The organism is Streptomyces sp. NPDC016469, assembly GCF_040632905.1.
Taxonomy (GTDB): domain Bacteria; phylum Actinomycetota; class Actinomycetes; order Streptomycetales; family Streptomycetaceae; genus Streptomyces.
Genome location: NZ_JBEYCQ010000022.1, coordinates 1 through 57,391 on the forward strand (window position 1 = coordinate 1; position 57,391 = coordinate 57,391).

The 57,391-nt window shown below is 73.7% G+C and carries 42 protein-coding genes and 1 tRNA gene (1 of these 43 cut by a window edge); 15 read left to right on the plus strand and 28 right to left on the minus strand.

The window, feature by feature from the left end:
• Nucleotides 1–1,763, minus strand: a 1,763-nt coding sequence (locus ABZ565_RS23995) for a homocysteine S-methyltransferase family protein (RefSeq protein ID WP_361030427.1), incomplete at its 3' end; no start/stop codon positions are given.
• 236 nt (nt 1,764–1,999) lie between these two features.
• Between ABZ565_RS23995 and ABZ565_RS24000 the strand changes: the two genes are divergently transcribed.
• From ABZ565_RS24000 to ABZ565_RS24020, 5 genes are all read left to right on the plus strand, one after another.
• Nucleotides 2,000–2,764: an IclR family transcriptional regulator gene (locus ABZ565_RS24000; RefSeq protein WP_361030430.1), complete on the plus strand. Its 765-nt coding sequence runs from the start codon at nt 2,000–2,002 to the stop codon at nt 2,762–2,764.
• Between the two features lie 258 nt (nt 2,765–3,022).
• Entirely contained in the window at nt 3,023–3,814 is a 792-nt protein-coding gene (locus ABZ565_RS24005; protein ID WP_361030433.1) for an MIP/aquaporin family protein, read from the plus strand.
• 42 nt (nt 3,815–3,856) lie between these two features.
• Entirely contained in the window at nt 3,857–5,398 is a 1,542-nt protein-coding gene (gene glpK, locus ABZ565_RS24010; RefSeq protein ID WP_361030436.1) for a glycerol kinase GlpK, read from the plus strand.
• 5 nt (nt 5,399–5,403) lie between these two features.
• Nucleotides 5,404–7,017, plus strand: coding sequence for a glycerol-3-phosphate dehydrogenase/oxidase (locus ABZ565_RS24015; protein WP_361030439.1), 1,614 nt, complete (start codon nt 5,404–5,406; stop codon nt 7,015–7,017).
• A gap of 108 nt (nt 7,018–7,125) precedes the next feature.
• Nucleotides 7,126–7,797 (plus strand): FadR/GntR family transcriptional regulator, encoded by a 672-nt coding sequence (locus ABZ565_RS24020; protein ID WP_361030442.1) that lies wholly within the window; start codon nt 7,126–7,128, stop codon nt 7,795–7,797.
• Nucleotides 7,798–7,903: 106 nt separating this feature from the next.
• On the opposite strand, the gene ABZ565_RS24025 is transcribed toward ABZ565_RS24020, so the two are convergent.
• The 5 genes from ABZ565_RS24025 to ABZ565_RS24045 all read right to left on the minus strand — a co-directional run bounded on the left by ABZ565_RS24025 (nt 7,904) and on the right by ABZ565_RS24045 (nt 13,689).
• Nucleotides 7,904–8,956, minus strand: coding sequence for an ABC transporter permease (locus tag ABZ565_RS24025; RefSeq protein WP_361030445.1), 1,053 nt, complete (start codon nt 8,954–8,956; stop codon nt 7,904–7,906).
• Nucleotides 8,953–10,470, minus strand: a complete 1,518-nt coding sequence (locus ABZ565_RS24030) for a sugar ABC transporter ATP-binding protein (protein ID WP_361030448.1) — start codon at nt 10,468–10,470, stop codon at nt 8,953–8,955. Before ABZ565_RS24030 ends, ABZ565_RS24025 begins: the two co-directional genes overlap by 4 nt.
• A 2-nt stretch (nt 10,471–10,472) precedes the next feature.
• Nucleotides 10,473–11,513 carry a sugar ABC transporter substrate-binding protein gene (locus ABZ565_RS24035; RefSeq protein ID WP_361030451.1) on the minus strand — a complete coding sequence of 347 codons (1,041 nt, stop codon included), beginning with the start codon at nt 11,511–11,513 and terminating at the stop codon, nt 10,473–10,475.
• A 62-nt stretch (nt 11,514–11,575) separates the two neighbouring features.
• Nucleotides 11,576–12,355: an SDR family oxidoreductase gene (locus ABZ565_RS24040; RefSeq protein WP_361030454.1), complete on the minus strand. Its 780-nt coding sequence runs from the start codon at nt 12,353–12,355 to the stop codon at nt 11,576–11,578.
• The gene (locus ABZ565_RS24045) at nt 12,352–13,689 is read right to left on the minus strand and encodes an L-fuconate dehydratase (RefSeq protein WP_361030457.1); all 1,338 of its coding nucleotides are present in this window, start codon (nt 13,687–13,689) and stop codon (nt 12,352–12,354) included. Before ABZ565_RS24045 ends, ABZ565_RS24040 begins: the two co-directional genes overlap by 4 nt.
• Nucleotides 13,690–13,920: 231 nt before the next feature.
• Between ABZ565_RS24045 and ABZ565_RS24050 the strand changes: the two genes are divergently transcribed.
• Nucleotides 13,921–15,015 (plus strand): PAC2 family protein, encoded by a 1,095-nt coding sequence (locus tag ABZ565_RS24050; protein WP_361030460.1) that lies wholly within the window; start codon nt 13,921–13,923, stop codon nt 15,013–15,015.
• 77 nt (nt 15,016–15,092) lie between these two features.
• On the opposite strand, the gene ABZ565_RS24055 is transcribed toward ABZ565_RS24050, so the two are convergent.
• The 5 genes from ABZ565_RS24055 to ABZ565_RS24075 all read right to left on the minus strand — a co-directional run bounded on the left by ABZ565_RS24055 (nt 15,093) and on the right by ABZ565_RS24075 (nt 21,790).
• A complete protein-coding gene (locus ABZ565_RS24055) occupies nt 15,093–18,143 on the minus strand; it encodes an NPCBM/NEW2 domain-containing protein (protein WP_361030463.1) in 3,051 nt (1,016 codons plus the stop codon).
• A 122-nt stretch (nt 18,144–18,265) separates the two neighbouring features.
• The gene (gene mshC / locus ABZ565_RS24060) at nt 18,266–19,495 is read right to left on the minus strand and encodes a cysteine--1-D-myo-inosityl 2-amino-2-deoxy-alpha-D-glucopyranoside ligase (protein WP_361030466.1); all 1,230 of its coding nucleotides are present in this window, start codon (nt 19,493–19,495) and stop codon (nt 18,266–18,268) included.
• Between the two features lie 109 nt (nt 19,496–19,604).
• On the minus strand, nt 19,605–20,444 hold the full coding sequence (locus ABZ565_RS24065; RefSeq protein WP_361030469.1) for an SCO1664 family protein: 840 nt from the start codon (nt 20,442–20,444) through the stop codon (nt 19,605–19,607).
• Nucleotides 20,408–20,998 carry a DUF3090 domain-containing protein gene (locus ABZ565_RS24070; RefSeq protein ID WP_143623319.1) on the minus strand — a complete coding sequence of 197 codons (591 nt, stop codon included), beginning with the start codon at nt 20,996–20,998 and terminating at the stop codon, nt 20,408–20,410. Before ABZ565_RS24070 ends, ABZ565_RS24065 begins: the two co-directional genes overlap by 37 nt.
• 93 nt (nt 20,999–21,091) lie before the next feature.
• Nucleotides 21,092–21,790, minus strand: a complete 699-nt coding sequence (locus ABZ565_RS24075; RefSeq protein ID WP_361030473.1) for a histidine phosphatase family protein — start codon at nt 21,788–21,790, stop codon at nt 21,092–21,094.
• Between the two features lie 74 nt (nt 21,791–21,864).
• On the opposite strand from ABZ565_RS24075, the gene corA reads away from it, so the two are divergent.
• Nucleotides 21,865–22,860 (plus strand): magnesium/cobalt transporter CorA, encoded by a 996-nt coding sequence (corA, locus tag ABZ565_RS24080; RefSeq protein ID WP_361030476.1) that lies wholly within the window; start codon nt 21,865–21,867, stop codon nt 22,858–22,860.
• 13 nt (nt 22,861–22,873) lie between these two features.
• Here corA and ABZ565_RS24085 read toward each other — a convergent pair whose 3' ends face one another.
• Nucleotides 22,874–23,662, minus strand: coding sequence for a ferritin-like domain-containing protein (locus tag ABZ565_RS24085; protein ID WP_361030479.1), 789 nt, complete (start codon nt 23,660–23,662; stop codon nt 22,874–22,876).
• A gap of 233 nt (nt 23,663–23,895) precedes the next feature.
• On the minus strand, nt 23,896–24,945 hold the full coding sequence (locus ABZ565_RS24090; RefSeq protein WP_361030482.1) for an LLM class F420-dependent oxidoreductase: 1,050 nt from the start codon (nt 24,943–24,945) through the stop codon (nt 23,896–23,898).
• Between the two features lie 141 nt (nt 24,946–25,086).
• Here ABZ565_RS24090 and ABZ565_RS24095 point away from each other — a divergent pair, with 141 nt between their 5' ends.
• Together ABZ565_RS24095 and ABZ565_RS24100 are read left to right on the plus strand one after the other, a co-directional pair.
• Nucleotides 25,087–26,070, plus strand: a complete 984-nt coding sequence (locus ABZ565_RS24095; RefSeq protein WP_361030485.1) for an aldo/keto reductase — start codon at nt 25,087–25,089, stop codon at nt 26,068–26,070.
• Nucleotides 26,067–28,499 (plus strand): helix-hairpin-helix domain-containing protein, encoded by a 2,433-nt coding sequence (locus ABZ565_RS24100; RefSeq protein ID WP_361030488.1) that lies wholly within the window; start codon nt 26,067–26,069, stop codon nt 28,497–28,499. Before ABZ565_RS24095 ends, ABZ565_RS24100 begins: the two co-directional genes overlap by 4 nt.
• 91 nt (nt 28,500–28,590) lie before the next feature.
• On the opposite strand, the gene ABZ565_RS24105 is transcribed toward ABZ565_RS24100, so the two are convergent.
• Nucleotides 28,591–29,250, minus strand: coding sequence for a hypothetical protein (locus ABZ565_RS24105; RefSeq protein WP_361030491.1), 660 nt, complete (start codon nt 29,248–29,250; stop codon nt 28,591–28,593).
• A gap of 47 nt (nt 29,251–29,297) precedes the next feature.
• On the opposite strand from ABZ565_RS24105, the gene ABZ565_RS24110 reads away from it, so the two are divergent.
• Nucleotides 29,298–29,486: a DUF5703 family protein gene (locus tag ABZ565_RS24110; protein WP_164404066.1), complete on the plus strand. Its 189-nt coding sequence runs from the start codon at nt 29,298–29,300 to the stop codon at nt 29,484–29,486.
• A 99-nt stretch (nt 29,487–29,585) separates the two neighbouring features.
• On the opposite strand, the gene ABZ565_RS24115 is transcribed toward ABZ565_RS24110, so the two are convergent.
• From ABZ565_RS24115 to ABZ565_RS24125, 3 genes are all read right to left on the minus strand, one after another.
• Nucleotides 29,586–30,362, minus strand: a complete 777-nt coding sequence (locus tag ABZ565_RS24115) for a chaplin (protein ID WP_361030494.1) — start codon at nt 30,360–30,362, stop codon at nt 29,586–29,588.
• Nucleotides 30,363–30,497: 135 nt separating this feature from the next.
• Nucleotides 30,498–30,731, minus strand: coding sequence for a chaplin ChpH (chpH, locus tag ABZ565_RS24120; protein WP_361030497.1), 234 nt, complete (start codon nt 30,729–30,731; stop codon nt 30,498–30,500).
• Nucleotides 30,732–30,874: 143 nt separating this feature from the next.
• The gene (locus tag ABZ565_RS24125; RefSeq protein ID WP_361030500.1) at nt 30,875–32,209 is read right to left on the minus strand and encodes a M20/M25/M40 family metallo-hydrolase; all 1,335 of its coding nucleotides are present in this window, start codon (nt 32,207–32,209) and stop codon (nt 30,875–30,877) included.
• 182 nt (nt 32,210–32,391) lie between these two features.
• Between ABZ565_RS24125 and ABZ565_RS24130 the strand changes: the two genes are divergently transcribed.
• Nucleotides 32,392–32,479 (plus strand) — tRNA-Leu (locus ABZ565_RS24130).
• A gap of 19 nt (nt 32,480–32,498) precedes the next feature.
• Here the strand turns inward: ABZ565_RS24130 and ABZ565_RS24135 are convergent.
• Together ABZ565_RS24135 and ABZ565_RS24140 are read right to left on the minus strand one after the other, a co-directional pair.
• Nucleotides 32,499–36,935 (minus strand): tetratricopeptide repeat protein, encoded by a 4,437-nt coding sequence (locus ABZ565_RS24135; RefSeq protein ID WP_361030503.1) that lies wholly within the window; start codon nt 36,933–36,935, stop codon nt 32,499–32,501.
• A gap of 6 nt (nt 36,936–36,941) precedes the next feature.
• Nucleotides 36,942–37,262 carry a CU044_2847 family protein gene (locus ABZ565_RS24140; RefSeq protein ID WP_361030506.1) on the minus strand — a complete coding sequence of 107 codons (321 nt, stop codon included), beginning with the start codon at nt 37,260–37,262 and terminating at the stop codon, nt 36,942–36,944.
• Between the two features lie 119 nt (nt 37,263–37,381).
• On the opposite strand from ABZ565_RS24140, the gene ABZ565_RS24145 reads away from it, so the two are divergent.
• Entirely contained in the window at nt 37,382–38,374 is a 993-nt protein-coding gene (locus ABZ565_RS24145; protein WP_361030509.1) for a hypothetical protein, read from the plus strand.
• Nucleotides 38,375–38,387: 13 nt separating this feature from the next.
• Here ABZ565_RS24145 and ABZ565_RS24150 read toward each other — a convergent pair whose 3' ends face one another.
• Genes ABZ565_RS24150 through ABZ565_RS24185 form a run of 8 tightly spaced genes read right to left on the minus strand, consistent with a single transcriptional unit; the run spans nt 38,388 to nt 51,584 of the window.
• Nucleotides 38,388–40,988 carry an AAA family ATPase gene (locus tag ABZ565_RS24150; RefSeq protein ID WP_361030512.1) on the minus strand — a complete coding sequence of 867 codons (2,601 nt, stop codon included), beginning with the start codon at nt 40,986–40,988 and terminating at the stop codon, nt 38,388–38,390.
• On the minus strand, nt 40,985–42,373 hold the full coding sequence (locus tag ABZ565_RS24155) for a hypothetical protein (RefSeq protein ID WP_361030515.1): 1,389 nt from the start codon (nt 42,371–42,373) through the stop codon (nt 40,985–40,987). The genes ABZ565_RS24150 and ABZ565_RS24155 overlap by 4 nt, the downstream gene beginning before the upstream one ends.
• Nucleotides 42,363–43,022, minus strand: a complete 660-nt coding sequence (locus ABZ565_RS24160; RefSeq protein ID WP_361030518.1) for a 4Fe-4S single cluster domain-containing protein — start codon at nt 43,020–43,022, stop codon at nt 42,363–42,365. Before ABZ565_RS24160 ends, ABZ565_RS24155 begins: the two co-directional genes overlap by 11 nt.
• On the minus strand, nt 43,019–44,575 hold the full coding sequence (locus ABZ565_RS24165; protein ID WP_361030521.1) for a vWA domain-containing protein: 1,557 nt from the start codon (nt 44,573–44,575) through the stop codon (nt 43,019–43,021). Before ABZ565_RS24165 ends, ABZ565_RS24160 begins: the two co-directional genes overlap by 4 nt.
• Complete coding sequence (locus tag ABZ565_RS24170; protein WP_361030524.1) at nt 44,572–45,906, minus strand: hypothetical protein; 1,335 nt, start codon at nt 45,904–45,906, stop codon at nt 44,572–44,574. The genes ABZ565_RS24165 and ABZ565_RS24170 overlap by 4 nt, the downstream gene beginning before the upstream one ends.
• Nucleotides 45,903–48,542: a hypothetical protein gene (locus ABZ565_RS24175; RefSeq protein ID WP_361030527.1), complete on the minus strand. Its 2,640-nt coding sequence runs from the start codon at nt 48,540–48,542 to the stop codon at nt 45,903–45,905. Before ABZ565_RS24175 ends, ABZ565_RS24170 begins: the two co-directional genes overlap by 4 nt.
• A complete protein-coding gene (locus ABZ565_RS24180) occupies nt 48,539–49,717 on the minus strand; it encodes a hypothetical protein (RefSeq protein ID WP_361030529.1) in 1,179 nt (392 codons plus the stop codon). Before ABZ565_RS24180 ends, ABZ565_RS24175 begins: the two co-directional genes overlap by 4 nt.
• 28 nt (nt 49,718–49,745) lie before the next feature.
• Complete coding sequence (locus ABZ565_RS24185) at nt 49,746–51,584, minus strand: hypothetical protein (protein WP_361030532.1); 1,839 nt, start codon at nt 51,582–51,584, stop codon at nt 49,746–49,748.
• A 240-nt stretch (nt 51,585–51,824) separates the two neighbouring features.
• Between ABZ565_RS24185 and ABZ565_RS24190 the strand changes: the two genes are divergently transcribed.
• From ABZ565_RS24190 to ABZ565_RS24200, 3 genes are all read left to right on the plus strand, one after another.
• On the plus strand, nt 51,825–54,713 hold the full coding sequence (locus ABZ565_RS24190) for a glycoside hydrolase family 2 TIM barrel-domain containing protein (protein ID WP_361030535.1): 2,889 nt from the start codon (nt 51,825–51,827) through the stop codon (nt 54,711–54,713).
• A gap of 151 nt (nt 54,714–54,864) precedes the next feature.
• Nucleotides 54,865–55,929: a hypothetical protein gene (locus ABZ565_RS24195; RefSeq protein WP_361030538.1), complete on the plus strand. Its 1,065-nt coding sequence runs from the start codon at nt 54,865–54,867 to the stop codon at nt 55,927–55,929.
• A 14-nt stretch (nt 55,930–55,943) separates the two neighbouring features.
• A complete protein-coding gene (locus ABZ565_RS24200) occupies nt 55,944–57,080 on the plus strand; it encodes a hypothetical protein (protein WP_361030541.1) in 1,137 nt (378 codons plus the stop codon).
• Between the two features lie 85 nt (nt 57,081–57,165).
• Here ABZ565_RS24200 and ABZ565_RS24205 read toward each other — a convergent pair whose 3' ends face one another.
• A protein-coding gene (locus tag ABZ565_RS24205) for an NUDIX domain-containing protein (RefSeq protein WP_361030544.1) crosses the window boundary here: on the minus strand, nt 57,166–57,391 show its 3' portion. It continues 212 nt past the right edge of the window; 226 of the gene's 438 nt are visible here — the last part of the coding sequence; the start codon falls outside the window, past its right edge; its stop codon occupies nt 57,166–57,168.

Genomic DNA, 57,391 nt, shown 5'->3' on the forward strand with positions numbered 1-57,391 from the left:
ACGATCGCCGAATCCAGGCCCGCCTTCACGCACTCGTCCAGGAAGACCGAGTTGAGCACCACGCGGGCGGCCGGGTTCAGGCCGAAGGAGATGTTCGACAGGCCGAGGGTGGTCTGCACGTCCGGGTGGCGCTTCTTCAGCTCCCGGATGGCCTCGATGGTGGCGATCCCGTCCTTGCGGGACTCCTCCTGACCGGTGCAGATGGTGAAGGTCAGGGTGTCGATGAGGATGTCCGACTCCTGGATGCCCCAGGTGCCGGTCAGGTCGGCGATCAGCCGTTCCGCGACGGCGACCTTGTGCTCGACGGTGCGGGCCTGGCCCTCCTCGTCGATGGTCAGCGCGATCAGCGCGGCGCCGTGCTCCGCGGCCAGCTGGGTGACCTTGGCGAAGCGGGACTCGGGCCCGTCGCCGTCCTCGTAGTTGACGGAGTTGAGGACCGCGCGGCCGCCCAGCTTCTCCAGACCGGCCCGGAGCACGGGCAGCTCCGTGGAGTCCAGGACGATCGGCAGGGTGGAGGCGGTGGCGAACCGGCCGGCCAGCTCGTCCATGTCGGCGACGCCGTCGCGGCCCACGTAGTCCACGCACAGGTCGAGCATGTGCGCGCCCTCGCGGATCTGGTCGCGGGCCATCTCCACGCAGTCGTCCCAGCGGCCTTCGAGCATGGCCTCGCGGAACTTCTTGGACCCGTTGGCGTTCGTACGCTCACCGATCGCCAGGTACGCCGTGTCCTGGCGGAAGGGGATGGACTGGTAGAGGGAGGCGGCGCCGGGCTCGGGGCGCGGGTCGCGGGCGGCCGGGACCGTGCCCCGTACCCGCTCGACCACCTGGCGCAGGTGCTCCGGGGTCGTACCGCAGCAGCCACCGACCAGCGAGAGGCCGTACTCCTGGACGAACGTCTCCTGCGCGTCGGCCAGCCCCTCGGCGTCGAGCGGGAAGTGGGCGCCGTCCTTGGTGAGGACCGGCAGTCCGGCGTTGGGCATGCAGAGCAGCGGGATGCGGGAGTGCCGGGTGAGGTAGCGCAGGTGCTCGCTCATCTCGGCCGGACCGGTCGAGCAGTTCAGCCCGATCATGTCGATGCCGAGGGGTTCCAGGGCGGTGAGGGCCGCGCCGATCTCGGAGCCCAGGAGCATGGTGCCGGTCGTCTCGAAGGCCAGGGAGCACAGCAGCGGGAGGTCGCTGCCGAGGGCGTCGAGGGCGCGGCGGGCGCCGAGGACGGCGGCCTTGGTCTGGAGGAGGTCCTGCGTCGTCTCCACGATCAGCGCGTCGGCGCCGCCGGCGATCAGGCCCTCGGCGTTCGCCTGGAAGCCGTCGCGGATGGTGGCGTACGGGATGTGGCCGAGGGTCGGCAGCTTGGTGCCGGGGCCCATGGAGCCGAGCACCCAGCGCTGCTCGCCGGAGGAAGCGGTGTACTCGTCGGCGACCTCGCGGGCGATGCGCGCGCCGGCCTCGGAGAGCTCCTGGACGCGCTCGGGGATGTCGTACTCGCCGAGGGCCGCCGTGTTGGCGCCGAAGGTGTTGGTCTCGACGCAGTCGACGCCGACGGCGAAGTACGCCTCGTGCACGGAGCGCACGATGTCCGGCCGCGTGATGTTGAGGATCTCGTTGCAGCCCTCGAGGTTCTCGAAGTCCGCGAGCGTGGGGTCCTGGGCCTGGAGCATGGTGCCCATGGCACCGTCGGCCACCACCACGCGGGTGGCGAGCGCCTCGCGGAGGGCTGCGGCTCGGTTCCGGCTGTCGGCGGAAGGGGTCGGCGACGAGGCCATGGATGTACTCCCTGGGATGCGACGGCTGTCGGCTTTGCGTCTTCGGCGGAAGGCGCACCCGGCCAGGGTAGCCGGGCCGCGACCTGGGCCGTCACTCTGTCCCACGAGCCGGACGGCATCCTGATGACGGGGGTTCCGGTGTCGTGGGGTGCTGCGGACTTCCCCCGCGGCCGAGCGCGGGTCGGCATCGGCCGATAGTGTTCAGCATTGTCGAACGAGTGGAGGAGTACGGCGCGATGGCCAAGAACATCCAGTCGCTGGAGCGGGCGGCCGCGATGCTGCGCCTGCTGGCAGGCGGCGAGCGGCGGCTCGGGCTGTCCGACATCGCCTCCTCACTGGGCCTGGCCAAGGGCACCGCGCACGGCATCCTGCGCACCCTCCAGCACGAGGGCTTCGTGGAGCAGGACGGCGCCTCCGGGCGCTACCAGCTGGGCGCGGAACTGCTGCGCCTGGGCAACAGCTATCTCGACGTCCACGAGCTGCGGGCCCGCGCCCTGGTCTGGACGGACGACCTGGCCCGGTCCAGCGGCGAGAGCGTCCATCTCGGCGTACTGCACCAGCAGGGCGTGCTCATCGTCCACCACGTCTTCCGGCCCGACGACAGCCGCCAGGTGCTGGAGGTGGGCGCCATGCAGCCGCTGCACTCCACGGCCCTGGGCAAGGTGCTGGCCGCCTACGACCCGGTGGCGCACACCGAGGCCATGGAGACCGAGCGGCAGCCGTTCACGCCCCGGACGGTCACCGGCCCGGACGAGTTCGAGGCCGTGCTCGACGGGGTACGGGCCCGGGGCTGGGGGTCCGACGTGGAGGAGACCTGGGAGGGCGTCGCCGCGGTGGCCGCCCCGATCCACGACCGGCGCCGGATGCCGGTGGGGGCGATAGCCGTCACGGGTGCGGTGGAGCGGGTCTGCAAGGACGGCGAGCTGCGCCCGGAGCTGGTGGCCGCGGTGCGCGACTGCGCCCGCGCGGTCTCGCGGGACCTGGGCGCCAGGCGCTTCTAGGGCGTCCTCCCGGCCGGCTTCCCCCGTCACGATCGATCGGCTTCCGTCGTAACGATCGATTCGTACGTCACATCCCTCTTGACGCTGCCTTCGCCGGGAGAAACACTGCCGTTCACCGGTCGGCATTGTCGAACACCTAACGGATATTCGCGTTAGGGTGTGACCGTGCCAAGGGCCGGCCAAGCCCTCACACGAGGGCGCGGACCACCGGTGGGACCCGGGGTTCGGCTTCCTGGACGAAGGACAAAGGAGTCGCGGGTGTCCAGCTCCGACATCTTCATCGGCGAGACCATCGGTACCGCCGTACTCATCCTGCTCGGCGGCGGTGTCTGTGCCGCCGTCACGCTCAAGCACTCGAAGGCGCAGAACGCCGGCTGGGTCGCCATCACCTTCGGGTGGGGCTTCGCGGTGCTGACCGGCGCGTATCTCGCCGGCGGCGTGTCGGGGGCGCATCTCAACCCGGCCGTCACCATCGGCCTCGCCATCGAGGGCGGAACGAAGTGGAGCGACGTACCGCTCTACCTCGCCTCCGAACTTCTCGGCGCCATGATCGGCGCGGTGCTGGTCTGGCTGACCTACTACGGGCAGTTCCGGGCGCACCTCACCGATCCGGAGATCCTGCGCGCCCATTCGGGTGAGGAGGGCATGGTCGACCAGGCCGCGGCCCCCGAGGCGGGTCCGGTCCTCGGTGTCTTCTCGACGGGCCCCGAGATCCGCAACGCCGTGCAGAACGTCCTCACCGAGGTCATCGCCACGCTGGTGCTGGTGCTCGCCATCCTCACCCAGGGCCTCAACGGCGACGGCGACGGGCTCGGCACGCTGGGCGCGCTGATCACCTCCCTGGTCGTCGTCGGCATCGGCCTGTCGCTCGGCGGGCCTACGGGCTACGCGATCAACCCGGTCCGCGACCTCGGTCCGCGTATCGTGCACGCGCTGCTTCCGCTGCCGAACAAGGGCGGCTCCGACTGGGGCTACGCATGGGTCCCCGTCGTCGGCCCGCTGATCGGCGGCGCACTCGCGGGCGGCCTCTACAACCTCGCCTTCGCCTGACCGGCCCTCACACCACACCGCACAGACCTCCGGGAGCACACCGTGACCGACGCACACACCACCGGCAGCCACGGCACCGGCCCGTTCATCGCGGCCATCGACCAAGGCACGACCTCCAGCCGCTGCATCGTCTTCGACAAGGACGGGCGGATCGTCTCCGTCGACCAGAAGGAGCACGAGCAGATCTTCCCCAAGCCGGGCTGGGTCGAACATGACGCGGCCGAGATCTGGGCGAACGTCCAGGAAGTCGTCGCCGGGGCGATCTCCAAGGCGGGCATCACCGCCGCCGACGTCAAGGCGATCGGCATCACCAACCAGCGCGAGACCACCCTGCTGTGGGACAAGCACACCGGTGAGCCCGTCCACAACGCCCTCGTCTGGCAGGACACCCGTACCGACGCGCTCTGCAGGGAACTCGGCCGCAACGTCGGCCAGGACCGGTTCCGCCGCGAGACCGGGCTGCCGCTCGCCTCGTACTTCGCCGGGCCGAAGGTGCGCTGGCTGCTCGACAACGTCGAGGGGCTGCGCGAGCGGGCCGAGCGCGGCGACATCCTCTTCGGCACGATGGACTCCTGGGTCATCTGGAACCTGACCGGCGGCACCGACGGCGGCGTCCACGTCACCGACGTCACCAACGCCTCGCGCACCCTCCTGATGAACCTGCACACCATGCAGTGGGACGAGAAGATCTGCTCCTCCATCGGCGTGCCGACGGCCGTACTGCCCGAGATCCGGTCCTCCGCCGAGGTCTACGGCACCACCAAGGGCGGCGTGCTCGACGGGGTGCCGGTGGCCTCCGCGCTGGGCGACCAGCAGGCGGCGCTGTTCGGCCAGACCTGCTTCTCCGAGGGCGAGGCCAAGTCCACGTACGGCACCGGCACCTTCATGCTGATGAACACCGGTGAGACGCCCGTCAACTCCTACAACGGGCTGCTGACGACGGTCGGCTACCGGATCGGCGACCAGAAGGCGGTGTACGCCCTGGAGGGGTCGATCGCCGTCACCGGCTCGCTGGTCCAGTGGATGCGCGACCAGATGGGGCTGATCCAGTCCGCCGCCGAGATCGAGACCCTGGCCTCCTCGGTGGAGGACAACGGCGGCGCGTACTTCGTGCCCGCGTTCTCCGGTCTGTTCGCCCCGTACTGGCGTCCGGACGCCCGCGGTGTCATCGCCGGTCTCACCCGTTACGTCACCAAGGCGCACATCGCCCGCGCCGTCCTTGAGGCCACCGCCTGGCAGACCCGTGAGATCAGCGACGCCATGACCAAGGACTCCGGCGTCGAGCTGACCGCCCTCAAGGTGGACGGCGGCATGACCTCCAACAACCTGCTGATGCAGACGCTCGCCGACTTCCTGGACGCGCCCGTGGTGCGGCCGATGGTCGCCGAGACCACCTGCCTCGGCGCCGCCTACGCCGCCGGCCTGGCCGTCGGCTTCTGGCCGGACACCGAGGCGCTGCGCGCCAACTGGCGCCGCGCCGCCGAGTGGACCCCCCGCATGGACGCGGACACCCGCGCCCGCGAGTACAAGAGCTGGCTCAAGGCCGTGGAACGCACCATGGGCTGGCTGGACGACGAGGAGTAGACAACATGACCACCCTGCAGAGCGTCCCCGCACTCGGGACGCATCCGGCCTCCGGCTCCCTCCCGAGCCGTGCCGAGACCCGGGAGCAGCTCTCCAAGGCGACGTACGACCTCCTGGTGATCGGCGGCGGCATCCTGGGCATCTCCACCGCCTGGCACGCCGCGCAGTCCGGACTGCGGGTGGCCCTGGTGGACGCCGGTGACTTCGCCGGCGCCACCTCCTCCGCCTCCTCCAAGCTGCTGCACGGCGGTCTGCGCTACCTCCAGACCGGCGCGGTGAAGCTGGTCGCGGAGAACCACTTCGAGCGCCGTGCGGTCTCCCGCCAGGTCGCCCCGCACCTGGCCAACCCGCTCACCTTCTACCTGCCGGTCTACAAGGGCGGGCCGCACGGAGCGGCGAAGCTCGGCGCGGGCGTGTTCGCGTACTCGGCGCTGTCCGCCTTCGGGGACGGTGTCGGCCATGTGATCAGCCCGGCGCGGGCGGCTCGCGATGTGCCGGAGCTGCGTACGGACAACCTCCGGGCCGTCGCGGTGTACGGCGACGACCAGATGAACGACGCGCGGATGGCGCTGATGACGGTCCGCGCGGCCGTCGACGCGGGCGCGGTGGTGCTGAACCACGCGGCGGTGACCGGGCTGCGGTTCACCCGGGGCCGGGTGACGGGCGCGGAGCTGCGCGACTCCATGGACGGTACGGAGTTCGGGGTGACCGCCCGGCTGGTGCTGAACGCGACCGGGCCGTGGGTGGACCACCTGCGGAAGATGGAGGACCCGAACGCGGCGCCCTCCATACGCCTGTCCAAGGGCGCCCACCTGGTGCTGAAGCGGACCCGGCCGTGGAAGGCCGCGCTGGCCACGCCGATCGACAAGTACCGCATCACGTTCGCCCTGCCCTGGGAGGACATGCTGCTGCTCGGCACGACGGACGAGGCGTACGAGGGCGACCCGGCGGATGTCGCGGTGACCGAGAAGGACACCGCGCAGATCCTGGACGAGGCCGCGTTCTCGGTACGGGACCAGCAGCTGTCCCGGGACCTGATCACGTACTCCTTCGCCGGACTGCGGGTGCTGCCCGGCGGGCCCGGCGACACCTCGAAGGCCAAGCGCGAGACGGTCGTGACGGAGGGCCGGGGCGGGATGCTCTCGGTGGCCGGCGGCAAGTGGACGACCTTCCGCCACATCGGCCGTACGGTGATGAACAAGCTGGCCGCGCTGCCCGGGCACCCGCTGGCGGAGGACATGGAGCCGATGGCCCGGCTGCCGAGGAAGCTGCCGCTGCCCGGGATCGCCAGTCCGAACGCGGTGGCGCACCGGCTGCTGGTGGACGGCGGGACGCCCGGTCCCCGGATGGCCGCCGACACCGCGCGCCATCTGGCCACGCACTACGGTTCGCTCGCCTTCGACATCGCCCGGATGGCCAACGAGAACCCGGCGCTGGCCGAGCGGATCCACCCGGACGCCCCGGAGGTCTGGGCGCAGGTCGCCTACGCCCGGGACCACGAGTGGGCCGAGACCGCGGACGACGTGCTGCGGCGGCGGACGACGCTCACGATCCGGGGCCTGGCGACGGACGAGGTCCGGGCCGGTGTGGAGAAGCTGCTCGGCGAGCGGCGCGGCTGAGCGGGACGGGCCGGGCGGCCGGGCGGACCGTGTGTCGGTCCGACGGTCGTACCGGCCCTCGTCGTGGCCGCATAATGGGGCGATACATCGGATGTCTGGAGGTCGCCCATGGCTGTCACCGACGAGGCCATCGAGAAGATCAAGGGAATGATCGTCTCGGGTGCGCTACGGCCCGGCGATCGTCTCCCCAAGGAGAGCGAACTCGCCTCTGAGCTGGGGCTTTCCCGCAACTCGCTGCGGGAGGCGGTGCGCGCCCTGTCGCTGATCCGCATTCTCGACGTCCGCCAGGGCGACGGTACGTATGTGACGAGCCTCGACCCGCAGCTGCTTCTCGAAGCGCTGAGCTTCGTCGTGGACTTCCACCGGGACGACACCGTCCTGGAGTTCCTGGCGGTGCGCCGGATCCTGGAGCCCGCCGCGACGGCGATGGCGGCGAGCCGGATCGCGGAGGACCAGCTGGACGCGCTCGGCGCGCAGCTCGACGCACTGGGCGAGCATCCTTCGGTGGAGGAGCTGGTCGCCTGCGACCTGGACTTCCACCGGGGCATCGTCCAGTCGTCCGGCAACTCGGTGCTCTGCTCGCTACTGGACGGGCTCTCGGGGCCGACGACGCGGGCGCGGGTGTGGCGGGGGCTGACCCAGGAGGACGCGGTGAGCCGGACGCTGCACGAGCACCGGGCGATTCTGGCGGCGCTGCGGGATCGCGATGCGGAGGCCGCGCGGGCGTGGGCCACGGTGCATGTGGCGAGCGTGGAGCAGTGGTTGCGGTCGACGCTGTAGGTTGCGGGGCTCCGCCCCGGACCCCGCTCCTCAATCGCCGGAGGGGCTTGAAAACAAGCGCCGGACGGGCTGAGAGAGCCCGTCCGGCGCTTGAGGGAGAAGAGCTTCAGTCCTGCTTCTCGCCGCTCGCGAAGCGGGAGATGACCAGGGCCACGATGATGATCGCGCCGTTCAGGAACTGGTTCCAGAGGGCCGGGACGCCGCCCAGGGTCATGACGTTGACGACCAGCTGGAGCGTCAGTACGCCGGTGAGGGCGCCGAACAGCGTGCCCCGGCCGCCCTTGAGGCTGATGCCGCCGATCACCGCGGCGGCGAACACCTGGAAGATCCAGCCGTCGCCCTGGGTGGCGGCGACCGCCCCGTAGTGGCCGGTGTAGAGGATGCCGGCGAAGGCCGCGAGCAGGCCGCCGATCGCGAGGACGACCCAGGTGACCCGGTCGACGCGGATGCCGGCCGCGCGGGCCGCTTCCGGGTTGCCGCCGATCGCGTACAGCGCGCGTCCGTGGCGCAGCCAGGCGAGGGCGGCACCGCCGGCCGCGAAGAGGACCAGGCAGATCCAGACGGCGGCCGGGACTCCGAACCACTCGCTCTTGCCGAGGTAGCGAAAGGACTCCGGCACGTCGGTGATGGACTTGCCCTCGGTGATGCCGATGTGGAGGCCGCGCAGCATCGTGAGCATGCCGAGCGTGGCGATGAAGCCGTTGACCCGGAGCTTCAGGATCAGGAAGCCGTTGACGGCGCCGACCGCGAGGCCGACCAGCAGGCAGAGCGGGACCGCGGACCAGGCGGGGAACATCCCGAGGCCGGCGAAGCGGCCGCCGTCCGGGGGCAGCACCAGCCACATCGCGACGACCGGCGCGATGCCGATCGTGGACTCCAGCGAGAGGTCCATCCGGCCGCAGATGAGGATCAGCGCCTGGCCGAGGACGAGCAGGCTCAGCTCGGAGGACTGCTGGACGACGCTGATCAGGTTGTCGGAGGTGAGGAAGACCGGCGAGACGATGAAGCCGATCAGCATCAGCACCAGGATCACCGGTACCAGCGAGAAGTCGCTCCACCGGATCAGCTTGAGTCTGCTGAGCGCGGTGTCACCGCCGGGGCCCGCCTTGAGCGCCGTGTCGAAGTCGTCGGCCGTGGACGGCCGTACCGTGCCGGTCATTCCCTCTCCCCCACACCTTCCATGGCGGCGACGAGTTCCCCGTCGGTCCACCCGCTGTCGAACGTTGCGACGACCCGCCCGTGGAACAGGGCGAGGACCCGGTCGCAGACCCGCAGGTCGTCCAGTTCGTCCGAGACGACGACGGCCGCGTTGCCCGCGTCGGCGACCCGGCGTACGACTCCGAGGAGCGAGTCCTTGGACTTGACGTCCACGCCCGCCGTGGGCCGGACCGCCACGAGCACACTGGGGTCGCGGGCCAGCGCGCGGGCGACGACGACCTTCTGCTGGTTGCCGCCGGAGAGCCCGGAGACGGGCTGTTCGGGGCCCTGGGTCTTGATGTCGAGCGAGTCGATCATGGACCGGGCGAACTGCCGGGTACGGGAGGGCAGGACGGTCCCCCAGGGGCCGAGCTGGTCGGCGACCGTCAGCGTGGCGTTCTCCGCGACGCTGCGCTCCAGGACGAGGCCCTGGTCGTGCCGGTCCTCGGGGATGTAGCCGATGCCGGCGGCCAGCGCGTCCGGCACGCTGCCCGCCCGTACGGCCCTGCCCCGCACCCGGACCGTGCCGCCGCCCGCCTTGCGCATCCCGGCCAGCACCTCGCCCACGGCGGTGTTCCCGCTCGCCGCCGCCCCGGCCAGGCCCAGCACCTCGCCGGGGCGCACCTGGAGGTCCAGGGGCTCGAACCGGCCGGCGAGGGTGAGCCGTTCGGTGCTCAGGACGGGTTCGGCGGACGGGTCGGGCGCGGCGCCCCCGGCCGCGTGCCAGGCGGTGGCGCCGGCCGCCTGCTCGCCGGTCATCGCGGCGACCAGGTCCTCCTTGGCGACCTCGGCGACGGGGGCGGTCAGGACGTGGCGGGCGTCGCGGTAGACGGTTACCGCGGTGCACAGCTCGTACACCTCCTGGAGGTGGTGCGAGATGAAGAGGAACGCCACCCCCCGGCTCTGGAGTTCGCGGAGCTTGTCGAAGAGCCGCGCGATGCCCCGGGCGTCGAGCTGGGCGGTCGGCTCGTCCAGGACGATGAGCCGGGCGCCGAAGGACAGCGCGCGGGCGATCTCCACGAACTGCCGCTGCTCGACCGCGAGATCGCGCGCCCGGGTGCTCGGGTCGACCTCGACGCCGTACGCGGCGAGCAGCCGCTCGGCCCGCTTGCGCAGCTTGCCCCAGCTGATCCAGCGGGCGTTCTCGTCGAACCGGTTGAGGAAGAGGTTCTCGGCGACGGTGAGGTCGGGGACGACCATGGACTTCTGGTAGACGCAGGCGACCCTGGACTGCCAGGCCGAGGTGTCCCCGAAGGCGGGCGCGGGTTCGCCGCCGAAGGTGACGGTGCCCGCGTCCGCCTTGTGGAGGCCGGTGAGGACGCCGACCAGGGTCGATTTGCCGGCGCCGTTGCGGCCGACGAGCGCGTGGGACTCGCCGGGCCGCACGGTCAGCTTCACCCCGTCGAGCGCCACGGTCGGCCCGAAGCGCTTGACGACGCCTTCCGCCTGTACGGCGGGTGGTGGTGCCTGGTCCATGGCTAGCTCTTCTTCTCCAGCTGGTTGGCCCACAGCTTCGGGTCGTCCACGTTCTCCTTGGTCACCAGGGGCGCGGGGAGCTGGTCCTCGTAGCCGTTGGGGATCTTGATGATGGTGGAGTCGTGGTCCGTGGGGCCCTCCTCGAAGGTCTTGCCGTCGAGGGCCGCCTTCGCGTAGTACAGGGCGTACTTCGCGTACAGGTCGGCGGGCTGGGAGATGGTGGCGTCGATCTTCCCGGCCCGGATGGCGTCGAACTCCTCGGGGATGCCGTCGTTGGAGATGATGGTGATGTGGCCGTCCGTACCGGCGGGCTTCAGCAGCTTCTTCTGTTCCAGGAGCGCCAGGGTGGGCTGGAGGAAGACACCGCCGGCCTGCATGTAGATGCCGTTGATGTCGGGGTGGGCGGCCAGCGTGGACTGGAGCTTGGCGGAGGCGACGTCGCCCTTCCAGTCGGTGGCCAGCTCGAACACCTCGATGCCGGGGAAGTCCTTGTCCATGCACGCCTTGAACGCCTCCGAGCGGTCGCGGCCGTTGATGGAGGACAGGTCGCCCTGGAACTCGACCACCTTGCCCTTGCCCTTCAGCTGCTCGCCGAGGTACGTGCAGGCGTTGGTGCCGTACGCCTTGTTGTCGGCGCGCACCACCATGTAGATGTCGCCCTTGTCCGGACGGGTGTCGACGCTGACGACGGGGATCTTCTTCTCGTTGAGCGTGTTGAGCGATTCGGCTATCGCGCCGGTGTCCTGCGGGGCCATCACGACGGCCTTGGCGCCCTGGTCGGTGAAGGTCTGGACGTTGGCGACGAGTTTGCCGATGTCGTTCTGCGAGTTGGTCAGCGGGAGCGCGGAGACGTCGCCGGCCTTGACGCTCTTCTTGATGTAGTTCTGGTAGGAGTTCCAGAAGTCGCTGTCGCTGCGCGGCAGGTCGATGCCGACCTTGCCGCCGCCCGCACCGCTGTCCGACGATTCGCGGTTGCAGCCCGCGAGGGCGGTGACGGCCAGCAGTACGGCACAGGCGGCCGCACTCGTCGTGCGCACTCTCATTGGTGTCCCGTTCCTTTGTGGGTCGCGGCTCGGAGCCCGGTTGGCGTGGGGGCGGTGCGGGTTCAGCTGCCGGCGGGGCGCAGGCGCAGGCCCTGCATCCCGCCGTCGACGGCCAGGGCGGTGCCCGTCACGGAGGCCGCGGCGGGGCTCGCGAGGTAGACGACCGCGGCGGCCACCTCGTCGGCGGAGACCAGCCGGCCCAGCGGCTGCCGGGCGTCGAGGGCGGCCCGTTCGGCGGCCGGGTCCTCCGCCTGGTCGAGCAGGCGGCCGATCCACGGGGTGTCGGCGGTGCCCGGGTTGACGCAGTTGACGCGGACGCCCTCGCGGACGTGGTCGGCGGCCATGGCGAGGGTGAGCGCGAGGACGGCGCCCTTGCTCGCGCTGTACAGGGCGCGCTGGGGCAGCCCGGCGGTCGCGGCGATGGAGCAGGTGTGGGTGATGGACACCGCTCCGGGGCGCTCGGCGGCGGCGCGACGCAGGTGCGGCAGGGCGTGCCGGGCGGCCCGGACCATGCCGAGGACGTTGATGTCGAGGACCCGGGCCCACTCGGTGTCGTCGTTGTCCTCGACGGTGCCGATGGCGCCGATGCCCGCGTTGGAGACGAGGGTGTGCAGGGAGCCCAGCTCGGCGGCGGCCCGGTCCACCCCGGCGCGCACGGCGGCGTCGTCGGTGACGTCGGCCTCGACGGCGAGGGCGCCCCGGGGTGCGCCGGAGGTGTCCCGGTCGAGGACGGCGACCTGTGCGCCGCGCTCCAGCAGCAGGGCGGTGACGGCGGCCCCGATGCCCGAGGCGCCGCCGGTCACCAGGGCGTTCATCCCCTCGAAGTCGCGTGTGCCGGTCATCGGCTCTCCTCCTTGTCGTGGCGCCGGGCCTGCCAGACGGGGCCCTGCGGGTAGCGGTGTGCGGCGATGGACTCGGGGCGCATCCTGGCCGAGAAGCCGGGGGACGCCGGGGCGGTGTAGCGGCCGTTCACGATGACGGTGGGGTCGGTGAAGTGCTCGTGGAGGTGGTCGACGTACTCGATGACCCGGTCCTCGCGGGTGCCGGAGACGGCCACGTAGTCGAACATCGAGAGGTGCTGGACGAGTTCGCAGAGCCCGACGCCGCCCGCGTGCGGGCAGACCGGGACGCCGTACTTGGCGGCGAGCAGCAGGATCGCCAGGTTCTCGTTGACGCCGGCGACCCGTGCGGCGTCGATCTGGACGAAGTCGACGGCCCCGGCCTGGAGGAGCTGCTTGAACACGACCCGGTTGGCAACGTGTTCCCCGGTGGCGACCTTGACCGGCTGTCCGGCGCGGACGGCCGCGTGGCCGAGTACGTCGTCGGGGCTGGTGGGCTCCTCGATCCAGTGCGGGTCGTACGGAGCGAGGGCGGTCATCCACGCGACGGCGTCGGCGACGTCCCAGCGCTGGTTGGCGTCGACGGCGATCCGGACGCCGGGTCCGACGGCCTCTCGGGCGAGCGCCATGCGGCGGACGTCGTCCTCGACCCGGCCGCCGACCTTGAGCTTGATCTGGGTGAAACCGTCGGCCACGGCCTGCTTGGCGAGCCGGACCAGCTTGTCGTCGGAGTAGCCGAGCCAGCCGGGCGAGGTGGTGTACGCGGGGTAGCCCTCGGCGCGCAGCCGGGTGGCGCGTTCGGCGCGGCCCGGTTCGGCGGCGCGCAGGAGGGACAGCGCCTCGTCGGGGGTGAGGGCGTCGGTGAGGTAGCGGAAGTCCACGAGGGAGACCAGCTCCTGCGGGGTCATCCCGGCCAGGAACTCCCAGACGGGTCTGCCCGCCAGCTTGGCCGCCAGGTCCCAGGCGGCGTTGACCACCGCGCCGGCCGCCATGTGCATCACGCCCTTCTCCGGCCCGAGCCACCGGAGTTGCGAGTCGTGCGTGAGGTCCCGGTACAGGGCGCCGAGGTCGGCGGCCGTCCGGGGCACGGGGCGTCCGGTCAGATAGGGGCGCAGTGCCTCGATCGCGGCGGCCATGACCTCGTTGCCGCGGCCGATGGTGAAGCAGAAGCCATGGCCCTCGACCGGCTCGCCGTCCGGGCCGGCGGCGTCGGTCCGCAGAACGACGTAGGCGGCCGAGTAGTCGGGATCGGGGTTCATGGCGTCCGAGCCGTCCAGTTGTTCCGAGGTCGGAAAACGGATGTCGTGGACCTCGAAATCCGTGACGGTCTGACTCATGCGCGCCCCCAGGGGAAATAACATCGGACCTCTGTTCCGGTCATCCGATGTATAGCCGCCTCTGAGGCCACAAGTCCAGAGAGAGGTGCGAATTTCCGCCGACAGCTCGGATGTATCGGCGCGCGGTTGCCTTACCGCACCGCCACCCGGTCGTGCACGGGGGCTGCGGTCCGGGAGGCCGCAGGCCGTAAGGTTGTCCCGTACGCAAGGGAACTTCGGAAGGAGGCTGGGGTGATCGAGCTCGAGGGCGTTCCCGAGCTGATCGACCCGGTCATGGTGGCCGCGTTCGAGGGGTGGAACGACGCGGGTGACGCCGCCTCCACAGCGGTCGCGCATCTGGACCGGGAGTGGAAGGGCGAGGTGTTCGCGGCGCTGGACGCCGAGGACTACTACGACTTCCAGGTCAACCGCCCGACGGTGTGGCTGGACAACGGGGTACGCAAGATCACCTGGCCGACGACCCGGCTCTCCGTGGTCCGCGTCGGCGGGGACAAGCCCCGCGACCTCGTCCTGGTCCGGGGCATCGAGCCGTCCATGCGCTGGCGCTCGTTCTGCAACGAACTCCTGGGGTTCGCGCACGAACTGGGCGTCGAGATGGTGGTGGTGCTCGGCGCGCTGCTCGGCGACACCCCCCACACCCGCCCGGTCCCGGTCAGCGGGGTGACGTCCGACCCGGACCTGGCCCGCACCATGGACCTGGAGGAGACCAGGTACGAGGGCCCGACCGGCATCGTCGGCATCCTCCAGGAGGCGTGCACGCACGCCGGGGTGCCGGCGGTGAGCCTGTGGGCGGCGGTGCCGCACTATGTGTCGCAGCCGCCCAACCCCAAGGCGACGCTGGCCCTGCTGAACCGTCTTGAGGACCTGCTCGGGCTGCGCATCCCGCTCGGCGAGCTGCCGGAGGACGCGCGCGCCTGGCAGGTCGGCGTCGACCAACTGGCCGCCGAGGACAGCGAAGTGGCCGAGTACGTGCAGACGCTGGAGGAGGCGCGGGACACCGCCGAGCTGCCCGAGGCGAGCGGCGAGGCGATCGCCCGCGAGTTCGAGCGCTATCTGCGGCGCCGCGACCCGGGCCCGGGCCAGCCGCCCGGCGGGCACGCCACGGAGAGCGGCGACGCGACGTACCTCCGGGACACGTCGAGCGGCCGGACGCGACCGCCCAGACCGGTCCGGCCGGAGTCCGACCCGGACCGGCCGGGGCCCGTACGGCCGCCGTCCGGCGGGGCCGACGGCCGTGACGACGACGGCGGCGCCGACAACGACCGTCCGGGTGACGGCGCGCCGGACGACGACGGCCCCGACGACTCTCCGTCGTCGCAGGACTGAGCGCGGCACGGAGCCGGGCGGGTGCGAACCCGCCCGGCTCCCGCGCTGTGTGACGGCCATGCAGAACAGCCGGTCGTTCAGGAACAGACGAAGCGCGCCGCGGCCCAGTCGCCGTGGTCGCCGGTCTTGGACCCGTTCGTGTCCGTGACCTTCAGGCGCACATGCCGTGCCCCGTCGAGCGCCACGTCCACCGGTACGGTCGCCGAAGCTCCGGTCACCTTCGGCGAGGTCCACAGCACCTTGCCGTCCGCCTCCACGGAGAACGCGACCTCGCCGTACCCGTTGATCTCGTCGTCGATGCCGGCGTCCGCCGTGAACCGGGAGCACTGTCCGCCGAGGTAGACCTCGATGCCGGAGTCGGCGTGGGTGCCGATCCCCTTCTCGTACGTCTTCCCGGCCAGCGTGAGCGGGTGTCCGTCGGCCGCGCCCGACTCGCCGTTGCTGCGGTCGCGTTCGGCGGGGCCGTAGCCGTTGGCCGCGTTCAGCCACTCCAGGTCGCTCGCCCAGGTCTCACCGCTGGGCGGCGCCGGCATGACGGAGACCGCGAGGCGTTCGCCGGCGGTGCGGGACTCGCCCGCCGACCGGTAGCGCGCGAGGGCGGTCAGCCGCGCCTCGCCGGCCTTCGCGTCCTTCGCCGGGGTGACCCGGACCTCGACGCGGCGGGTGGTGCCCGCCGGTATCCGCTCGACGGGCGCGGCGGGGGTGGCCTGCCAGCCCTCGGGGACGTCGAGGGTGACGGACGCGTCCGTCACATCGGCCTTGCCTGCGGTGACGTCCACGCCCACGGTGCTCGGGGCGCCGGCGCCGGCCTCCTGGCCGCGCGGGGCGGTGACGGTGGCCGTGGCGGCTGCGTCGCGGCCACCGACCGCGCTGGCGTGCTGGAGCTTCACGGAGAACTTCCGGTCCGTGGGCAGCGGTGCGGTCTTGATCTTCACCACGCCACCCCGGTCGTCCCGGTCGTAGAACCAGCCCTGCTTCGCCTTCGCGTACGCGGCGGCCGAGGGGAGCCGGGGCAGCTTGCCCCTGAGCTGGACCGCGCTGGGCTCGGAGCCGGTGTGCACGGTGAACTCGTACGGGCGGCTGCTCTGCTTGCCCTTGTACGCACCCTCGCTCGCGCCGATGTCCACGGTCACGTCGCCCGACCCCCGGGCCGGTGCGCGGACGTCGGCGGTCTGCGTGGCGTACGCGCCGTCGCGGTGCTCGCGGGTCACGCCGTCGTCCTCGTACAGCGTGAACGAGGAACGGCCCTGCGGGTAGATGTCCCAGGCGAGCGGGGAGCCGGCGGTGCGGTCGGTGTACGAGCGGATGCCCGGCCACATGGGCACACTGGCCCCCGCCTTCACGAACAGCGGGAGGGTGTCCAGCGGGGCGCTGTAGTCGTCGAGGGTGACGGGGCCCTGGTAGGTGCGCCCGGTCCAGTAGTCGGTCCAGGTGCCCTTCGGCAGGTAGATGCCGTCGCGCTCGGTGCTGTCCTCGTAGACCGGGGCGACGAGGAAGTCCTCGCCCGACATGAACTCGTACTTCGCGGCGTCGGTCGCGGCCTTCGGATCGTCCGGATACTCCAGGACCAGCGGGCGGACCATGCCGACGCCGGTCTTGGTCGCCTCGTGGGCGTAGGAGTACTGGTAGGGCAGCAGCGACTCCTTGAGCTTGAGGTAGTCGCGGTTGACGGAGGTGTACGGCTCGCCGTAGCGGAAGGGCTGCTTGTCGCTCGCCGCCCAGCCGTCCATGGTCATCGTGGTCCCCAGGAACATCTTCCACTGGAGGTCACGGGTGTAGGTCTTGGCGCTGCCGCCGAAGATGCCGTCGACGTCGCCCGTGGTGTAGGCGAGGCCGGACATCGTGGCGCCCGCGTAGGTCGGGATCTGCCAGCGGATGTAGTCCCAGGTGCCGTACTGGTCGCCGGACCACTGGACCCCGCAGCGCTGCGCGCCGGCCCAGCTCTCGGGGGCGTACGTGAAGCCGCGGGCGTCGCTGTTGGCCTCGATGCCCTGGTAGGCGTCCTTGCAGCCGTCGAGGGCGAACTTGTAGCCCGAGCCGACCCAGGCGACGTCCAGCTTCGCGACGCGCTGCCCGGCCTTGACCTGGTCGCCGAGCTTGTCGATGCCGTCCTCGGTCCACAGGCCGAGCTGGGTGCCCCGGTCCTGGAGGCCCTTCGCGGTCTCGGCGAGGTCCTCGTAGCCGCAGCCGTAGCCGTCGTTGACGAGCATCCAGCCGTTGGGCATGTCGTTCTCCACGTAACCGTCGGAGACCTTCAGGGCGTCCAGGGTGTGGCGCTCGCCCCGGTTGGCGTTGTGCAGGTAGCAGTCGGCGTCGCCGATCTCCAGGCCGTAGACCGGCGGCAGGAACGGCTTGCCGGTGAGCTGCGTGTACTGGCCGATGACGTCCTTGGCGCTGTCGCCCGCGAAGTAGTAGGCGTCGAAGCGCCGCTCCTTCTCGCTGGTGGTCACCGGGTCGTCGAAGGCGTAGGTGCCGGGCGCGAAGGTGTTGCGGAAGACGCCGTAGCCGGCCGATGAGAGGTAGAACGGCACCGAGTTGGGGTGGCCGCCGTCGTTCCAGTTGTAGTCGACGCCCACCTCGACGGTCTTGCCCCGGTGCGAGGTGTTGCCCCGGCCGTTCTGCATGCCGGCGCCGTAGAACTGCTCGTCGGCGCCGCGCGCCAGGGTCTGCGTGGTCTGCTCGGCGTCCCAGCTCAGCCCCTTCGCCTCGGACCACACCTGGCTGCCGTCGGCCCGGTACAGGGCGAACCGCAAAGGCGACTTGTAGACACGGAGGGTGACGCTCCGGGTGGACAGCTCGTAGCGGTCGCCGCGCTCCTTCCAGCGGGTGCGCGGCGGGGTGCCCTGCGGGAGCACGATGGCGTCGCCGGCCGGGTCCTCGAAGGTTCCGTCGGGGGCGAGTTCGATACGGAAGGTCTCCTCGGAGACGAAGCTGACCCGGGCCTTCGCCGCCCCCGCCGTCAGGCGGTACACGGCCCCGTCGGCCGCGAAGCCGGTGAGATCGCCGACCGTCGTGCCGGCGGGCTCCGCCGGGCCGGCGGCCCGGGCCGCACCCGGTCCGGTGAGTACGGCGAAGAGTCCCAGCAGCGCTGCAACTACCGCCGATCTGATGCGCGTTGATGATTGCATAGAGCGCTTTTAGCGCAGCACCGAGCATTTGACCATGGACAAAACGGAACCGGCCCCGAACTTCATGAAGAAGTCCGGGGCCGGTGAAGTCGGCTGCTACGACGGAGAGTGACGAAAAGGAGCTAGAGGGCCACGCCGAGGAGCGCGTCCACGGTACGGGAGACGAGACCGGGCGCCCCCTCGTCCGTACCGCCCTCGGCGGCCTGCCGCTCGGCCCAGCGGTCGACGGCGGCCAGCGCGGCCGGGGCGTCCAGGTCGTCGGCGAGGGCCGCGCGGACCTCCTCGACCAGGGCGTCGGCGGACAGCCCGTCGGGGCGGGAGACGGCGGCGCGCCAGCGGCCGAGCCGCGCCACGGCGTCGGCGAGCACCTGGTCGGTCCACTCCCAGTCGGAGCGGTAGTGGTGGGCGAGGAGGGCCAGGCGGATCGCGGCCGGGTCCACGCCCTCGCGGCGCAGCGCGGAGACGAAGACGAGGTTGCCCTTGGACTTGGACATCTTCTCGCCGTCCAGAGCCACCATGCCGGCGTGCACGTACGCCTGGGCGAAGGGGTGCTCGCCGGTCAGCACCTGGGCGTGCGAGGCGCCCATCTCGTGGTGCGGGAAGGCGAGGTCGGAGCCGCCGCCCTGGACGTCGAAGCCCATGCCGAGGTGGTCGAGGGCGATGGCCACGCACTCGATGTGCCAGCCGGGCCGGCCGGCGCCGAGGGAGCCGCCGTCCCAGCTCGGCTCGCCCTCGCGGGCGGCCATCCAGAGCATCGGGTCGAGCGGGTTCTTCTTGCCGGGTCGTTCCGGGTCGCCGCCGCGTTCGGCGGAGAGCAGCCGCATCGCCTCGGCGTCGAGGTTCGACACCTCGCCGAAGTGCGGGTCTGCGTCGACGGAGAAGTAGACGTCGCCGTCGAGCTCGTAGGCGGCGCCCGCGTCGCGGAGCCGTTCCACGAGCGGCACGATGCCGGGTATCGCCTCGACGGCTCCGATGTAGTGGCGCGGCGGGAGCATGCGGAGCGCGGTCATGTCCTCCCGGAACAGGGCCGTCTCGCGCTCGGCGAGCTCGGTCCAGTCCTGTCCGTCGCGCACGGCCCGCTCCAGCAGCGGGTCGTCCACGTCCGTCACGTTCTGGACGTAGTGAACCTGCCGCTTGGTGTCGAGCCACACGCGCTGTACGAGGTCGAACGCGTTGTAGGTCGCCGCATGACCCATGTGGGTCGCGTCGTACGGCGTGATGCCGCAGACGTAGATGCGGGCGACGGGACCGGGGTCAAGGGTGATCCGTCCGCCGGTCGCGGTGTCGTGGATCCGAAGGTCGCGGCCCTTGCCGGGCAGGGCGGGGACCTCAGAAGCGGGCCAGGCATGCATGCCACGAGCGTAACCGGATGCGGCTTCCGGATACGAACCGGAGGGGTGATCCTGACCGAAGAGGCACTCTTGCGCCGCCGCCCCCGACGTGCTTCGGGCGGACCGGGCGTCAGACGGGCGGCCAGGGGATGGCCGGCCACTCGCCGCTGGGCTCCCGGTGCAGCCCGGTCGCCCGCAGGCCGCCCACGCGGGCCCGCAGGGCCTCGATCTCGGCCGCCGTGATGAGGTCGGCCAGCCGGGTGACCAGCGGGGCGCCGGGCTCCAGTGCGGCGGCCAGCCGGTCCAGGACCTCGACGGCCTCGGCGGTCAGGGGTTCGCCCGCCCAGCCCCAGAGCAGGGTGCGCAGCTTGTCGTCGGCGTTGAAGGTCACCCCGTGGTCGATGCCGTAGAGCCGGCCGCCGGGCGCGGGCAGCAGGTGGCCGCCCTTGCGGTCGCCGTTGTTGATGACGGCGTCCAGGACGGCGAGCCGCCGCAGCCGGGGGTCGTCCGCGTGCACGAGCAGCGCGGTCCTCCCCTCCTCCACCTCGGCGAACGCGACGGCCTTCCAGCCCTCGCCGGGCTCCTCGTCCTCGACCAGCGCGAGCAGCCCCGGCTCGTCCTCGCCCGGCTCCCCGGCCTCGATCCACAGCTGGCACATCCCCTGGCCGTACGGCCCGTCCCGCAGCACGGTCGGCGGGACCAGGCCCCAGCCCGTGGCCTCCGAGACCTCGTAGGCGGCCACCTCGCGCTGGGCGAGGGTGCCGTCGGGGAAATCCCAGAGCGGCTGCTCGCCGGCCACCGGCTTGTAGACGCAGTACGCCTCCTCGCCCTCGTGGGCGACGGAGCAGTACAGCACCGCGTTGGACGCGCCGCGGACCTGCCCGAGGACGGTGAGGGTGCCCTCGGCCAGCAGGGCGACCTGCTCCGCGTCGGTCAGGCGCCCCGGCGGTATCCGTTCTGGCGCGGGCATACGTGTCCTTCCGGGTCGAGCGGCAGGCTGCACAGCGGGCAGGGCGGGCGGCCGGCGTTCACCACGTCCAGGGCGCGCTTGGCGAAGGCGCGGGCCTGGGCGCCGGTGAGCCGGACGCGGAGCATCGGCGGGCCGTTCTCCTCGTCCTGGAGCAGCCTCTCCTCGGCCTCGGCGAGGTCCTCGACGGAGTCGGCGTCCAGCTCCACCAGGGCCTGCGCCTCGACGATCATGCGCTGCTCCTCGCCGTCCCAGGCGAGCGCCATGGTGCCGACGCGGAACTCCTCCTCGACGGGGACGTCGAGCGGCGCGGTGTCCGTGACGTCCATCGGGGCGACGGCGGGCACCGGGGAGTTCCCGCCGGTGCGGCGTACGACTTCGTCGAGCAGTTCGTCCACGCGCTCGGCGAGCGCGGCGACCTGGGTCTTCTCCAGGGCCACGCTGGTGACACGTCCGCCTGAGGATGCCTGCAGGAAGAACGTACGGCGTCCAGGCAGCCCGACCGTGCCGGCCACGAAGCGGTCCGGGGGGTCGTAGAGGAACACCTGACGGGACACGTCCTGTCTCCCTTGAGAGTCGACGGGCAGATGAGGGTGGGCCGGAGTCTCGGAAAGCGTTCTACGGCGCGTCCACCCTACTGCGCGCGGCGATCACGGCGCCCCAGCGCCGCCCCCTACCGCCGCGTCCTGCCCGGCGGCGGCGTCCGGGCCCGGTTCGCGGGGCGCGAGTCCGGCGAGGTCGCCCGTGTCGCCGAGGCGCAGCAGATAGGGGCGGAGCCTCGTGTAGCGGATCGCGGTGACCGAGCACGGGTCGGCGTGGACGCGCTGGAAGAGGTCCAGGTGCATGCCGAGCGCGTCGGCGACCAGGGACTTGATGATGTCGCCGTGCGAGCACATGACGTAGACGGCGTTCTCGCCGTGCTCCGCCTCGATCCGCGCGTTCCACTCCCGTACCGCGTCGACGGCGCGGGCCTGCATCGCGCGCATCGACTCGCCGCCGGGGAACGCGGCGGCGGAGGGGTGCTGCTGGACGACGCTCATCAGCGGTTCGTCGGTGAGTTCGGCGAGCTTGCGGCCCGACCAGTCGCCGTAGTCGCACTCACTGATCCGGTCTTCCACGTGCAGCGGCAGGCCGGGGCGGGCGGCCAGCAGGGGTTCCAGAGTCTCCCGGCAGCGTTGCAGGGGGCTGCTGACGGCGGCGGCGAGCGGCAGTGCGGCCAGCCGTCCGGGGAGCGCGGCGGCCTGTGCGGCGCCGCGCTCGTCGAGGGCGACGCCGGGGGTCCGGCCCGCGAGCACTCCGTCCGTGTTGGCGGTGGAGCGTCCGTGGCGTACGAGGATCAGGGTGGGCATGCCGTCCAGCGTACGGGCGCGGCCCGGTTTCCCGGTGGGGCCAAAGGTGCATACCGGGCCGGAAGCAGGGAAGAATGCGCGCCGTGATTGTCGACTGCGCCATCTACCGCGACGGACGCCGGACCGAGGGCCCCGCCGACTTCTCCGACGCCCTCGCCGAGGCACGGAAGTCCGGCGACGCGTTCCTCTGGATCGGCCTGCACGAGCCGACGGAGAAGGAGTTCGACCTCGTGAGCAGCGAGTTCGGGCTGCACCCGCTGGCCGTGGAGGACGCCCTCTCCGCCCATCAGAGGCCGAAGCTGGAGGTCTACGACGACTCGCTGTTCGCGGTGATCAAGCCCGTCCTGTACGACCACGACAGCGACACGGTCACCACGCACGAGCTGATGGTGTTCATGGGTGATTCGTTCGTCGTGACGGTGCGGCACGGCGAGGGCGCGCCCCTGGCCGCCGTGCGCCGCCGTCTCGAGGCCGAGCGGGAGGTTCTGAGGCACGGGCCGACGTCGGTCCTCTACGCGGTCAGCGACGCGATCGTGGACCACTACATAGACGTGGCGGGCGAGCTCCAGGTCGACCTGGAGGAGCTGGAGACGCAGGTCTTCGCGCCGAGCGGCACGGACGACTCCAAGAACACCGCGGCGCGTATCTACACCTTCAAGCGCCAGGTGCTGGAGTTCCGCCGGGCGACGGTCCCGCTGTCCGCGCCGATGGCCCGGCTGGCGAGCGCCGGGGTGCCGTTCGTCCAGGAGCACGCTCAGCCGTTCTTCCGGGACGTCCAGGACCATCTGACCCGGGCCAACGAGCAGGTGGAGGGTCTTGACCGGCTGCTGTCCGACATCCTGTCCGCGCATCTCGCGCAGATGGGGGTCCGGCAGAACGACGACATGCGCAAGATCTCCGCCTGGGCGGCGATGGCCGCGGTGCCGACGATGGTCGCGGGGATCTACGGCATGAACTTCGAGCACATGCCGGAGCTGCGGTGGGTCGGCTCGTACCCGCTGGTGCTGCTGCTGATGGCGGGGGCGGTCCTGGGCCTGTACCGCCAGTTCAAGCGGCGCGGCTGGCTCTGACGGCCCCCGCCGCTCAGGCGTACTCGGGCGCGGGCGTCGCGGGTCCGCCGAGGGCGTCGCGCCGGGTGGGCGGTGCCAGGCTGACCATGCGCCGCCAGCCGCCGAGGCGTTCGTACGCGTACATGGCGTGGATACCCGCGGCGAGCACCCCGGCCTTCGCCCGGGACCAGCCGAGCACCCGGCCCATGTGGTCCATGACGGCGAGGCTGACGTCGCGGTAGATCCGGATCTCGGCGAGCGCGCACTCGCGCAGGATGCGCTGGATCGTGCGGCCGTGCCCGGCGCGCGCGAAGCGCAGCAGCTCCTCGTGGCAGTACGCGAGGTGGTTGTCCTCGTCGTTCGAGATCATCCGGACCGCGCGGCCGAGCTCGGGGTGGTCGGCGAAGTGCTTGTTCAGCAGCCGCATCTGCTCGGACGCCCGCTGCTCGGTGACCCGGCTGTGGGCCAGGTACGTGATGATGTCGCGCTCCGTCAGGGGCTCGTCGCGGCTCAGCTGCTCGTGCGCGAGCCCGATGCCGTGGCGCTCCAGGAGCATCGTGTAGTCGGTGTCCGGGGGGATGGGCGCGGGGTGCAGGCCGCGCTTCCTGAGCAGGGCGTTGAAGATCCTGCCGTGCTTGTCCTCGTCGGCGCCGTGCCGGGCGATCTTGGGGGCCAGCGGGCGCTGGCTCACGGGGACGAGGGCCGCGATCCGGCCGTTCTCCCAGCCGCCCTGCGACTCTCCGCTGGCCGCGATGGAACAGAAGAGCCGGAACGAGTCGTCGTTGTCGAGGATCTCCTGGAACAGGTTCTTTGCCGAGAGCATCACTGCCACCTCCGTGCCGGCGTCGCCGAGGGCCAGTCAAATGCGCGGGGCCGGGGCGGGCAACAGGAGCGGACGGCGGCTGGGCCGAACGGGTGGTGCCGGGGCGGGATCGCGGCGGGCGAACCGTTTTTGCGTGACCCCGTAACCCCGCCGCCCCGGGCGCGTTGTTCCCCGTGACGGCCGTGGCGGGGAGGACCCCCGAGCCCCCACCACGGCCGCAGAGCCCTTCCCGGTTACGCGAGCCCGGCGCGCTCCAGCGCGTCCGTACCGGCCCGGAGCGCGGCGATCCGCTCGTCCAGGGTGAAGCCGGCCGGCGCCAGGGTCAGGGTCGTGACCCCCACCTCCGCGTAGGCCTGCATGCGCTCGGCGATGCGGTCCACGGACCCGAGCAGCGTGGTCTGGTCGATCAGCTGGTGCGGTACGGCGGCCGCCGCGCCGCTCTTGTCGCCGGAGAGGTACTTCTCCTGGATCTCGGCGGCCTCCTTCTCGTACCCCATGCGCTGGGCGAGCCGGTTGTAGAAGTTCTGCTTCGCGCTGCCCATGCCGCCGACGTACAGCGCGGTGTACGGGCGGAACATGTCCGCGAGGCCGGGGATGTCGTCGCCGACGGCGAGCGGCACGGTCGGGCAGACGTCGAAGCCCTCCATCGTCTTCCCGGCCTTCTCCCGGCCGGCCCGCAGATGGCTGACCGCGGTCTCCTCCAGGTGCTCGGCCGACGGGAAGATCAGCAGGGCGCCGTCGGCGATCTCGCCGGTCTGCTCCAGGTTCTTCGGGCCGATCGCGGCGATGTAGAGCGGGATGTGCTCGCGCTGCGGGTGCACGGTCAGCTTGAGCGGCTTGCCCGGGCCGCCCGGCAGCGGGAGCGTCCAGTGCTCGCCCTCGTACGAGAGCCGCTCGCGGGTCATCGCCTTGCGGACGATGTCGACGTACTCCCGGGTGCGGGCCAGCGGCTTGTCGAACTTGACGCCGTACCAGCCCTCGGAGACCTGGGGGCCCGACACGCCGAGGCCGAGACGGAAGCGGCCGCCGGACAGGGAGTCGAGCGTGGCCGCCGTCATGGCCGCCATCGCGGGCTGGCGCGCCGGGATCTGGAGGATGGCCGAGCCGACGTCGATGGACTCCGTCTGGGCGGCCACCCAGGCCAGCACGGTCGGCGCGTCGGAACCGTATGCCTCTGCCGCCCAGCAGACGTCGTAGCCGAGCCGGTCGGCCTCCTGCGCGACGGCGAGATTGTCGCCGTCCATCCCCGCGCCCCAGTAGCCGAGATTGATGCCGAGCCGCATAGCCGAACCCCTTACCGATCAGTAACGTCCCTGAGTTCCGGACTTTAGCGCGCGGGAGCGCGCTCCGGCAGGGGGCCGCCCACGCGCGGGTCGTCCACAGCCCTGCGCCGCGTGCGCCCGCGGCCAGTAATCTCAGCGCCCATGGAGCAGAGGCATCTGGGCCGCACCGGCCTTCGTGTGTCCAGGATCGGGCTCGGCACCCTCACCTGGGGCCGGGACACCGACGAGCACGACGCTGCCGAGCAGCTGAAGGTGTTCTGGGAGGCGGGCGGCACGCTGGTCGACACGGCCGATGTGTACGGCGGCGGCGAGGCCGAGTATCTGCTCGGGCGGCTCGTGGACGGCCTGGTGCCGAGGCGGGACCTCGTCATCGCGACCAAGGCGGGCAGCGTCGCCGACCCGTACCGCAGGGTCGACGCCTCGCGCGGGCACCTGCTGGCGGCCCTCGACGCCTCGCTGAGCAGGCTCGGCACGGATTACGTGGACCTGTGGCAGCTCCACGCGTTCGACCCGGACACCCCGCTGGAGGAGACGCTCCAGGCGCTGGACCTCGCGGTGTCCTCCGGGCGCGCCCGCTACGCCGGGGTGTCCGGCTTCTCCGGCTGGCAGCTCGCGAAGGCCGCGACCTGGCAGCTCGCCGCGCCCGGGGCGCGGACCCGGCTCGCCGCGACGCAGATGGAGTACTCGCTGCTCCAGCGCGGCGTGGAGCGCGAGGTGCTGCCCGCCGCGCTCGACCTGGGCGTCGGGCTGCTGCCTTCGTCGCCGCTGGGCCGGGGCGTGCTGACCGGCAAGTACCGCACGGGGACACCGGCCGACTCGCGCGGCGCGTCCGAGCTGCTGGCCCCCTTCGTGGAGCCGTACCTGGACGACGCGGCGGGCCGCATCGTGGGCGCGGTGGCGACCGCGGCCGACGGACTGGCCACCACACCCGTCCAGGTCGCCCTGGCCTGGGTCCGGGACCGGCCCGGAGTGGCGGCCCCGATCGTCGGCGCGCGCAACGCGGAGCAGCTGACGGAGGCGTTGTCAGTGGAGACGCTTAGTCTTCCTGACGAGATCTGCCAGGCGCTGGACGACGTGTCGGCGCCCGTGCACCGCTATCCCGACCAGGACTGGAGCACGCTGTGACCGCGCTACCCCGGGGCGAATCCCCCGGCTCCCCGGCCACCGAACCGGCTGTCGCCGCCGAGGCCGCCCCGGCGGGCCCCGGCGACGCCCCGTCGCCCTCGGGCACCGAGGCCGCCGGCACGGAGGCAAAGGGGGGCGCCCGCCCGGACACCGGGGACGAGGCCGCCGGCGCGGACGGTGCCGCCGTAGGCAGGGAGGGCCTGAGCGACACGCAGGACAGCGCGGCGGGCGACGCGCAGGGCAGCGCCGCGGGCGATGCCCCCGGCGAGGCGCGGGACGAGTCCGGCGTCGGCGGGACAGCCTTGAGGGCTGCGGGCGATGCCCCCGGCGAGGCACAGGGCGACCCCGGCGGCGCGGAAGCGGCCGATGGTTCCCCGGCCGACGGACAGGCCGGCGCCGAAGGCGCCCCCGCGGTGTCCGAGGCCGAGGCCGAGATCGCCGCTCAGCGGGAGTTGCGGGAGCGGATCGAGAAGCGGAAGGCCGAGAAGGACGGGCCCGTCGAGGCCGGGGGGAAGCTGAGCGGGACCGCGGCCGATCTGCTGGCGGCCGTCCGGGCCGTGGAGAGCGGGCAGAAGCCCGCCACGGCGTTCTACGACTCGCCCGCACCGGCGCCCGCACGCCGGGCGGCCCCCGCCCCGGCTCCGGTACGCGAGCGGGCCCCCGAGCCCGCCTCCGCGCCCCGGGCCGTCTCGCCCGAGAGCGTCGCCGCCGTGGCCGACGTGCTGTCCGCCGGAGGGGCCCCCGCGGCCCTGGGCCGGTCCGCCGCCGCGCTGCTCGGGGACCGGGCCGCCGAGATCCTGCGCGAGGACCCCTGGCAGCTGCTGGCCCTGCCCGGCGTCGGACCCGAGCAGGCCGACGGCTTCGCCCGGGCGCTGCTGGGCGCGGCCTGCGGGCCCGACGACGAGCGCCGCACCGCCGCCCTGACCGGCTGGGTCCTGGAGCGCGCCGCGCTCCGCGGCCACACCGCGCTGGACGCGGACCAGGTGCGCGAGGCCCTGGCCGGCCGGGGCGTGGGCGACCCCGCCGCGGCCGTGCAGCACGCCGTGGCGGAGGGCGTCGTGCTGGTCTTCCAGGACGGCCCCGAGGACCCGGACGACGCGGGGGGCGAGGAGGACGCGGAGGCGACCGACCAGGCCGCCGCGCCGGGCCCCGTGCTCCTCGGCCTCGACCGGTACGCGCTGGCGGAGGAGAGCCTGGCCGACGGGCTGGCCCGGCTGGTCAACGGGGGCCAGGAGGACGCGGACTGGTCGGAGGCGGCCGCCGCCGCGCCCTCCCCGTCGGCTGCCGAGCTGATCCGCGCGGCCGCCGCCCACGGTGTCGTCGCGCACACGGGCGGCGAGGCGGCCCGCGCCGAGCCGGCCGCCCTGATCGCCGCCGCGCGGAGCCTCGGCCTGCGCGCCCTGGGCGCCGCGCACAGCGTGGACGGCCGTCGGCGGCTCGCGCGGGACATCGGCGCACCGGAGGCGGCCGTCACGCTCGCCGGGCTGCTGTCGGGCGCCGAGGGGCCGGGGCGGGACGAGGAGGGGGCGCTCGCCCTCGACCTGCTCGTCGTGCTGGACGCGCCCCAGTTGGACGTGGAGACCGGCGCGATGCTGGTGGAGTCCCTGGCCGACGGCGCCCGCCTGGTCCTCAGCGGCGACCCGGGCGTGCTCGGCTCGGCGGGCGCCGGGCAGGTGTTCGCCGATGTGCTGGCCGCCCGTGCCTGCCCCCGCGTCGTCTCCCGCACCCCGGACGCCGGACCGATCGGCGAGCTGGTCTCGGGCATCGGCATCGGTGAGCTGAACCAGGTGGCGGCGCCGGGCAAGGAGGTCGTCATCGTCCCGGTCCGGGACGCGGGCGAGGCGGTGCACCGCACGGTGCAGCTCGTGGCCGACTCGGTGCCGCGCGCCATCGGGGTGCCGTCCGGCGACACCCAGGTCATCACGGTGGGCCACGGCGGCGCCGCGGGCACCCGGGCGCTGAACGAGGCCCTGAAGCAGCGGCTCAACCCGGGCCCCGGCCGCTTCGGCGGGTTCGACCCGGGCGACCGGGTCGCCCATGTGCCGGCGCCGGGGCGGACGGTGCCCGGCGTGGTCGTGTCGGCGGACGCGGAGGGCCTGCACCTGGACTGTGCGGGGACCCCCGTCGTCGTACCGCAGGAGCGGGTGGCCGACTCCGTGCGCCACGCATGGGCGCTCAGTGCCCACCAGGCGGCCGGGATGCGGTGGCCGGCGGTCGTCGTGGTGCTGCCGGGCGACGCGGCGCGCGGGCTGAGCCGGCCGTGGGTCTACACCGCGTTCGGCCGGGGCGAGCGCCATCTGTCCGTGGTGCACGGCGCCGACCAGGCCCTGCCGCGTGCGGTGGCCGAGGTGCCCGCCCAGGAGCGCACCACGCGCCTGCGGGCCCTGCTGGAGGCGTCCCAGGCGTCCCAGGAGCCCTCGAAGCAGTGAGAGCCGCGGAGGGGCCCCCGCAGACGCGCCAGGCGTCCGCGGGGGCCCCTCCGGCCGCTCCGGCCGCTCCGCCGGGGTCCGGGGCGGCGGTTCAGCCTGCGGGGTGCCCCGGTCCCTCCACGTCGTCGTCGAGGTCGTCGTCATCGAAGACCGCGCTGACGTCGAAGCGGCAGACCACCAGCTGGGGGTCGGCGTCGTCGAACGGGGCGGCCAGCCACTCCCCCGGTTCGGGGAGATCGTCCGCCGCCGCGACCCAGAGCGTGGAGTCGCCCTCCTCCAGGCCGAACTCCGTGTGCCGGGAGGCGATCTCGTCCGCCTCGTACTCCCCGAAGAGCACCCCCAGCGCCGCGTGCACGCTGTTGCCGACGACCGCCGACCCGCCGTCCTCCCGCTCGTCCGGGTCGGCGTCGGCGAGGCGCTGGGCCTGGGCCACCAGCCGCTGGGGCTCCACCACCGCGTAGTCGCGGCGGATCAGCACGCTGAGCGCGTGCGGCTCGTCGGGCCCGTTGTAGGGCGGCAGGGCGTCCTGCTCTCCCGGGATCTCGAACGGGGTGACCTCGTCGTGGCGGTCGTAGAGGAGTTCGTCGTAGACCTCGGCGGCGGCGGCCAGTGCGTTGAACGCGGCGTAGACAGCGGGATCATCGTCCCCCGACCGGCGTTCGACCGCCGCGAGGTGGTGGTCGATCGCGGCTTTGACCGCATCGGCGGCGGCGCGTACCTCGGCAGCGGTGGGCTGCGCAGCATCAGACATGGGGCAGACGCTATCCGTACCGGGCCCTTGCCCGCACAATGGATTCGATGCCGGAATACGAATTTGTCGATGTGTACGTGCCACGCGGGGTGTCCCGGAAGGACACGGCCCGCCTGTTGACCGACCATGCCGAGTACGGGCACTGGGAGCTGGATCGTCTGACCCTGCGCCTGGACGGCAGTCGCCGCGTGCGGCTGCGGCGCCGGATCATCCGTCAGCTCCGGGCCACGTGGTAGGCCGGAAGGCCCGGCCGAAGACCGTCCGACCACGCGAAACGGGCCCCGCGAGTGCGGGGCCCGTTTCCTGTCGTCGTGCTCGCCGGTGCGGCGCTGCCGTCAGGCGGCGGCCTTCGCGCGGCGGTAGAGCACCGTGCCCGCGCCGGCCAGCAGCAGGCCCGCACTGGCCGGAATGAGCAGGTCGAGCCCGCCCGCTCCGGTGTGGGCGAGCTGCGGCGCCTCCGGCACGGTCTGCGGCTCCGGCGTGTTCGGAGTGGGCTTCTCGGGCGTCGGCGGCGTGACGTGGCGGACCGGGGGTTCCGGAACGTCGACCGGCGGTGTGCTCTCGTTCTCGCACGTGTTGCCGATCGCCGGGTTCAGCAGGCCGACGACATCGATGCTGTTGCCGCAGACGTTCACGGGGATGTCGATGGGCACCTGGAGCTGGTTGCCCGAGAGCACACCGGGCGAGCCCGTCGCGCTCCCCTGGGCGGTGGCCCCGCCCCCGTTGTTCCCGCCGTTGCCCCCGCGGTCGGCCCGGTGCTTGCCGGTGCCCGTCTTCGCCCCCCGGGCGTGGTCGTCGGAGGCCCGGTGTCCGGCGTGGCTGCCGGAGGTGCCCGAGGCGGAGCCCGGCCGGCCGGCGGACGCGCCGTCCGAACCGTTTCCGCAGGCGTTTCCGACGGCGGGGTTGAGCAGTCCGACGACGCTCACGGAGTTTCCGCAGACGTTCACCGGCACGTGGACCGGGATCTGCACCGAATTCCCTGAAATCACCCCCGGGGAATTCGAGGCGCCGCCGGCCGCTCCCGCGTCGGCGTGCGCGTAGCCGCCGCCGAGGGCGAGAACGCCACCCGCGGCCGCCATGGTGATCAGGCCGTTTCGCGTGACCTGTCGCATAGGTGTTTCCTGCCTTCTACCTTCCGGAGTACCCCCGGACTACCGTGCGGAGGCAAAGGACCCGACGGCCCCGGAGCGCGTGGAGCGCGGTCCGGGGCCGAGCGGGCTCAAACCCTTACGGGTTGACGCGCGACGTCAGTCGTTGACGCAGACGTTGCCGAAGGCCGGGTTCAGCAGACCGATCACGTCGATCGTGTTGCCGCACACGTTCACGGGAACGTGGACGGGAACCTGGATGACGTTGCCCGAGATGACGCCGGGGCTGCCGATGGCAGCACCCTGGGCGCCCGAGTCGGCCACGGCCATGCCGGCGCCCGCGAGCACCAGACCACCGGTGGCAGCCGCCGCGGCGACGATCTTCTTGATCATGATTCCTCCTAGTTGGCAAACGCGGTCCCAGCCGCGGACCGCACCCCCTGTAACGAGGAGGAAGTAACGGGGCTACGAGCCGAACGCCCCATTCACTCGTTCCGGTTAGAGGCGTACACGCTGGCGATTTACGCCCTTGCGGGTCAGCTGTGGTCGATGAAGCGGTCCAGGACCCGGGCACCGAACTTCAGCCCCTCGACCGGAACCCGCTCGTCCACGCCGTGGAACATGCCCGCGAAGTCGAGCTCCGGCGGGAGCTTCAGCGGGGCGAAGCCGAAGCAGCGGATGCCCAGGTCGTCGAAGGACTTGGCGTCCGTGCCGCCGGAGAGCATGTACGGGACGGCGCGGGCGATCGGGTCCTCGGCCTTCAGGGCCGTCTGCATGGCGTCCACGAGCGCGCCGTCGAAGTCGGTCTCCAGCGCCTTGTCCCCGTGCACGTCCTCGCGCCGGACGCGCGGGCCGAGGATGCGGTCGAGGTCGGCCAGGAACTCCTCCTCGTACCCCGGCAGGAAGCGCCCGTCGACGTGGGCGGTGGCCTGGCCGGGGATCACGTTGACCTTGTAGCCGGCGCCGAGCATGGTGGGGGCGGCGGAGTTGCGCAGGGTGGCGCCGACCATCTTGGCGATGCCGCCCAGCTTGGCGAGCGTGGCCTCCATGTCCTCCGGGTCCAGCGGGGTGCCGAGCGCGTCCGACAGCTCGTCCAGGAAGGACCGCACGGTCTTGGTCACCCGGACCGGCCAGGTGTGCCGGCCGAGCCGCCCGACGGCCTCGCACAGCTCGGTGATCGCGTTGTCGTCGTTGGTCATGGAGCCGTGGCCCGCCGTGCCGTCCACGGTCAGGCGCATCCAGTGCATGCCCTTCTGCGCCGTCTCCACGAGGTACAGCCGCAGGTTCTCGTTGACGGTGAACGAGAAGCCGCCGACCTCGCCGATCGCCTCGCTGACGCCCTCGAACAGACCGGGGTGCTTGTCCACGAGATAGCGGGCCCCGTATGTGCCGCCCGCCTCCTCGTCCGCGAGGAAGGCGAGCACGATGTCACGCGGGGGCTTGCGGCCGCTCCGCATCCGCTCGCGCACCACCGCGAGCGTCATCGCGTCCATGTCCTTCATGTCGACGGCGCCCCGGCCCCACACGCAGCCGTCCGCGATCTCGCCGGAGAACGGGTGGTGCGTCCAGTCGTGCGCGTTGGCCGGGACGACGTCGGTGTGGCCGTGGATCAGCAGGGCCGGGCGGGAGGGATCCTCGCCCTCGATCCGCGCCACGGTGGAGGCGCGGCCCTTGTGGGATTCGAAGATCTTCGGTTCGAGTCCGACCTCGGCCAGCTTCTCGGCCACGTACTCGGCGGCCGCCCGCTCGCCGGGCCCGGAGTGGTCGCCGTAGTTGCTGGTGTCGATCCGGATCAGGTCACGACAGAGGTCCACCACCTCGTTCTCGGCGGTCTCGCCCGAACCGTTCCGGGCCGCATTGCTCTCGCTCACGCTGGTTCCTTCCCTGTCGCCGTGGTGCTCCCCCTCATCCTCCCGCGCGCCGCCCGCACACCCAAGGCCCCCCGCGCCTCGTCATGCGGCCTTCACACGGGACCGGGCGTGATCGAGCACCCTCCAATGTTTGCTATGGTTTTCCACGTCGGAACGGGCGAGGCCCGCGAGACAGACACCTTGTCCGGGTGGCGGAATGGCAGACGCGCTAGCTTGAGGTGCTAGTGCCCTTTATCGGGCGTGGGGGTTCAAGTCCCCCCTCGGACACCAGCCACAGGCCCACGGTTCCTCAGGAACCGTGGGCCTGTGCCGTTGTGCGGCCCTCCCCGGTGCGGCCGGCCAGGCCGTACCAGAACGCGGCCTCCTCGTGGGCGCCCTCCGCGTCCGCCACATCGCCCAGCAGCGCGAGCAGCGCGGGCGGGAGCGGGTGCGGGGCGGCCGGAGCCGGGCGCGCGGGGGCGGTGAGCGTCGGGCGGTCGGTGCGCGGGGGCGCGGTGTCGTCCATGGCCGTCTCCTCGTCCGGGAACCCGTCGTCGGGGTCGTCGTCGTCCGTGACCAGAGGCCGGTAGATCTCCATGGCGCGCTCCCGTCGTCCCGCGCTCAGCAGCAGTTCCGCGTACGTCTGGCGGGCGCCGGTCTCCGTGTCGCCGTCGCCGTCGGCGCACTCGATGGCCGCTTCCAGCCAGGGGTACGCCTCCTCCGGGCGGTTGTCCGCCGCCAGGACGCGGCCGAGGAGCAGCAGGGCCTGGGGGCGGTGCTCGGTGTCGTCGGAGCGGGCGAGCGGCAGCAGGACCTCCTCGGCCTCGGGGAGCAGGCCCAGGCGGAAGAGGGTGCTGCCGAGGTAGCGGCGGGCGAGCGGTTCGGTCTCCGGGTCGCCCGCGGCGAGGGCGTCCGCCAGGAGCTCGCGGGCCCGGTCCAGGTCGTTGACCGAGCGCCGGACGACGCCGAGCAGGGCGCCGATCCGGGGCGCGGTGTCGGGGCCGGCCAGCTCCAGGGCCGCTTCGAGCAGTTCGCCGGCCGTCTGCACCTCGCCCGTCTCCAGCAGGTATTCGCCGGCGCCGAGGTAGCCGGCGACGATGGCCTCCGCGTCGCCGGAGTCCTCCACCCGCACCAGGAGCGCCTGCGCGGCGTCCGGGTCGCGGTGCAGCAGCCGTACCGCGAGCCAGGCCCGGGCGACCTCGGTGACCTGGGAGGGTTCGCCGTCGACCACCGTGCGGACCAGGGCCTCGGCCGCCTCGTCCTCGCCGTCGGCGGCCAGGCACTTGGCGAGGTGGAAGCGGGCGAACTGGGAGGCGGCGCCCACGTCGGCGTCGGCGGCGGCCCGCAGCTGCTCCCGGCCCTCCTCCGGCCGGTCGTTGCCGAGGTGGACGACGCCGAGGACGCCGCGCGCCCAGGCCTCGGCGCCCGGGTCGTCCGAGGCGGCGACCACCAGGAGCAGGCGTTCGGCCTCCGCGAAGTCGCCGTGGTCGGCGAGCAGGACGGCCAGGTCCATGCGGGCGATCAGCGACCACTGGGCGTGGCCGGATTCGATCGCGACGCGGTAGAAGTGCTCGGCGTCCTCGAAGCGGCCCTCGCGCACGAGGAGGTCGCCCAGCAGGTCGGCCGCGCGGGGGCCCTGGTGGGGGTGGCCGGACTCGATGACCGCGGTGAAGAGTTCCACGGCCGCCTCCGCGCTGCCGCTGCCGCCCCGGGCCGCTTGGAGCAGGGCGAGTTCGATCCGGACGACCTGGGCCCAGTCGCGGTGTCCGGAGGCGACGGCGAGGCCGTACGCATGCTCGGCGTCCTCGATGCGGCCCTCCCGGACGAGGAGGTCGCCGAGCGCGGCGGCGGCGAGCGGGGAGAGGCCGGGGTGGCGGGCCTCGATGACGGTGTCCAGCAGCCGGGCCGGGCGGTCCAGGCCCTCGCCGCTGCCGGCGAGCATCAGGGCCAGCTCGACCCGGGCCATGCCGCCCCACTCCGGGTGGCCGGTGGCGATGGCCCGCTCGAAGAACTCCTCGGCGGTGATCAGGTCGCCCTCGTTCGCGTACCACTCGGCGAGGCCGCAGGTCGCGCGCGGGCCCTGGGCCGGGTGGCCGGACGCGGCGGCCTCGCGGAGCAGGTCCATGCCCTGCTCGATGAGCCCGCGCGGGCGGAGGGACACGGCGAGCAGGATCTTGGCGTACGGGACCAGGAGTGGGTTGCCCGATGCGATCAGGGCCCGCAGGACCTCCTCCGCCTCCTCGTTGCGTCCTCGTACGATCAGCAGCTCGCCGAGGCCCACCTGTGCCCGGGGCACGGCGTGGACGCTGCCGCCGGCCAGGGCGGAGCGCAGCAGTTCCTCGGCGCGGTCGACGTCGCCCTGGCTGACCAGCAGGGAGCCGAGGCTGGCCTGCGCGACCGAGACGACCTGGCCCGCCATGGACTCGCCGACCGCGCGGGACAGCGACCACGGCTGCTCGACGGGTTCGGTGCGCCCGGCGGGGGCGCCGCCGGCCCGCACGGTGGCCTTGCCCTGGCCGCTGCCGGGGCGTTGACCCGTACGCGCTCCGGCGGCGTCGCCGTCGGCGCCGCTGAGGACGCTCACCAGCCGGGCCTGGGCGAGCGGGGCGGCCTCGGTGTCGCCGGCCGCGACGATCGCCTCCAGCATGCGTTCGGCGCGCTCCTCCTCGCCGTCCGCGAAGAGCAGGGTGGCCAGGCCGACCTGGGCGACCTGGGAGAGCTGGGGGTCGCGGGCGGTGACGGCGCTCTCCAGGAGCCGGCGTGAGCGGTCGCGGTCCCCGTACATCATGAGCAGTTCGGCCAGGACGGTCCGGGCGAGCGGGACGACGCTGTCCACGGCGGACTCCGCGGCGCGTTCCAGGAGCCGGGCGGCGGCGTCGAAGTCGGCCAGGTAGAGGTGCATCTCGCCGAGCATCAGCGCGGCCCAGGCGGCGCTGTCGCGGTCGTCGGTGCCGTCCGCGATGCGTTCCAGGAGCCGTCCGGCGATCACGGCCTCGCCCCGGACGAGCGCGGTGTAGGCGCTGGGGAGGAGTGCGGCGGCGGGACGGCGGTCGGCGAGGTACTTCCAGGCGAACCACGGGACCGGGGCGGACGGGTCGTCGTCGCGGCTGTCCAGGTACTCCGACAGGTACGGGGTGCCGGTGTAGCCGCCGGGTCCCGGGGCGCGGTGGAGGAGCGCGATCGTGCCCGCGACCGGCTCGCGGGCCCAGGCCAGGGCGGTGCGGTAGGCCGTGTCGTCGGCGTCCAGCGCGGGGTGGTGCTCGGCCAGGTAGCCGGCGAACAGTTCGCGCAGGACGGCGTCCGGGACCGGGTCGGTGACGCCCATGCGCATCCAGTCGGCGGCGGCCCGGGCCAGGGCCCAGCCGGGCGGGCAGCTCTCGGCGCCGTCGGTGAAGCGCCGCTCCAGGCTGGGGGCGGCGACCATGAGTTCGCCGATGCCCCGCGTCGCGAAGTCCTCTCCCGGGTACGCCCCCCGGGCCGCCTCGGCGTCCTGGGGGCCCAGCAGGGTGGGCAGTTCGACGGTGCCCGCCTTGTCGATGACGGTGCGGGCAATGCGGCCGACGTCGTTCTCCATGGCGGTCAGCGCGGCCCGCTGCTTGGCGGGGAGGGTCGCCACGACCGTCACGGCGGGCCGGCGGCGGGCCAGCCGGTCCAGGATCTGGAGGTCGAGGCCGCCGGGGTGGAGGTAGCGGTGCAGGTCGTCGAGCCAGAGCACGACGCGGTCGGAGCCGGTGGGCAGGCTGAGCCGGCTGAGGTCGTCCAGCGTCCGGCGCGCCGAGTCGCCGGGGCGGGGCACGACGAGCCGGGCGTCCGGCATCACCCGGGCCAGCGCCTCGTACAGGGTGCGTGACTTGCCCGCCTTGGAGCGCCCGGCGAGCAGCACGAATCTGCGGGTGGTGAGGAGCTCGGCGAGCCGGCCGTCCTGGGGGCTGCGGCGCACGTAGGGGGCGCCGGCGGAGCCGTCCCGGTCCGGGTCGCTGTATTTGGAGCGGCAGACGCCGATGTCGTACGGGTCCACCTCGTCCACCCTCGGGATGCGGCCGTCCGCGGTGAGGGGGGTCCAGAGCAGGGCCTCCAGCCGGTCGCGTACCTCGGTCGTCGTCATGTCGCGGACGAGGGGGGCGAGTCCGGGCCAGTAGCGGGCCAGGGACTCCGCCTTGACCGCGTAGGCGGTGCGCCGGTCGACCGAGGTCACCGAGTCGCGGGCGACGAGCATGCCGACGACGCCCTGGCGGTCGACGTCCCACACGGGTCCGCCCGAGAAGCCCTTCTCCAGGCCCCAGCCGGTGTGCGGGCCCGCCTCCACCTGGATCCACTCGCTGCCGGCGTGGCCGATGATCTCGCCGCGTACCGGGACGCCCAGGCGCTTGTGTTCCTCGGGGTAGCCGTAGGCGCGGAAGCGGTGGTCCCAGGTGCCGGGGTCGGTGGTGCGGAGCGGGGCGGGCAGGGCCTCGGGGGGTGCGGGGGCGGCGAGTTCGAGGACGGCGACGTCGCCCGTGCCGTCGCCGGTGTCCGGGTGCCAGCCGCCGGGGACGACCGCGGCGGGCAGCGGGTCGTGCGGGGCGGCGTACTGGAACCGGACGAAGACCGGCCGGGCGGGCGGCTCCGGGGCCCGGCCGGGGCCCACGACGTGGGCGCAGGTCACGATGTGGCGCGGGGTGACGAGGAATCCGGCGCCCACCGGGTCGCCGTGCTCGGTCCTGCGTACGCTGACCAGCCAGGGCGGGCGTTCCCGGTCCGGCGACACCGGGGGTCAGTCCCCCTGGGGGCGGTTCCAGCAGACCTTGACCGCGAAGTGCCCCTCGATCGCGGTCTTGGCGATGACCACGCCGGACTCGGCGTTGAACTTCATGCCGAACTCGATCTCGTACGCGTCGGGGCCGAGCGCCCGGACGGACTCCATGACGGAGCGGAGCGCGGGGCGGGTCTGGGCGAGCGCGTCCTCCAGCCGCCGGCCGGCGCGCACGACCTCGCCGGAGTCGCGCGAGATGCGTTCGAGTCCGGGGGCGTCGTCGGGTACCTCGACCTGGAGCGAGGCGCCGTCCGGCCCTTCGAAGGACACGACTTCCGGCATGAAGTCCCCCTGCGTTCGGGTGGGTTGGGGATCGATCGTATCGGCCGGGACGACCCCCGCGAGGGGCTTCGGGTGATGTGATGATGGTGCGGGTGTGCACCCGGGGGACGGAGGGCGTCGTGAACGAGGCCGCGGACGAGATCGCTGCCGCGCTGTCGGGTGCCGGGGCGGACGGGCCGGAGGCGGAGGTGGCGCTGCGGGTCCTCGGCCTGGCCTTCCGGTGGGCCGGCGCGGCGCTGGGCCGGGTCGACGGCGGTGAGAGCGGTGCGCCCGCCCTCGCGGCGCTGTTCGCGCTGGAGGACGCGCTCGCGGAGTCCGGGGCGCTGGCCGACGCGCTGCCGGGGCTGCTGGCGGCGGCGATGCCGGGCGAGGCGTTCGTCGGCGGTACGGAGGAGCTGATGCGCCGGCTCGCCGCCGTACGCGAGCGGGTCCGGGAGGAGCGCGAGCGGACCGATCTCGCGCACGCCGCGCTGGAGAAGCTGGCGGCCGCCGAGGAGGCGTTGCGGGACCGGCTCGCCGAGCACGAGGCGCTGCGCCGCCAGGTGGACGAGTTGCGGAGGCTGGAGCGGCTGGTGCTCGCACTGGACGCGCTCCAGGAGCAGCAGGAGGTCATCGCGGGGCGGCTGGCCGCCCTGCGCGGCCGGGACGCGGGGGTCGAGGGGACGTTGCGGACCAGCAGCGACGCGCTGGTCCGGCTCTCGGAGGACCGGCTCGCGGCCCTGGCCCCGCGCACCCGGGAGGTCCTGGAGCGGGCCGGGGCGGCGCAGCGCGCGCTGGCCGAGGAGGAGCGGGTGCACGGCGACGCGGCGGCCGACCTGGCCGAGCGGCAGGCCCGGCTGGAGCGCATCCGCGAGGCGCAGGGCGACCGGGTCGCGTCGCTGAGGCGGTATGCGGAGGTGGACCGCGAGCTCGCGGGCGCGCTGGCGGCGCCCGGGGGCGCGCCGGACGGCGCGGTGGCGCCGGAGCACCGGGTGACGCTGGCCGAGGTGGAGGCGGCCGCGGAGGAGATGGAACGGCGGCTGGGCGCGGCGGACGAGGCGCTGCGGCGGGTGCTGGCCGAGCGGGACGCCCGGGACCGGGGCGGGAAGTCGGTGGTGCACCGCACTCCGTAGCCCCGCCCGCGGTTCAGTACGGCGGAGCCGGTACGTCCTCCGGCAGGAACCGGGTGAAGGTGCCGGGCTCGGAGCCCTCGCCGGCCCGGGCGAAGCGGGCGGCCAGGCGGGATTCCATGAGTTCCAGGAGTTTGCGGACGGTGCGGGCGTTGCCGAAGCCCGCCGGATCGGCGCGGCGGGTCGCGGCCAGCCACTCCCCCGCGTGGCGGGGCACCTCGGGATGCAGGGTGTAGCCCTGGGTCCCGGCCATCCGGCGCAGGATCTCCAGGAGGTCATCGGGGCCGTAGTGCGGGAAGGGGACGCGCTCGGTGAAGCGGGACGGCAGGCCGGAGTTGGCGTTGAGGAAGGCGTCCATCTCGCGGGGGTAGCCGGCGACGATCACGGACAGACGGCCCCGCCACTGCTCCATCTCCAGGACCAGGGTGTCGATCGCCTCCTGCCCGTAGCCGCCGCGCACGTCGTGGGCCAGGCTGTACGCCTCGTCGATGAACAGCACCCCGTCCAGGGCGTCCTGCACGGCCTGGCGGACCAGCCGGGCGGTCTCGCCGAGGTAGGCGCCGACCAGGGTCGCCCGGCCGGCCTGCACCACGTGTCCCTTGCGCAGCAGGCCCAGGTCGCGGAAGAGGGTGCCGACGAGCCGGGCGACGGAGGTCTTCCCGGTCCCGGGCGGCCCGGTGAACACCAGGTGCGGGGGTGTCAGCTCGCCGGTGCCGTGGGCCTGGCGCAGGCGCTGCCGGTTGGCGAGGCCGGTCAGGACCTCGCGGACCGGGCCCAGCCCCACGTACGAGTCCAGTCCGGCGAGGAGCCGCGCGGGGTCGGGCGCGGGGCGTTCCAGGTAGTCGCGGTAGCGCTCGGGCAGGTCGTCGGGGACGACGGGTTCGTCCACCCGGCGGCGTACCCGGTGGGACCAGCGGGTGAAGACGGCGTCGGCGAGGGTGCGCATGTCGCGGGCGTTGCCGAAGGACTCGTCGCGGGTGCGGTGCATCTCGCTGACGACCCGCAGGAGCTGGGACTCCGTCTCGGGGGCGGGCCGGGCCCCTCGCTCGCGGAGCCGGCCGAGGGCGATGGCGTGCAGGGCGGGCGGCGGGTAGTCGGGGAAGCGCAGGATGTTGTCCTCGGCGATCCGGCTCATCAGGCCGGAGTTGGCCGTCAGGAACTCGGTCATCTTGTCCGGGTATCCGGCGACGATCACGACGAGCCGGCCCCGGTCGTTCTCCATGCGGGCGAGGAGGGTCTGGATGGCCTCCTGGCCGAACCCGTCGCGCTGGTCGCTCAGTCCGTACGCCTCGTCGATGAACAGGACACCGTCCAGGGCTCTGTCGACCGCCGCGTCGACGAGCCCGGCCGTCTGGCCGACGTATCCGGCCACCAGGTCGCTCATCTTCGCCTCGACCACATGGCCACGCTCCAGGAGCCCGAGGTCGCGGTAGATCTCGCCGACGAGCCGGGCCACGGTGGTCTTGCCGGTACCCGGGTTCCCGGTGAACACCAGGTGCAGGGAGGGCGGTTCGAAGACGCCGGCCCGGCCGCCCTCGTGCAGCGCCTCCGCCGTCTCGACCTCGGCGCGCAGTTGCTCGAAGCGGTCGCGCACCACGTCGAGCCCCGGCATGTCCGCCAGCCGCTCCCAGGGGCTGCGGGGGTCGCCCGTGGCGGTCCCGGGGAAGGAGTCGCGTACCGCGGCGGGGCCGAGGACGGCGCCCGGGGTGCCGGCCAGCTGTTCCAGCCACGCCTGCCAGGCGCGCGCCGTGCGGGGGTGGCTGCCCATCGCCTTGACGACGGTGTCCAGTTCCCGCCAGTCCCCCACGCGGAGCCCGGTGCGCAGCCGTACGGCGTGGATGAGCCGTTCCACCTCGGCGGCGGGCGGGTGGCCGATCCTGGCGGTGCCGGGGCGGCCGGGGGCGGCGGCCTGCTGGCGGACCAGGGCCTCCAGGGCCGGGTAGGCGTGGCAGGACTCCACGAACCGCGCGACCTCGTCCAGGCCGGACCGGCGGAGGACCATCAGCCACAGGTTTCCGTTGCCGTGGTCGTCGGCCCAGCCGTCCATGGCCCCGGCCAGTTCGCGCTGGGCGCGGTAGTGGAGCAGGGTGCCCTCGGCGTGCGAGAAGACGACGGCCGTACGGTGCCGGCGCTGCGTCAGGTAGCCCTTCAGGGTCATCACGGCGAAGGGGTCGCTGACCCCGGGCGCGGGTCCGGGGGCCGGCAGCGGCGCGCTGTCCTCGCGGGGCGCGGGGACCGGCGCGCCGCCAGTCACCCGGAGATTGCCCATCGGCCCCCGCATGCCCGGCGTACGCATGACGGGGAGCCCGGAGCCGCCGCCCGTGCGGGGGCCGGGTGTGCGGCCGGCCGGGCGGGACAGGTCGCGGGATGCGGTGTCCCGGAAGTAGACGGGGTGGTCGGTGGAGCTGAAGACGATGCGCTCGTAGCCCTCGGCACGCAGCAGCCGCCACAGCGCCTCCTCCAGCCGGCACACCTGGTAGGCGGTGTCCACGAAGACGTCGCCGGCGCCCGGGCCGTAGAGGATGGTGAACGGTTCGCCGCCGCGCAGCGCCGCCGGATCGAGGCGTTCGACGACCGGCGCGGCAGCGGGGCGGGACGGCTTGTGCAACCGGGTCATCCGCCGCTCCCCGTCTCCCTCCGCCGGGCCTGCTCCCCGCGCTGCCGGTGGGCCTCGATGTCCAGGAAGCCGCGGTCGGGGGTGCCGGGTTCGGCCTCGGGGGCGGCCGGGACGGCCCGGCCGTCCTCGGCGAGGGCCCGGCGGACCGCCTCGGCCCGGTCGCGGAGCTGGTCCTCGGAGGTGGTGTCGTAGTCGTAGGAGAGGACCCGGACGACCTGTTCGCCGGAGTCGGGGGCGGCCTGTGAGATGTCCAGGACGATCTCGTTGCCGTTCTCGTGGCGCAGCTTGGCGTAGTACGAGCCCCGGGGATCGGCGTTCTCGTACTCTCCGTCCACGAAGTCGTAGTAGGCGAGCCTGCTCAGGCTGTGGGCGACGGTGTCGGCCAGGTTCACCCGGAGCTGCGAGGCGAGGTGGCGCATCGTCGCGCGTCCCACGGTGTCGCCGAGCTCCTCCTCCAGGCGGGGCGCCTCGCGGTCGCGCAGGCCGAGGAGTTCGTCGGTGCCCGTGGCGTCGTCGCGGGCGCGGGCCAGGGTCTCGGCGGCCTCGGTGCGCAGCCGGTCCCAGTCGCCTTCGGACCAGTAGGCGACGTCCACGGTGTAGTCGGGCAGAACGGTGCCGTCGGGGCCGGTGACGGGCTGTTCGCGACTGCCGTCGATCGCGCCGGTCACGGTGGCCAGTGCGTCGATGGCCGCCATCTGGGCGGTGCAGCGCTCCAGTTCGCGCTGTTCGGTGTCGGTGCGCAGTTCGCTGAGGGAGTGGCAGGTCTCCTGGACGAGCGCGAGGGCGGCGTCGAACCTGCCCTCTGCGGCGTTCTGTTCGGCGGTGGCGAGCCGGCCGGTGAGGCGGTCCAGTTCGCCCGGTGCGTAGCGCTCGTGGAGGCGGGCCTCGGTGAGGTCGGCGGCCAGGGCGCGGGCGTCGGCCAGCCAGGTGCGTACCGTACGGGCCGCTTGGGCGCGGTCCTCGGTGAGTTCGCCGATCTCCCGGGCGAGCCGGGCGGTCTCGGCGTGGCGTTCGGCGCGTTCCTCGGCGATGGCCCGCCGGGTCGCTTCCTGCTGTTCGGCGAGGCGCCGCCGGGTCTCCTCGCGGATCTGCCCGGCGGACGCGGCGAGCGCCCCGCGCACCTCGGCGGCCTGGTCGCGGAGCCGGCGCGCGGTGTCGGCCTCCAGTCGGCGGGTCTGCTCGCTGAGGCCCTGGACCACCGCTTCGTGCCGCTGCCGGCGCTCCTCGACGCGTGAGAAGACCCGGTCCAGGTCCTCGCCGGTCCGGCGGCGGACCTCCTCGATGAGGTCGGGGATGTTGCGCTGGACCTCCTTGAGCTGCTGGGCCTTGCGCTGGATGCGGTACCACTCGGACTCGTCGACCTGGATGCGTTTCCTACCGCTCATCGTGTTCCTGTCCTCTCACGGGGGTCGTGGTACGGGTGCGGACCGCGTCGACCGCGAGGTCGAAGGCGTCGAGCAGGCCGGGCGGCGGTACGCCGATGAGCAGGGCCTCCGGGCCGTTGACGGCGATCTCGGCGGACCGGGCGCGGTGCTCGAAGTCGTAGCCGGTGTCCGCGAGGCGTCCGGTGAGGTGGTGGACGCGCTGGTTGGTGCTGCCGCGCAGACCGCGTCCGTCGTCCAGCGCGGCCACGTACACGCCGTCGACCAGGACGTCCACCTCGGCCAGGAGCGCGGCGACGCCGGGTCCCGGCGGCCGGGCGCGGAGCCGTTCGAGCCGGTGCCCGGTGAAGCAGATCACCGTCACGTCGCGGATCGCCCGGGCGAGCCGGGCCACTTCGGCGAGGCCGGTCGCCTGGGCCATCGGCTCGCCCCCGGAGAAGGTCAGCCCGGTGACCCGCTCGTCGGCCAGCAGCTCCCGGGCCAGCTCCGCCGGTCCGGCCTGCCGGGCGGGCCGGAAGGGGATCCAGTCGGGGGCCATGCAGCCGGCGCAGCTGAAGGGGCAGCCCTGCACCCAGAGCGCGGACCGCACGCCGGGCCCGAGCGCTTCGGTGCCGACGCGGGTGGCGGCCACGTTGAGGCCGGTGCCTGTCATCCGGGCCATCCGGGGGCGGGGGCGTGGCCGGGCGCGTCCAGGTAGGTGAAGGAGACGCCGCTGACGACGACTTCGGCGCCGGGTGCGCAGACCGCGCCGCTCTCGCGGGCGGCGGTGCCGTCCGGCGAGAACCGGATGCGCAGATCGGTGCGGGGGCCCTCGCGGGTGGACCTGCGCCTGCCGTGGACGGTGCCCCGGCCGCCCGCCGACGCGGGGCGCAGCGCCATCCGGCGGCCGCGCAGCTCGATGCGTTCGGGCAGCGGCCCGCCGAAGGGGGTGGCGAGCAGGAGCACGCCCCGCAGCGGCGGCCGGTTGATCCGCCGCCAGAGGAGCCATCCGGCGAGGACGAGGAGGACGAGCCCGGCGGCCAGGGCGGGCAGGAGCACGGCGGAGCCCACGTCGGCCCGCAGCGGCAGCCCGGTCTGCTGGACGCGGATCGCGGCCGGGGTCGTGAGCCGGATGTCGGGGGCGAGGGGCCGCTGCCAGGGGGAGGTGACCCTGCCTGCCAGGTGGAAGGTGGCGCGGGCGTTCTCGGTGTGACGGTAGGGCAGGGCGCCCGCGGAGAGCCGGCCGCGCAGCCGGAGGGTGTACGTCTTCGACTCGCCCGGTTCCAGGGCGAGCCGGGCGGGCAGTCCTTCGACGGTCAGGTCCGGCCCGGTGACGGAGGCGCGCAGCCCGGTGACGGTCAGGGGCACGTGGGCGGTGGCCGAGCGCAGGGTGAGCTTCTTGGTGGCGGAGCCGTCGCCGAGGTCGAGGGCGTCGCCGTCCTGCCAGGTGGCGGTGACGCCCTTGCCGGTGTCGGGGGCGAGGAGCCGTGCGGCCTTGCGGGCCCGGGTGCGGTCGCCGGCCCTGGCGAGGTAGGCGCCGAGGTCCTGGATGCCGTTCGGGCGCAGGACGGTGGTGTCGGGGACGACGTTCGCGAGGAGGCCGGCGCCGGTCGCGCCGCCGCCGAGCGGGATGGCGTAACCGGCGAGTTCGGTCCGGCCGTCGACCGCATCGGCCCGCTTCGCGAGGGCGTCCCAGGCGGGGCCGGACGCCTTCGGGTAGCGGGAGTGGGCGGCGGGGCGGTGCTCGCCGTCGGTGAGCAGGACGACCGAGGCCACCGGGGAGGCGTCGTCGCGTGCCACCTCCTTCAGGGCGGCGTCCAGGGCGGCGCCGATGTCGGTGTCGCCGCCCTTGGTGGGCGAGCCCGGGAGCGCGGCGATGATCTTCGAGGTGTCGCCGGCCGGGCCCACGTACCGCGCCTCGGTGCGGGAGTCGAACGTGAACAGCGCGACGTGGTCCTCGGGGGTGAGCCCGTCCAGGAAGGGGCGCAGCGTCGCGCGGACGGTGTCGTACCGGCCCTCCCGCGTCATGGAGCCGGAGGTGTCCACGAGGATCGCGTAGTCGGCCGGTTCCCGCTCCAGTTCGAGCATCCGGTATATCTCGGCGCGGGTGGGGTCCGGGGCGGCGGGCGCGGCCTCGGCGGGGGCGGCCGGGAGTGCGGCGAGGAGCGCGGCGGTGAGCAGCGCGGCGCGGCGCCGGAGCGACCGCGCGGGGGCGGTGTGGTTCACGGGCCCACTTCCTTGGAGTCGGTGCCGATGTCGGCCGGGAGGGTGCCCAGCGGGAACGCTCCGGGCGGTCCGGCGCCGAGGGGGTGCAGGACCAGGGCGGCGGTCCCGTCGACGGCGAGCCGGACGCCCACGTGGAAGCGGTCCGTCTCACCGCCGCCGGGCAGCGTGAGGGTGCCGAGGGGGGCGCCGGCGCCGCTCGCGGGGTCGCTCACCCGCACCCGCACCGGGCGCCCCGGCGCGGTGCGGACGCCGACGCGGCGCCCGTCGGTCTCGGCGTAGACGGGTGGTCCGCCCGGTTCCAGCGTCCCGGCGGCGCTGATCAGCAGCTCCCGGTCGGCGGGCCGGCCGGCCTCGGTGCGGTGGGCGCCGATCCACAGTTCGTACGGGTAGCGGTCGGCCGGGTCGACCCGGCCGGCGGCGACGAGCGCGGCGCCGAGGACCGCCGCGTGGGCCGGATCGGTGCCGTCGGGGAGCGCGGTGAGGGGCAGGCCGGCGGCGTCCAGGTGCGGGCGGAGGGGGCCGAAGCGGGCGACGCCGCCGGCCAGGGCGAGCGGGGCGGTCCGGCCGGGTCCGCCCAGCGCCTCGGCCAGCGCCCGGTCGAGGCCGTCGGTGAGCAGCGGCAGCGCGGCGCGGACCGTGGCGGCGGTGACGGGGCGGCCCGCGACGTGGTGGACGGCGGTGGTCTCGAAGCGCGCGGCATCGCGGGCCGCCCGGTCGAGGACGAGGGCGAGGCGGTGCCCGGCGCCCGGCTCGGCCCGGACGGCGGCCAGGGCGCGGCGGTTGTCGTCGTCGGGGGTGAGCCCGGACCGGGTGAGGAGGGCCGTGTCGAAGCCGGCGCCGTAGCCGTCGTCGGGGGCGTGCCGGGAGACGGCGGCGACGGCCACCGCCCCGGATGTCACGACGCACACGGACACCTCGGCGGCCGCCGCGCCGAGATCGCACACCGCGTACCGGCCGGGTGCGGGGGCGCCGGTGTGCCGGAGCAGGGCGAGCACCGCGTGCGGGGTGGCGAGGGTGCGCACGTCGGGGGCCGGTCCCGCCGGTCCCCGGGCGGGCGGGGCGGTGAGGGCGTCGGCGGCGCGCCGCGCGTGGCCGGCCCGGTCGTGCTGCGGGACGACGACGAGCAGCCGGGCCGGGGCGTCGTGGTGCCGGAGGTAGGCGTCGTACGCGGCGCGCAGGGCGGCGGCCCGGTCGCCGCGCGCCGCCTCGGGCACGGGCAGGCCCTCGCCGGGCACCGCGCCCGGCAGGTCGACCGGTTCGGGGTCGCCGCCGGGTCCGACGCGGGCGAGGCGCGCGTACCGCGATCCGGCGTCGATCGCAAGTGCCGTCATCCGTCCCCCCGTTTCTTGAACCGGAACCCCCACCGGGATGAGCGCTCCTCCTGGTACGAGGAGGCGGGCGGGTAGGCGGGCCGGCCGTCGGGCGTCCGGGGCGGCGGGGCGCTCCGGGGACCGTCGGGGGCCGGGGGTTGCTCCTGCGAGGTGAACGGCGGGGCGGCGGGCGGGAAGGAGCGGTTCTGGTACGGGCCGGGGGGCGGGGCGGGGTGCGCGGGGGCGCTGAGGGCGCCGATGATCCGGCGGTGGCGGACCTCCTCGTGGTTGCTGTAGCGGACGAGCCGGGCGCACAGTTCGCCGTACCGGGCGTCGCGGCCCAGTGCCTGGTACAGGGCGAGGCCGATGCCGGGCTGCTGCCGGTCCAGTTCCGTGGTGAGCGCGTAGCCGAAGGCGGAACCGCAGTCGCTGATCAGGGCGGCGATCTCGTCCAGCAGGCGGCCGGTGACCGAGCGGTGCGGGCAGCCGCTGATGATGATCCTGGCCAGCTCGGCCGGCTCCGCGCGGGCGGTGACGGCCTGCCGCAGCCCCCGGACCGCGCGCAGCCAGCCGAGCCCGGTGCGTTCCAGGCCCTCGACCAGGTCGGTGGGGAGGTCGAGGTCGAGCCAGTGGGCGTAGTCCGCCGCCATGAGCCGCTGGGCCAGGCCCTCGCCCACGGTGGTCTCGATGCTGGGCCGCTTCTTCATCCACCGGGTGAGGACCGGCCAGCCGTGCACGGGGTCCGGCCGGTCCCCGAGGAGGGCGGCGATCGCGTCGTCGCGCAGGGCCGGGTCGCGCTCGGTGCGGGCCACGAGCGCGTCGGCGTACCGGTCGAGGGCGGGGGCCCCGTCGGTGATCCCGCGCAGCCGGGGCAGCGGGGCCGCCGGGCGGAAGCCGGGGTCCGCCGCCCGGCCGGTGAGCCACAGCAGGTCCGCGTCGGCGGCGGTGCCCGGTGGCAGCCCGGGGGCTCCGGGGCGGGCCAGGTCGTCGAGGAGCGGGAGGAGTTCGGCCTGCCGGTCGGCCCGCAGGACGCCTCGCAGGACGGGCCACAGCGGGCCGATGACGCCCGGCTTCCCGTGGTCGCGGGCGGTCTCCAGGGCGATGCGCCAGGCTTCCTCGTTGTCCCCGACAAACGCGGCGGCGTCGGCCTCGGTGGCGCCGGCGGCCGTGGGGTGGCCGGTGAGCGCGCCGGCGAAACGCAGCCAGCCGGGGAGCGGGCCCGCGCCGGGTGCGGTGGCGAGGGACAGCAGCCGGTCCAGGGGCCGCAGTTCGCGGGTGTGGTTGGTGAACAGGCCGCGCACCCACGCGAGTCCGGCCTCCGGTGAGGACAGCAGGACCCGGTCGGTGGTCTCGGTGGCGTAGCCGTACTCCCGTTCCACCATGTAGACGAGCTGTCCGGCCCAGACGGGGTCGTAGCCGGGGGCGGTCGCCAGCGCCGTGAAGAGGCGGCCGAACGCGCCGGGGCGGCCGGCCCCTTCCAGGGTGTGCGTCAGGCTCAGGTACTTCCTGGCCAGCGCGAAGGTCTCCTTGGACGCCGGCTGCGCGAGGACGTCGGCGGCCAGCAGGTCCGGGACCAGCGGGGTCCAGTGGCGGGCGAGGAGGGCGGAGGCCGCGCCGTCGTCGGGGCGCACGGCGGTACGGGCGAGGAAGGAGACCAGCTCCCGCTGCCCTCGCTCGGCCAGGGTGTCGAGGGCGTGCAGGCCGAGCAGCCGCCCCACCTCCTCGGTCTGGCCCCTGCCCTGCCGGACGGCGTCCAGGACCGAGTCGAGGAGGTCCAGTTCGCGCAGGACGCGGACGGCGTCGGCGCCCTCGCGCAGCGGGACGGGTGCGGTGGCGGCGAGGAGGTGGGCGACGACGTCGGCGGTGGACTCCCGCTTGGCGCGTACCCGGGACAGCTCGGCGAGGTAGGTGCGGGCGGTGTCGCCGCCGGGGGACGGGGCCCGGCCGGTGGCGAGCGGGATCTCCAGCTGCCCGCTGCGCGCGGACCCGGCGAACACCAGCCGCAGCGCGTGCTCGGTCTTGCCGGCCCAGGTGGCGCCGCTGAGCCAGGTGCGGCAGCCGTACGGCAGGAGGGCGCAGATCGCGTCGAGGACCCGGACGCGCTCGGCGATGCCGGGGAGGGCGGAGCCGCGCGGGGCGGTGATGACGAGGTGCCGGCCGTCGAGGAGGAGGGCGGCCGTCCCGGCGGCCCACTCGAAGCCCAGCCGGTCGATGGTGTCGGCCAGCTCGGCGGCGGGGGTGCGTTCGGCGTGCAGCACGGGCTCGGCGCCGGGCAGCGTCTCGGTGCGGGCGGCGGCCCGGTCGAGGGAGGTCCACGTCACCCCGGCCCGGGCGGCCGGCCGCCATTCGGTGAGCAGCAGCCGCCAGGTGTAACTGGCCGTGCCGGTGCCGTCCTTGGAGCCGTCCCAGGTGGTGTCGACCACCGCGCAGACCGGCCGGTCCTCGCCGTCCGCGGTGGAGAGGAAGACCCGCCAGGGCAGTTCGCCGTCCGGGTCGCGGCCGTCCGGGGTGCCCGTGGTGGCGCTCCACAGATAGCGCTGGGCCCGGTCCCCCGGGAGGCTGCCGTCCAGCACCTCGTACCCCATGGAGCGGCCCGGCCGCTTGCCCAGCACGGCCCAGTCGGCGGGCAGCGGCACCGCGCCCGGGCTCTCGCTCACCGCTGCCACAGCTTCGAGCCGCCGGACCGGATGCGCCTTTCGAGGTCGATCAGCGGTTCCAGCACATTGATGGGCACGGGCGAGGTGCAGATGCGGGGGACGCCGTCCACGACCTCGACGTTCAGATAGTTGCGGTAGTCGAAGATGTTCTGGGGGTTGAGGCGGAAGCCGATGGCGGAGGTCGCGTAGTACGAGATGCGCGTCGGGTGGAAGAAGTTGGACAGGCCGTCGCGCACCAGGCGGGCGCTGGCGCCGCGCACGTCGTCGCACATCCACTGGAAGAAGCGGGCCGCCTGGTCGTCGGGAACGCGCGGCAGCCGGTTGCCCTCCTGGCTCTGCGTCACCCAGCCCGCCTCCACGGCCGGGCGGAACACCTCGGGGTCGTCGAACTTGGTGATGCAGACCGAGACGTGGTGGGGCAGCCGGTTGCGGTGGAGCTTCCCGGCGTCCCGGACCCGGGCGTTGAGCTCGGTGAGCATCGAATAGAGGAAGTTGAGCCCCTCCCCCGCCCGCTGGCTGTCGAGCAGCGGGTCGAAGAGGTAGATCAGCCCCTGGGAGCGGGCCAGCTGGTCGAGGACCCTGGGCCGCAGGGCGTTGGCCTCGTCGCCCCGGTACGCCTCGCCGGTGACGTCCTGGACCTCCAGGATGAAGCCGGTCTCCTTGCTCTTCTTGAACGGCCCGGCCTTCGGCTCGTCGCCCTGGAACGACCAGGACAGGGGCTGGAGGCCCACGGTCGCCTCGGGGAAGATGCGGCGGATGGCCAGCTGGGTGACGCCGTCGTTGAGGAATTCGATGGACTCGGGGTTCATCCCGCCGATGACCCAGTTGGAGCGGCTGTGGCGCTGCTGCTGCATCGCCGCGATGGCCATCGAAGCCAGGTAGGTCGTCTTGCCGGAGCGGGGCGCGCCCCACAGCCCGATGCGGACGCGGTCGGCCGCCGGGTTCTCCACCCCGGTGGGGGCGACCGGGATCGGCAGGGGTTCGAGGTGGCCGTCCACCGAGGGGAAGGACGGCTGCCCCTGCCCGTACGCGACGGTGGTGTCGGGCTGCGGCAGGGTCCCCCAGGGGGCCGTGGTGGCGTCGGGGTCGGAGGACGAGGCGGTGTGACCCGGCGGTTCGGAGCGCCCGACCGCGTCCTCGGGGGGCTCGTTGGGGTCGTAGTACGGATCGGTCATGTGTCTCTCCTCGTACCGGAGCGGTCGGTCACAGCAGCGGGGTCGCGAGGGCCAGCGGACAGGGCAGGCCGTCCCACTGCCAGGGAGGGGCGAGGGCGTCGGCCACGTCGTCCGCCGTGTCGGAGCCGGGGCGGAAGGAGCCGCCGGCCCCGAGCGCGTCCCACGCGGACGCGGTGTAGCGGTGTACGGGGCCCTTCGGTCCGGTGTCCGGGTCCGCGCGGGTCAGGACCCGGACCCCCCGGGCGCGCAGTCCGTCGAGTTCGGCGCGCCAGTCGGCGCCGAGGGGGCAGGCGGGCACCACTTCGTGCTGCTGCTCGGGCAGTCCGGGCGGGCGGCGGCCGACGACGAGCAGGACGCGTCGGGTGTCCGGGGCGCGGGCGGTGCGGGGCCGGGCCCGGACGAGCCGGCCCACTTCCCTGAGGGCGTCCTCCAGCGAGGAGGCGGTGTCCTGTTCGCGCCGGGCGGGCCGCCAGCCGGTCAGCGCGGCGAGGGCGGCCCGGGCGGGCCCGGCCGGGACGCGCAGCAGGAGCACGGGGCGGGGTCCGTAGCGGTTCTCGTGGACCGCGTGGTCGTAGTGGCCGACGACGCCGACGCGCAGGCCGGGCCCGTGGCGGCGGGCCAGGGTCGCGATGACGTCCCGGGCGAAGCCGAGCCGTTCGGCGGTCTCCGCCGGGTCGGCGCCGCTCATCTCGATGGTGAGGAACATGTCGAGGGCGGGCGGGTGGATGACGCGCCGGGGCAGGCTGCCCACCAGGGCGGGGATGTCGGGGAGTTCGCCCCGGCCGTCGGCGTGGGCGGCGCCCTCGTGCGCGGTGACCTCGCCCGGGCCGTGCAGGACGAACGCGAGGCGTGCCGGTGCGAAGGCGGCGAGCGCGGTCCGCCGCGCGGAGAGGGTCACCGCGCCGCTGCCGTCGGCCCCCGGCGTGCCGGCGAGGACGGGCAGCAGCACCGGGGCGCGGGCGGCGAGTCCGCCGTAGACGGTGATCTCGGCGGTCGCGGTCTCGCCGCGCCGGAGCCGCGATCCGGCCGGGAAGAGGACCTGGGTGTGGGCGTGCACCTCGCCGGTGCGGCGGTCCACGCGGGCGAGGAGCAGCGAGTGGTCGACGGCCAGCGGCGCGGTGCGCAGCGCCGCGCGCACCGCGTCGGCGGTGTCCGTGCCGGAGGCGGCTTCGCCGGGCCCGGGTCCGATCTCGGCGCTCGGCCGGTACACGGACCGCAGCAGGGCGGCGGCCCGGTCGAGGAGGACCCAGCCGCTGCGGCGGCCGAGGACCACGAGCGTGCCGGCCCGGGCGAGCGCGGGGTGGGTGCGCAGCCACCGGGTGACCGCCGCGTCGAACTCCGCCCGGTCCAGGGCCTCCTCGCTGCCGACGCCCCCGGCGAGCCGGAAGCGGCGCGGTCCGGCGTCGCCGTCCAGTGCGGGCAGGAGCGAGGCCCAGTCGGTGCTCCCGGCGTCGGCCTGGCTGGGTATGCCGCTGCGGTCGGCGGCGGCGCGGATCACGTGCAGGCGGTCGGGCGTGAATTCGGCGAACACCACGTCGGGGATGCGTCCGCCGACCAGGTCGGTGAGGATCTGCTGCCAGCGGGCGGAGTCGTGCGGTGGTAAGGAGCCTCCGGGTAAGGGCGGCGGTGCGGGCTCCCCGGGGTCCGCCGGTCCGGCCCTCAGCAGCGGCGTGAGCCGCCGTAAGCCCTCCGCGTCCCCCTGGGAGAGCGTCGCGGCCCGTAGGTCCCAGGCGTGCTGGGCGGTGCGCAGGGCGGTCCGGGCGGCCTCGGTGTCCTCGTCGGTCAGGGCGCCGAGGACCGGGTCGTCCCACATGCGCCAGGAGCAGCCCGCGCACTCCTGGGCGCCCGTGTCCGGTGTCGCGCACACGGGGCACACGGCACCGGTTCCCCTCGCCAAACCCCGGCTCCCCTCGTAGCCCGTCCCTCGTCCTCCGCGCATGGTCACTGACCACAGGCGCTCGGCTCCGGGGCGTCATGGTGACACAAGCGCGGGTGCGAAGGTCAGGGTTCGGAAGGATGAACCCGATCATCTCGCCGAACGCCCCATGGTGAACCGGTTCTTCGCTCATTAGCGTGATCACGGGGGTCCCGTCGACCGAGGAGACGCATGAGCCGCACCGACACCGACTCACTCACCTGGTACGAGAATCCGTCCCCCGGCACCGGCTGTCTGCCGCCGCGTTCCTGGTACGCGGAGTCCGACGCCCGGCGGCTGCCGCTGAACGGCCGCTGGGCCTTCCGCCTCTCGTCGCGCGCGGACGGCGAGGACACCTCGTTCGTACGGCCGGAATTCGACGCCTCGGGCTGGGCGACGGTCGCCGTACCGGGGCACTGGGTGCTCCAGGGGGCGGGCGGGGCACCCGCGTACACCAATGTCGTCTATCCCTTCCCGGTCGATCCGCCGAGGGTCCCGTCGGAGAATCCGACCGGCGACCATCTGCGGACCTTCGGGCTGCCCGGCGACTGGCCGGACGGCGGCGGGAGCGTGCTGCGGTTCGACGGGGTGGAGTCCTGCGCCAGGGTGTGGCTGAACGGGGTGGAGCTGGGCGACTTCAAGGGTTCGCGGCTGCCGCACGAGTTCGCCGTGGGCGGGCTGCTGCGGCCAGGGGCCAACGTCCTGGCGGTACGGGTGCACGCCTGGTCGTCCGGAAGCTATCTGGAGGACCAGGACCAGTGGTGGCTGCCCGGCATCTTCCGGGACGTGACGCTCCTGCACCGCCCTGCGGATGCGCCCGAGGACTTCTTCGTGCACGCCGGTTACGACCACCGCACCGGCTCGGGCACCTTGCGCGTGGAGTGCGAGGGCACGGAGGGCCGGGTCCTGGTGCCGGGGCTCGGGCTGGACATCGCGGCGGGCGGGACGGTGACGCTGCCGGTCGAGCCGTGGACCGCCGAGACGCCCCGGCTGTACGACGGGGAGCTGGTGACGCCCGGCGAGCGCGTCCCGCTGCGCATCGGGTTCCGCACGGTCGCCGTGGAGGACGGCGTCCTCAGGGTCAACGGCCGGCGGCTGCTGTTCCGGGGCGTGAACCGGCACGAGTTCCACCCGGAGACGGGCCGGACGGTCGACGCGGAGACCATGCGGCGCGATCTGGTCCTGATGAAACGGCACAACGTCAACGCCGTACGGACCAGCCACTATCCGCCGCACCCCGCCTTCCTGGACCTCTGCGACGAGCTGGGCCTCTGGGTGATCGACGAATGCGACCTGGAGACCCACGGCTTCGCGGAGATGGACTGGCGGAACAACCCGGTGGACGACCCGCGCTGGACGCCCGCGCTGCTCGACCGGGCGGCCCGCATGGTCGAGCGGGACAAGAACCACCCCTCGGTGGTCGTCTGGTCGCTGGGCAACGAGTGCGGTACGGGCGCCGGTCTGGGCGCGATGGCCCGGTGGATGCGGCAGCGCGACCCGGAGCGCCCGCTGCACTACGAGGGCGACCCGTCGTGCGCGGACGTCGATCTGTACGCGCGGATGTACGCCTCCCACGCCGAGGTGGAGCTCATCGGGCGGCGCGCCGAGGAGCCGCTGAAGGATCCGGAGCTGGACGCCCGGCGGCGCGCGATGCCGTTCGTGCTGTGCGAGTACGCGCACGCGATGGGCAACGGTCCGGGCGGGCTGAGCGAGTACCAGCGGCTGTTCGAGCGGTACGAGCGCTGTCAGGGCGGCTTCGTGTGGGAGTGGATCGACCACGGCCTCGCCCATCCGGAGCTGGGCTACGCGTACGGCGGCGACTTCGGCGAGGAGCTGCACGACGGGAACTTCGTGTGCGACGGGCTGCTCTTCCCGGACCGCACCCCGTCCCCCGGCCTCGCCGAGTACAAGAAGGTCGTCGAGCCGGTGCGCATCGCCCCGGGCACCTCGCCGGGCACGTTCACCGTCACCAACGGCTACGACTTCACCGGCCTGGACCACCTGGAGTTCCGCTGGTCGCACGAGGCGGACGGCGTCCTCGTCGCCTCGGGCACCCTCGCCGTGCCCCCGCTCGCCCCCGGCGCCTCGGCCGACGTGACACCGGCCGCCCCGCCCGGCGACGGGCTGTGGACGCTGCGGGCGGTCCTCGCCGAGGCGACGGACTGGGCCGGACGCGGGCACCTGGTCGCCTGGGGCCAGGCCGAGACGGGCGCTCCAGCCTCCCCTCCCCCGGCCACCGGGGCGCGCCCGCGCGTCTCCGGCTCGACGGTCTCGCTCGGCCCCGGCACCTTCGACGCGGTGACCGGGGCGCTCCTGCGTGTCGGGGACGTCCCGGTGGAAGGGCTGCGTCTCGACGTGTGGCGGGCGCCCACCGACAACGACAACGGGGCCGCGTGGCAGCCGGACGAGAGGTACGGGCGGCTCTGGCGGGAGTGGGGGCTGCACCGGATGCGCCACCGCCGGGACGCGGTGGAGGCGGGCGCGGACGCGCTGACCGTGCGCACCCGGGTGGCACCGGCCGGCCGGGACGTGGGGCTGCGGACCGTGTACCGGTGGACGGCCGCCGGGGACCGCCTCGGGCTGACGGTGTCGGTGGCTCCGGAGGGCGACTGGCGGGTGCCGCTGCCCCGGCTCGGCGTGCGGTTCGCGCTGCCCTCGGCGTACGGCGCGGTGCGGTGGTTCGGCGGTGGGCCCGGCGAGGCGTATCCGGACACCCGCGCGGCCGCGATGCTCGGCCGGTGGGCCAGGGGCGTGGACGAGTTGCAGACCCCGTACGTCCGGCCGCAGGAGAACGGGGCGCGGGCGGGGGTGCGCTGGGTGGAGCTGACCGATGCGGGCGGGGGCGGGCTGCGCGCGGAGGGCGGTGCGCCGTTCTCGTTCACGGCGCGGCGCTGGACGGGCGAGGAGCTGGACGCGGCGGAGCACCGGACGGATCTGGTGGCCGGTGACCGGGTCCATGTGGGCCTGGACCACGCGGTGCAGGGCATCGGCTCGGGGTCGTGCGGGCCGGGCGTGCTGCCCGCGTACCGGCTGGACGTCGCGCCGGCGGAGTTCTCCTTCGTGTTCTCGGCACGGGGCTGAGGGCACCGGGGCGGGCCCGGTGCCCTACGAAATCGGCAACCGGGTCCGCTCTGTGCCGGGTTGCGCCCGCGACCCCCTTCCGCAGGTCCGCCGGTGAGGTCGTAGCATCGGCACTTTGCGCGATCTTTACTGCTTCGCAAGGGGGAATGTGATGGGCATCGGCAGGCGACGGGCCTCGGTCATCGCCGGGGTGGTGGCCGGGGCGGTGCTGGCGACGGGCACCGTCCTGTGGGCGACGGACAGCGGGCCGTTCCGGGACAGTTACTGCTGGGGCGCGTGGGAACAGAACAGCGGCCCGTCCTTCCTCGGTGACGAGGCGCTGGGGAGGTCCGGCTCCGAGCGCGGCTCCACCCAGTCCGCCGCGCCCTCGGCGGCCCGCCCGCGCGGCACCTGCACGGTGTCCGTCACCTCATCGGTCGAGGACGACGACTCGGACGAGCCGCTGGCCTTCGAGGAGTCGGTGACCCTGGAGTACGGGCCGGTGCCCGCCGGGGCCAAGGAGCGGCGGGCCTGGCTGGCGCACTACTTCCACGGATCGGCCTCCCCTCTGCCGGACGGGCTCGACGGCCTGGTCGCCGGGGACCGGGGCATGCTGGTGCTGCCGTCGGCCTGCGACAAGGACGGCACCCCGTCCGTGGTGACGATCCGCGCCGAGAGCACGGGCGACGGCCATCTCGGCAAGGTCTCCATGCCGTTCACGATCGCCACGCGCCCCGATGTGGTCCGGATGCTGCTCGCCGCCGCCAGCACCGGAATGGAGAAGGCGGGGTGCGCGCCCGCGCAGCCGTTGCGCAGCAGCTCCCCGATGGTGACGGTGGCCGAGGACGAGGAGTCGGCCTCGTCACCGCTGTGCCGGATACCGGGCATGACCTTCGATTACGGCGAGGGCTCGCGCTACCGGCAGCAGGTGGGCGCGGTCACCGACCGGCTCCAGACGTGCTCGGTCGCGTGGAAGCAGCTGCGGATGTCCGAGGAGCCGTCCGCGCAGTACGTGATGGCGAACGGACTCCGCCTGGCGGCCCTGTTCAAGGGCCTGCCGGAGGGTCCGGAGCAGGGGTTGGTGCGCCGCAGCTGCGACGGGCGGCAGACGGTGTTCTACGGGCATGTGGAGGCGGGACTCCAGGACCGGGGACGCCCCTCGGACCAGCGGGTGTTCGAACGGTTCGTGGAGTCCGTGGGGAAGCGCATCGGATGCGGAAGCGGTGAGGACGCGTGAGCGAGGAGAACGCCGTGACGGACACGGAAAGCCCGGCCGCCCCGGAGGCCCCCCGGCCCCCGCTCCTGCGCCGTCTGCTGCGCAGCCGTACCGTGCGGGCCGCGACCGTCGCCGCGCTGGCCGGGGCCCTGCTGGGCGCGGGCACGGTCGCCTGGCGCACGGACACGCTTCCGCTGCTGGGGCCCTCGCCCTGCTGGGACTCGCTGGGTTCCGGTTCCATGGACGCCCTGTTCGGGGACCGCAGGACCGAGGTGGAGGAGCAGTCGCTGCACAACGACCCGATGGGCGAAGGCGGTTCGTACGGCCAGTGCCGCATCACGAGCTACGAGGGCGACCGGGCACGCCGCCAGGTGACGGTGAACGTGCGCCGGCTGGACGGGCTGCGGGGCACCGACTCGCAGGACTGGCCGAGCGAGTTCCTGTCCTCGGGGATGGTGTCGCTCGGCGACGGGCTGCCCGGCATGGCCTCGCCCTCGCGGGCCTGGATCGCCCTGCCGCAGGCGTGCACCGGGCGCGACGACTTCACCGGGCCCACGGTGGTGGACATCGGCATGGGCCGGGCGGACTTCGAGGTGTCTTCGGAGTACACCCTGCGTGACCGGGCGGCCCTGACCGGGGCGCTGATCGACGCGGTCAACGGGGTGATCGAGGACTTCGGCTGCTCCGGTACGTACCGGGAGCCGCGCGATCTGGCCGCGCCGGTGAAGTGGGACGACACCGAGCCGTCCGCCTTCTGCGGGATCAAGGGCCTCACCCTGCCGGCGGCGTACCGGAAGGAACTGGACGAGACCCGCGTCGGTGGCGAGGGCGGCCCGGCCCGGGTCTGCGAGGCGGGAAGCTCGTTCCGCGAGGCGTCCGTGCGGCTGACCACGGTGACCGACCCGGTGCTCGCGGAGATCTACTCCTGGGACGCGCTGCGTTCCGGGGCGCCCGTCACGGGGACCGGGGGTTACGGGAAGGTGGGCGGGAACCGGGCGGTGTTCCGGGCAGTCTGCCAGACCGGCCAGGTGATGTTCGTCATGGAGCAGCTGCGTCCGGCGGGCGCGGGCAACCGCTTCACGTTCACCCGCGACCTGCTCCCGGCGTACGTGGCGGCGGAGTCCGAGCGGATCGGCTGCGGCCCGCTGAAGGTGACGTTTCCCGCGTCCTGAGCGCCAAGCGAACAACATCCAGCGACGCCATCAGGGCCGACCACCTCGGAGTCGGCCCTGATGGCGTGCTGACGCACTCGAAGGTTCAGAGGGATGCCTCGATTCCGAGGCTTCCGGCCCTGATGGCTCCCCGCAGGACCTGGACGATGTCCTCGGGCTTGAGGTCGATACCGTCGAGACCCGCCAGGGTCAGCGGGATCTCCTCCAGCGCGTACTCACCGCGCCCCTCGGCGCTGAACTCGGGACCGGTGCGGTCGTCGAAGGACCAGGTCGCGATGCGGGCGAGGTAGAAGAGCTGGCGCTCGTCGTCG

Excerpts from the sequence above, each read along its gene's own strand:
- ABZ565_RS24195 (WP_361030538.1), top strand. The coding sequence starts at position 54,865 with ATGGGCATCGGCAGGCGACGGGCCTCGGTCATCGCCGGGGTGGTGGCC.
- corA (WP_361030476.1), top strand. The coding sequence starts at position 21,865 with ATGCGCGCCGTGATTGTCGACTGCGCCATCTACCGCGACGGACGCCGG.
- ABZ565_RS24035 (WP_361030451.1), bottom strand. The coding sequence starts at position 11,513 with ATGAGAGTGCGCACGACGAGTGCGGCCGCCTGTGCCGTACTGCTGGCC.
- ABZ565_RS24000 (WP_361030430.1), top strand. The coding sequence starts at position 2,000 with ATGGCCAAGAACATCCAGTCGCTGGAGCGGGCGGCCGCGATGCTGCGC.
- ABZ565_RS24160 (WP_361030518.1), bottom strand. The coding sequence starts at position 43,022 with ATGACAGGCACCGGCCTCAACGTGGCCGCCACCCGCGTCGGCACCGAA.
- ABZ565_RS24020 (WP_361030442.1), top strand. The coding sequence starts at position 7,126 with ATGGCTGTCACCGACGAGGCCATCGAGAAGATCAAGGGAATGATCGTC.
- ABZ565_RS24040 (WP_361030454.1), bottom strand. The coding sequence starts at position 12,355 with ATGACCGGCACACGCGACTTCGAGGGGATGAACGCCCTGGTGACCGGC.
- ABZ565_RS24065 (WP_361030469.1), bottom strand. The coding sequence starts at position 20,444 with ATGCCCGCGCCAGAACGGATACCGCCGGGGCGCCTGACCGACGCGGAG.
- ABZ565_RS24030 (WP_361030448.1), bottom strand. The coding sequence starts at position 10,470 with ATGGACCAGGCACCACCACCCGCCGTACAGGCGGAAGGCGTCGTCAAG.
- ABZ565_RS24015 (WP_361030439.1), top strand. The coding sequence starts at position 5,404 with ATGACCACCCTGCAGAGCGTCCCCGCACTCGGGACGCATCCGGCCTCC.
- chpH (WP_361030497.1), bottom strand. The coding sequence starts at position 30,731 with ATGATCAAGAAGATCGTCGCCGCGGCGGCTGCCACCGGTGGTCTGGTG.
- ABZ565_RS24045 (WP_361030457.1), bottom strand. The coding sequence starts at position 13,689 with ATGAGTCAGACCGTCACGGATTTCGAGGTCCACGACATCCGTTTTCCG.
- mshC (WP_361030466.1), bottom strand. The coding sequence starts at position 19,495 with ATGCATGCCTGGCCCGCTTCTGAGGTCCCCGCCCTGCCCGGCAAGGGC.
- ABZ565_RS24055 (WP_361030463.1), bottom strand. The coding sequence starts at position 18,143 with ATGCAATCATCAACGCGCATCAGATCGGCGGTAGTTGCAGCGCTGCTG.
- ABZ565_RS24180 (WP_361030529.1), bottom strand. The coding sequence starts at position 49,717 with ATGACCGATCCGTACTACGACCCCAACGAGCCCCCCGAGGACGCGGTC.
- ABZ565_RS24095 (WP_361030485.1), top strand. The coding sequence starts at position 25,087 with ATGGAGCAGAGGCATCTGGGCCGCACCGGCCTTCGTGTGTCCAGGATC.
- ABZ565_RS24150 (WP_361030512.1), bottom strand. The coding sequence starts at position 40,988 with ATGACCCGGTTGCACAAGCCGTCCCGCCCCGCTGCCGCGCCGGTCGTC.
- ABZ565_RS24190 (WP_361030535.1), top strand. The coding sequence starts at position 51,825 with ATGAGCCGCACCGACACCGACTCACTCACCTGGTACGAGAATCCGTCC.
- ABZ565_RS24155 (WP_361030515.1), bottom strand. The coding sequence starts at position 42,373 with ATGAGCGGTAGGAAACGCATCCAGGTCGACGAGTCCGAGTGGTACCGC.
- ABZ565_RS24105 (WP_361030491.1), bottom strand. The coding sequence starts at position 29,250 with ATGTCTGATGCTGCGCAGCCCACCGCTGCCGAGGTACGCGCCGCCGCC.
- ABZ565_RS24170 (WP_361030524.1), bottom strand. The coding sequence starts at position 45,906 with ATGACGGCACTTGCGATCGACGCCGGATCGCGGTACGCGCGCCTCGCC.
- ABZ565_RS24085 (WP_361030479.1), bottom strand. The coding sequence starts at position 23,662 with ATGCTCTCGGCAAAGAACCTGTTCCAGGAGATCCTCGACAACGACGAC.
- ABZ565_RS24115 (WP_361030494.1), bottom strand. The coding sequence starts at position 30,362 with ATGCGACAGGTCACGCGAAACGGCCTGATCACCATGGCGGCCGCGGGT.
- ABZ565_RS24110 (WP_164404066.1), top strand. The coding sequence starts at position 29,298 with ATGCCGGAATACGAATTTGTCGATGTGTACGTGCCACGCGGGGTGTCC.
- ABZ565_RS24090 (WP_361030482.1), bottom strand. The coding sequence starts at position 24,945 with ATGCGGCTCGGCATCAATCTCGGCTACTGGGGCGCGGGGATGGACGGC.
- ABZ565_RS24075 (WP_361030473.1), bottom strand. The coding sequence starts at position 21,790 with ATGCCCACCCTGATCCTCGTACGCCACGGACGCTCCACCGCCAACACG.
- ABZ565_RS24140 (WP_361030506.1), bottom strand. The coding sequence starts at position 37,262 with ATGCCGGAAGTCGTGTCCTTCGAAGGGCCGGACGGCGCCTCGCTCCAG.
- ABZ565_RS24025 (WP_361030445.1), bottom strand. The coding sequence starts at position 8,956 with ATGACCGGCACGGTACGGCCGTCCACGGCCGACGACTTCGACACGGCG.